The sequence below is a fragment of the Novosphingobium terrae genome, assembly GCF_017163935.1.
GTDB lineage: Bacteria > Pseudomonadota > Alphaproteobacteria > Sphingomonadales > Sphingomonadaceae > Novosphingobium > Novosphingobium terrae.
The window spans coordinates 115,343-173,013 of sequence record NZ_JABVZR010000002.1; the positions used below are offsets into that span (position 1 = coordinate 115,343).

The 57,671-nt window shown below is 64.8% G+C and carries 49 protein-coding genes (2 of these 49 running past the window's edge); 29 read left to right on the forward strand and 20 right to left on the reverse strand.

Annotated elements, in window-relative coordinates:
- From tssC to HGK27_RS19155, 4 genes are all read right to left on the reverse strand, one after another.
- Positions 1-1,131, reverse strand: partial view of a type VI secretion system contractile sheath large subunit gene (gene tssC, locus HGK27_RS19140; RefSeq protein WP_206244449.1) — the 5' portion only. It extends 360 nt beyond the left edge of the window; the window shows 1,131 of its 1,491 coding nt (coding positions 1-1,131); the start codon lies at positions 1,129-1,131; its stop codon lies beyond the left edge, outside the window.
- Between the two features lie 18 nt (positions 1,132-1,149).
- Positions 1,150-1,674 (reverse strand): type VI secretion system contractile sheath small subunit, encoded by a 525-nt coding sequence (gene tssB, locus HGK27_RS19145; protein ID WP_206244450.1) that lies wholly within the window; start codon positions 1,672-1,674, stop codon positions 1,150-1,152.
- Between the two features lie 76 nt (positions 1,675-1,750).
- A complete protein-coding gene (locus HGK27_RS19150) occupies positions 1,751-2,722 on the reverse strand; it encodes a type VI secretion system protein TssA (RefSeq protein ID WP_206245425.1) in 972 nt (323 codons plus the stop codon).
- 60 nt (positions 2,723-2,782) lie between these two features.
- Complete coding sequence (locus HGK27_RS19155) at positions 2,783-3,190, reverse strand: OmpA family protein (RefSeq protein ID WP_206244451.1); 408 nt, start codon at positions 3,188-3,190, stop codon at positions 2,783-2,785.
- Between the two features lie 505 nt (positions 3,191-3,695).
- On the opposite strand from HGK27_RS19155, the gene HGK27_RS19160 reads away from it, so the two are divergent.
- Genes HGK27_RS19160 through tagH form a run of 3 tightly spaced genes read left to right on the forward strand, consistent with a single transcriptional unit; the run spans position 3,696 to position 7,968 of the window.
- Positions 3,696-5,645, forward strand: a complete 1,950-nt coding sequence (locus tag HGK27_RS19160; RefSeq protein WP_206244452.1) for a type VI secretion system Vgr family protein — start codon at positions 3,696-3,698, stop codon at positions 5,643-5,645.
- A 20-nt stretch (positions 5,646-5,665) separates the two neighbouring features.
- The gene (locus HGK27_RS19165; protein ID WP_206244453.1) at positions 5,666-6,241 is read left to right on the forward strand and encodes a DUF6931 family protein; all 576 of its coding nucleotides are present in this window, start codon (positions 5,666-5,668) and stop codon (positions 6,239-6,241) included.
- Entirely contained in the window at positions 6,238-7,968 is a 1,731-nt protein-coding gene (gene tagH, locus HGK27_RS19170) for a type VI secretion system-associated FHA domain protein TagH (protein WP_206244454.1), read from the forward strand. Before HGK27_RS19165 ends, tagH begins: the two co-directional genes overlap by 4 nt.
- A 6-nt stretch (positions 7,969-7,974) precedes the next feature.
- Here tagH and HGK27_RS19175 read toward each other — a convergent pair whose 3' ends face one another.
- From HGK27_RS19175 to tssK, 6 genes are read right to left on the reverse strand one after another with little or no spacing between them, the layout of a single operon-like run.
- Positions 7,975-9,846 carry a serine/threonine protein kinase gene (locus HGK27_RS19175; protein ID WP_206244455.1) on the reverse strand — a complete coding sequence of 624 codons (1,872 nt, stop codon included), beginning with the start codon at positions 9,844-9,846 and terminating at the stop codon, positions 7,975-7,977.
- Entirely contained in the window at positions 9,843-10,610 is a 768-nt protein-coding gene (locus HGK27_RS19180; RefSeq protein WP_206244456.1) for a PP2C family protein-serine/threonine phosphatase, read from the reverse strand. The genes HGK27_RS19175 and HGK27_RS19180 overlap by 4 nt, the downstream gene beginning before the upstream one ends.
- Positions 10,607-11,137, reverse strand: a complete 531-nt coding sequence (gene tagF, locus HGK27_RS19185) for a type VI secretion system-associated protein TagF (protein WP_206244457.1) — start codon at positions 11,135-11,137, stop codon at positions 10,607-10,609. Before tagF ends, HGK27_RS19180 begins: the two co-directional genes overlap by 4 nt.
- Entirely contained in the window at positions 11,137-14,598 is a 3,462-nt protein-coding gene (tssM, locus tag HGK27_RS19190; protein WP_206244458.1) for a type VI secretion system membrane subunit TssM, read from the reverse strand. The genes tagF and tssM overlap by 1 nt, the downstream gene beginning before the upstream one ends.
- A gap of 17 nt (positions 14,599-14,615) precedes the next feature.
- Entirely contained in the window at positions 14,616-16,046 is a 1,431-nt protein-coding gene (gene icmH / locus HGK27_RS19195) for a type IVB secretion system protein IcmH/DotU (RefSeq protein ID WP_206244459.1), read from the reverse strand.
- Positions 16,043-17,347, reverse strand: coding sequence for a type VI secretion system baseplate subunit TssK (gene tssK, locus HGK27_RS19200; RefSeq protein ID WP_241127630.1), 1,305 nt, complete (start codon positions 17,345-17,347; stop codon positions 16,043-16,045). Before tssK ends, icmH begins: the two co-directional genes overlap by 4 nt.
- Before the next feature lie 322 nt (positions 17,348-17,669).
- On the opposite strand from tssK, the gene HGK27_RS19205 reads away from it, so the two are divergent.
- A complete protein-coding gene (locus HGK27_RS19205; RefSeq protein ID WP_206244461.1) occupies positions 17,670-18,866 on the forward strand; it encodes a M23 family metallopeptidase in 1,197 nt (398 codons plus the stop codon).
- A 1-nt stretch (position 18,867) separates the two neighbouring features.
- On the opposite strand, the gene HGK27_RS19210 is transcribed toward HGK27_RS19205, so the two are convergent.
- Entirely contained in the window at positions 18,868-19,725 is an 858-nt protein-coding gene (locus tag HGK27_RS19210) for a CPBP family intramembrane glutamic endopeptidase (RefSeq protein ID WP_206244462.1), read from the reverse strand.
- A gap of 213 nt (positions 19,726-19,938) precedes the next feature.
- Here HGK27_RS19210 and HGK27_RS19215 point away from each other — a divergent pair, with 213 nt between their 5' ends.
- The 11 genes from HGK27_RS19215 to HGK27_RS19265 all read left to right on the forward strand — a co-directional run bounded on the left by HGK27_RS19215 (position 19,939) and on the right by HGK27_RS19265 (position 34,446).
- A complete protein-coding gene (locus tag HGK27_RS19215; protein ID WP_206244463.1) occupies positions 19,939-22,245 on the forward strand; it encodes a TonB-dependent receptor in 2,307 nt (768 codons plus the stop codon).
- Positions 22,246-22,259: 14 nt separating this feature from the next.
- A complete protein-coding gene (locus tag HGK27_RS19220; RefSeq protein ID WP_206244464.1) occupies positions 22,260-22,952 on the forward strand; it encodes an ABC transporter ATP-binding protein in 693 nt (230 codons plus the stop codon).
- Positions 22,949-24,292 carry a DUF3526 domain-containing protein gene (locus HGK27_RS19225; protein ID WP_206244465.1) on the forward strand — a complete coding sequence of 448 codons (1,344 nt, stop codon included), beginning with the start codon at positions 22,949-22,951 and terminating at the stop codon, positions 24,290-24,292. The genes HGK27_RS19220 and HGK27_RS19225 overlap by 4 nt, the downstream gene beginning before the upstream one ends.
- Complete coding sequence (locus tag HGK27_RS19230; protein ID WP_206244466.1) at positions 24,289-25,719, forward strand: ABC transporter permease subunit; 1,431 nt, start codon at positions 24,289-24,291, stop codon at positions 25,717-25,719. Before HGK27_RS19225 ends, HGK27_RS19230 begins: the two co-directional genes overlap by 4 nt.
- A 296-nt stretch (positions 25,720-26,015) precedes the next feature.
- Positions 26,016-26,105, forward strand: a complete 90-nt coding sequence (locus HGK27_RS19235; RefSeq protein ID WP_068079691.1) for a potassium-transporting ATPase subunit F — start codon at positions 26,016-26,018, stop codon at positions 26,103-26,105.
- Positions 26,106-26,117: 12 nt separating this feature from the next.
- Positions 26,118-27,821 (forward strand): potassium-transporting ATPase subunit KdpA, encoded by a 1,704-nt coding sequence (gene kdpA / locus HGK27_RS19240; RefSeq protein WP_206244467.1) that lies wholly within the window; start codon positions 26,118-26,120, stop codon positions 27,819-27,821.
- A gap of 12 nt (positions 27,822-27,833) precedes the next feature.
- Positions 27,834-29,864 (forward strand): potassium-transporting ATPase subunit KdpB, encoded by a 2,031-nt coding sequence (gene kdpB / locus HGK27_RS19245; protein WP_206244468.1) that lies wholly within the window; start codon positions 27,834-27,836, stop codon positions 29,862-29,864.
- Between the two features lie 13 nt (positions 29,865-29,877).
- Complete coding sequence (gene kdpC / locus HGK27_RS19250; RefSeq protein WP_206244469.1) at positions 29,878-30,462, forward strand: potassium-transporting ATPase subunit KdpC; 585 nt, start codon at positions 29,878-29,880, stop codon at positions 30,460-30,462.
- A gap of 3 nt (positions 30,463-30,465) precedes the next feature.
- The gene (locus HGK27_RS19255; protein ID WP_407674681.1) at positions 30,466-33,135 is read left to right on the forward strand and encodes a DUF4118 domain-containing protein; all 2,670 of its coding nucleotides are present in this window, start codon (positions 30,466-30,468) and stop codon (positions 33,133-33,135) included.
- A complete protein-coding gene (locus tag HGK27_RS19260) occupies positions 33,132-33,848 on the forward strand; it encodes a response regulator (RefSeq protein WP_206244470.1) in 717 nt (238 codons plus the stop codon). The genes HGK27_RS19255 and HGK27_RS19260 overlap by 4 nt, the downstream gene beginning before the upstream one ends.
- A 340-nt stretch (positions 33,849-34,188) precedes the next feature.
- Positions 34,189-34,446 carry a hypothetical protein gene (locus HGK27_RS19265; RefSeq protein ID WP_206244471.1) on the forward strand — a complete coding sequence of 86 codons (258 nt, stop codon included), beginning with the start codon at positions 34,189-34,191 and terminating at the stop codon, positions 34,444-34,446.
- Between the two features lie 5 nt (positions 34,447-34,451).
- Here HGK27_RS19265 and HGK27_RS19270 read toward each other — a convergent pair whose 3' ends face one another.
- Positions 34,452-34,712, reverse strand: coding sequence for a hypothetical protein (locus HGK27_RS19270; RefSeq protein WP_206244472.1), 261 nt, complete (start codon positions 34,710-34,712; stop codon positions 34,452-34,454).
- 181 nt (positions 34,713-34,893) lie between these two features.
- Between HGK27_RS19270 and HGK27_RS19275 the strand changes: the two genes are divergently transcribed.
- Complete coding sequence (locus tag HGK27_RS19275) at positions 34,894-35,343, forward strand: RidA family protein (RefSeq protein WP_241127632.1); 450 nt, start codon at positions 34,894-34,896, stop codon at positions 35,341-35,343.
- A gap of 13 nt (positions 35,344-35,356) precedes the next feature.
- Here HGK27_RS19275 and HGK27_RS19280 read toward each other — a convergent pair whose 3' ends face one another.
- From HGK27_RS19280 to HGK27_RS19290, 3 genes are read right to left on the reverse strand one after another with little or no spacing between them, the layout of a single operon-like run.
- The gene (locus tag HGK27_RS19280; RefSeq protein ID WP_206244473.1) at positions 35,357-36,925 is read right to left on the reverse strand and encodes a DHA2 family efflux MFS transporter permease subunit; all 1,569 of its coding nucleotides are present in this window, start codon (positions 36,923-36,925) and stop codon (positions 35,357-35,359) included.
- Positions 36,922-38,025, reverse strand: a complete 1,104-nt coding sequence (locus HGK27_RS19285) for an HlyD family secretion protein (protein WP_206244474.1) — start codon at positions 38,023-38,025, stop codon at positions 36,922-36,924. The genes HGK27_RS19280 and HGK27_RS19285 overlap by 4 nt, the downstream gene beginning before the upstream one ends.
- A gap of 8 nt (positions 38,026-38,033) precedes the next feature.
- Positions 38,034-39,512: an efflux transporter outer membrane subunit gene (locus tag HGK27_RS19290; protein WP_206244475.1), complete on the reverse strand. Its 1,479-nt coding sequence runs from the start codon at positions 39,510-39,512 to the stop codon at positions 38,034-38,036.
- 86 nt (positions 39,513-39,598) lie between these two features.
- Here HGK27_RS19290 and HGK27_RS19295 point away from each other — a divergent pair, with 86 nt between their 5' ends.
- Positions 39,599-40,378: an AraC family transcriptional regulator gene (locus tag HGK27_RS19295; RefSeq protein WP_206244476.1), complete on the forward strand. Its 780-nt coding sequence runs from the start codon at positions 39,599-39,601 to the stop codon at positions 40,376-40,378.
- A 61-nt stretch (positions 40,379-40,439) separates the two neighbouring features.
- Positions 40,440-41,300, forward strand: a complete 861-nt coding sequence (gene folD / locus HGK27_RS19300; protein WP_206244477.1) for a bifunctional methylenetetrahydrofolate dehydrogenase/methenyltetrahydrofolate cyclohydrolase FolD — start codon at positions 40,440-40,442, stop codon at positions 41,298-41,300.
- A gap of 80 nt (positions 41,301-41,380) precedes the next feature.
- Here the strand turns inward: folD and HGK27_RS19305 are convergent, their stop codons facing one another.
- Complete coding sequence (locus HGK27_RS19305; protein ID WP_206244478.1) at positions 41,381-41,587, reverse strand: hypothetical protein; 207 nt, start codon at positions 41,585-41,587, stop codon at positions 41,381-41,383.
- A 285-nt stretch (positions 41,588-41,872) separates the two neighbouring features.
- Between HGK27_RS19305 and HGK27_RS19310 the strand changes: the two genes are divergently transcribed.
- The 3 genes from HGK27_RS19310 to HGK27_RS19320 all read left to right on the forward strand — a co-directional run bounded on the left by HGK27_RS19310 (position 41,873) and on the right by HGK27_RS19320 (position 46,629).
- Entirely contained in the window at positions 41,873-43,021 is a 1,149-nt protein-coding gene (locus tag HGK27_RS19310) for an ROK family transcriptional regulator (RefSeq protein ID WP_206244479.1), read from the forward strand.
- Between the two features lie 105 nt (positions 43,022-43,126).
- Positions 43,127-45,628, forward strand: a complete 2,502-nt coding sequence (locus HGK27_RS19315) for a TonB-dependent receptor (protein ID WP_206244480.1) — start codon at positions 43,127-43,129, stop codon at positions 45,626-45,628.
- Positions 45,629-45,690: 62 nt separating this feature from the next.
- Complete coding sequence (locus HGK27_RS19320) at positions 45,691-46,629, forward strand: glycerophosphodiester phosphodiesterase family protein (protein WP_206244481.1); 939 nt, start codon at positions 45,691-45,693, stop codon at positions 46,627-46,629.
- 45 nt (positions 46,630-46,674) lie between these two features.
- Here HGK27_RS19320 and HGK27_RS19325 read toward each other — a convergent pair whose 3' ends face one another.
- Positions 46,675-47,469: a class I SAM-dependent methyltransferase gene (locus HGK27_RS19325; protein WP_206244482.1), complete on the reverse strand. Its 795-nt coding sequence runs from the start codon at positions 47,467-47,469 to the stop codon at positions 46,675-46,677.
- Positions 47,470-47,751: 282 nt separating this feature from the next.
- Here HGK27_RS19325 and alkB point away from each other — a divergent pair, with 282 nt between their 5' ends.
- Positions 47,752-48,390 carry a DNA oxidative demethylase AlkB gene (gene alkB, locus HGK27_RS19330; RefSeq protein ID WP_206244483.1) on the forward strand — a complete coding sequence of 213 codons (639 nt, stop codon included), beginning with the start codon at positions 47,752-47,754 and terminating at the stop codon, positions 48,388-48,390.
- 6 nt (positions 48,391-48,396) lie between these two features.
- Here the strand turns inward: alkB and HGK27_RS19335 are convergent, their stop codons facing one another.
- Genes HGK27_RS19335 through HGK27_RS19345 form a run of 3 tightly spaced genes read right to left on the reverse strand, consistent with a single transcriptional unit; the run spans position 48,397 to position 50,944 of the window.
- On the reverse strand, positions 48,397-48,954 hold the full coding sequence (locus HGK27_RS19335; protein WP_206244484.1) for a methylated-DNA--[protein]-cysteine S-methyltransferase: 558 nt from the start codon (positions 48,952-48,954) through the stop codon (positions 48,397-48,399).
- A 50-nt stretch (positions 48,955-49,004) separates the two neighbouring features.
- The gene (locus HGK27_RS19340) at positions 49,005-49,619 is read right to left on the reverse strand and encodes a response regulator (protein WP_241127634.1); all 615 of its coding nucleotides are present in this window, start codon (positions 49,617-49,619) and stop codon (positions 49,005-49,007) included.
- The gene (locus HGK27_RS19345) at positions 49,616-50,944 is read right to left on the reverse strand and encodes a sensor histidine kinase (protein ID WP_206244485.1); all 1,329 of its coding nucleotides are present in this window, start codon (positions 50,942-50,944) and stop codon (positions 49,616-49,618) included. The genes HGK27_RS19340 and HGK27_RS19345 overlap by 4 nt, the downstream gene beginning before the upstream one ends.
- 159 nt (positions 50,945-51,103) lie before the next feature.
- On the opposite strand from HGK27_RS19345, the gene HGK27_RS19350 reads away from it, so the two are divergent.
- The 7 genes from HGK27_RS19350 to HGK27_RS19380 form a co-directional block, all read left to right on the forward strand.
- Positions 51,104-53,293 (forward strand): TonB-dependent receptor, encoded by a 2,190-nt coding sequence (locus tag HGK27_RS19350; RefSeq protein WP_206244486.1) that lies wholly within the window; start codon positions 51,104-51,106, stop codon positions 53,291-53,293.
- Between the two features lie 130 nt (positions 53,294-53,423).
- The gene (locus tag HGK27_RS19355) at positions 53,424-54,659 is read left to right on the forward strand and encodes a GTP-binding protein (RefSeq protein ID WP_206244487.1); all 1,236 of its coding nucleotides are present in this window, start codon (positions 53,424-53,426) and stop codon (positions 54,657-54,659) included.
- On the forward strand, positions 54,656-55,249 hold the full coding sequence (locus HGK27_RS19360) for a DUF1826 domain-containing protein (protein WP_206244488.1): 594 nt from the start codon (positions 54,656-54,658) through the stop codon (positions 55,247-55,249). The genes HGK27_RS19355 and HGK27_RS19360 overlap by 4 nt, the downstream gene beginning before the upstream one ends.
- Before the next feature lie 33 nt (positions 55,250-55,282).
- Positions 55,283-55,687 carry a Fur family transcriptional regulator gene (locus HGK27_RS19365; RefSeq protein ID WP_206244489.1) on the forward strand — a complete coding sequence of 135 codons (405 nt, stop codon included), beginning with the start codon at positions 55,283-55,285 and terminating at the stop codon, positions 55,685-55,687.
- 73 nt (positions 55,688-55,760) lie between these two features.
- Positions 55,761-56,507: an MgtC/SapB family protein gene (locus tag HGK27_RS19370; protein WP_206244490.1), complete on the forward strand. Its 747-nt coding sequence runs from the start codon at positions 55,761-55,763 to the stop codon at positions 56,505-56,507.
- Between the two features lie 18 nt (positions 56,508-56,525).
- On the forward strand, positions 56,526-57,200 hold the full coding sequence (locus tag HGK27_RS19375; RefSeq protein WP_206244491.1) for a response regulator transcription factor: 675 nt from the start codon (positions 56,526-56,528) through the stop codon (positions 57,198-57,200).
- On the forward strand, positions 57,197-57,671 hold the 5' portion of the coding sequence (locus tag HGK27_RS19380) for a sensor histidine kinase (protein WP_206244492.1). Its footprint extends 881 nt past the window's final position; 475 of the gene's 1,356 nt are visible here — the first part of the coding sequence; the start codon lies at positions 57,197-57,199; the stop codon falls past the right edge of the window. Before HGK27_RS19375 ends, HGK27_RS19380 begins: the two co-directional genes overlap by 4 nt.

Genomic DNA, 57,671 nt, shown 5'->3' on the forward strand with positions numbered 1-57,671 from the left:
CTCGTAATTCTTCGCGCGATGCAGTGTCTGGGCACCAATAAAGGTGGCCTGATCGCTGTTCTTGCGATGGATCAGCGCAATCATGCCTGCTGCCGAAAGCTCCGCCTCGCGACGATCGGAAATGGCGATTTCGGTGGGGCACTTGTAGTCCACACCGCCATCGTCGGTCGGGAAGGTCGCGGTGGGCAGACCTTCAACCGTGCCGCCCGATTCCACACCGCGAATGCGGGTGCACCAGCCATAGGTGTTGAACGCCTCGGTGATACGCGTGCCCATGGCGTAAGAAGCGTTCAGCCAGAGGTGATGATCGTGCTCACCACCAGTTTCCTCCTCGAAATCAAACTCATCGACCGGCTCGGTCTTGGCGCCGTAAACCGGACGCCCCAGGAAGCGCGGCATGGTCAGAGAGAGATAGCGGCTGTCCTCGGAGGCGCGGAAGCTGCGCCAGGCGGAATATTCCTGCGCATCGAACAGCTTGCCCAGATCACGCGGATTGGACAGTTCGGTCCAGCTCTCCATGCCGAACAGCGGCGGCGCGGCAGCGGCGATAAAGGGCGCATGCGCGGCCGCACCAATCTTGGCGAGCCCCTTCATCACCTCAAGATTCGGCGCGGTGTGATCGAAATAATAATCACAGACAAAGGCGCCATAAGGCTGGCCACCCAGCTGGCCGAATTCGGACTCATAGACCTTCTTGAAGAGCGGGCTCTGATCCCATGCCGCGTCGCGATACTGGCGGAACATCTTGCGACACTCCTCCTTCGACATGTTCATGACACGGATTTTCATATCCTTGCCGGTCGAGGTGTTCATCACCATATAGTGAAGACCGCGCCATGCGCTTTCCAGCGCCTGAAACTCTTCATTGTGGATGATCTGATTGACCTGCTCGGTCAGCTTGCGATCCAGCTCGGCGCGCAAGGCGTCGACCGTCGCATAAACATCATCACCGATGATCGAGGCATTCTCCAGCGCCTGATGCGCCAGAGTCTTGACCGACTCCTCGATGCGGTTCTTGCGGATATCGTCGGCAGGCTTGAACTCCTTCTGGAGCAGCGCCGTGAAATCATCCAGTTGCGCGCTCTCGGCCTGGAGCGACGCGGTGCCGCCCTGAACTGCTTCCTGTGCCATGTGTCTTGATCCCTGGTCTCAGGCCTGTTCGGCCGAATTGGCTTCACTTTTCGCGGCATCAGCGGAGGAGAGCGCCGACAGCAACGCCGGATCTTTCAGCACCTTTTCAAGCAATTGCTGTGCACCTTCCTTGCCGTCCATATAGACCAGCAGATCCTGCAACTTCTGGCGGGCCTCAAGCAGTTGCGCCAGAGCAGGCACATTCTTGACCACCTCGCCTGGCAGGAAATCATTGATCGACTTGAAGGTAAGATCGACAGCCAGCTTGCCGTCACCCGTCAGCGTGTTGTCCACCGCAAAGGCTGCACGCGGCGCGATCGCTTCCAGACGCTCATCGAAATTGTCCATATCGAACTCGACGAAATCGCGCTTGGCGACATCCTTCTTGTCGACAAGGCTCTTGCCCGAGAGGTCGGACAGCACGCCCATCACAAAGGGCAGTTCGATCTTCTGGCGCGAACCATAGGTCTCAACCTCATATTCAATGTGAACACGAGGCGCCCGATTCTCCTTGATGAAGCGCTGGCCGCTCTTTGCAATCATTGGTTTTCCCACCTTTTGATTGGCCAGTCATGGCCGTTAATTTGTATATTTCCGACAAATTATGCCGAAATCATCGTCAATATCGCGAACTATCGTCATTTGACCGGGTTAACAACACAGAACCTGCCTCGGAGACACTGTTGGGAGCAATGTCTTCGAGCAGCGCCATGAAATCCATGCTGATCCATCCTCTGACCCGACGTAGGGCAACGAGTATTGGGCTAGTTGGTTCCCGGCGCGCATAATAATCTGAAATTGCGTCGAGCGCGCGGGCCACATCGTCCCGCGATTCAAGTCGCCCGACCACGCCACGCGGGCCCGAATGCACGGCCTCGCCCGCCTCATCGGGCGCCTTTTCCTCCACCGCATCCTTGGCCCCGGCATAGGGCGCCAACAGACGGCGCATGGCATCAATGACCTGATAGGTCGGCTTGAAATCGGTGCCGGTTTCATCGCCCGCATGAGCCATCAGCGCGGCGTCCACCCGCTCGATGGATGCACGGATCTGCATCAGCACCTCGATCTTTTCCGCGAAGGCTTCGGGCGGAGTTTCCTCCACCGCATGGCGGAACATGCCGAAACCCTCAGCGCTATCGCCCTCGGCGTCGAAACGCTCCATATCCTCGGCGGAATAGGAGCCCAGACGCGGATGCTCCACCAGCGTGATACGCTTCAAAGGCCCCAGAAATGTGCCGATCCGGGCCAGCGATTCACAGGCACCGCGGCGCCCGATAAAGCCGTAATCCTCAAGCGAGGGATGCAGCACATCCCAATAGCGCTCCATAAGTCCGGCCAGCATCTCGCAGCCGATGGCAACGGTCTCGATGCGCCCCATGCGCGCGCCGGCACGGGCGAGATAAATCGCCAGCCAGATATCCTTGCTCAAACGGCTTTGCTGCTCGATCAGCGCGATCGTGCCGCGCCAATCAACAGATTCGGCACCTTCTTCAAAGGCTTGCTCGATCTCCTGACGGTCAGGATGGTCGAACAGATCCTCGCCGCCCGGCTTCTCATCCGAGACAGGCACCAGCAATTCATCGAGAGTCATCACAGGCTGATCGCTCCGCAAAGCCCAAAGTCCCCACCGCCCCACAGGGCCAGCAAAGGATCAGGAGGCGAGCCGTGCTTCCACGCGGCGGTTACGGGTGTCGGCAGCGACATGCCCCGGCAGCGGCTGGCTGGACCCGAAGCCCTTCACATCGATGCGCGAGGCTTCCACCCCCTGTTGCGAGAGGAAATCCGCCACCGCCTGAGCCCTGCGGCGCGACAGATCCATATTCGTATTGAGGTTGCCGCGCGAATCGGTATGCCCCTCGATCAGGAAGCGTTTTCCTGAAAGCTCAGGCATTTGCATCGCCTGCGCAAAGACCCGCGCCTTAGCCATGCCATCCGGCGTGATCTGTGCGGAGTTCAGCTTGAAACCGATCATCAGATCGGCATGCCCCGCCCCCGCGACAGGTTGTGTATTTGCTGCGACCAGCGCAGGCCTTGCAGCCCCCACATGGCTCGCCCTCACGCCGCCATGGCCCGATTTCGCGACAAATCCCTGAGAAGACACAGCTGCAGGCGTGGGCGAAATACCCCCCGGCGCCTTCTGCCCGCCAGCATTCGGACGGGCGATACGGAAGCCTTCCGTTACCCCCGAATCGCCAGCTGCAGGCTGAACGGATGCATCAGACGAAGCCCCATCGCACTTGCCTGCGAAGACGCAAAGATAGCCTTGTACCGAAGGCTCGGGAGCCTTTGCAGGGCCGGCAAACGCGGGCGCGGCGAGCATCGCCGTCAGGCCCGCAAGAGCCGCTGGAATTCCAATTCGCATCAAGCCCTCTTTGCCTAATGAGTCAGTCCCGCCCCAAGCAACTTATCCTAGTTCCGTGTTTTCGTCAGGACAAGAGCCAATGCCATGAAAACGTCAACAAGCAGCTTTATAGGCTTGCATAACTCGCACAGGATAAGCCAGACACGCCGCTGCTGATTCATGTCGGAGGCCGATTTTGGCTGCTACGTCGAGACTATCGGAAATGTCCGTCGACCTTGGCGATGAGCAGGTCGAACTTGAACGCATCGATTGCATGGAGGGTCTTAACGCACCCTTTACCATAACAGTCGATCTGTTCGCGCCGCTGGAAATCGATCTTCAGCCGCATCTGGGCAAGCCTTGCGCGCTCAAAGTGCGCGAGGATGAGGTGCTGCAGCGCTACTTCCACGGCCTGGTCATTTCTGGCGAACATATCGACGAGACCCCCACCGGCCACCGCTATCGCTTGGCCCTGCGCCCCTGGAGCTATTTCCTCGCGCAGAACCGCGCCATGGCGATCTTTCAGGATCTCAACGCGCAAGACATCATCAGCCAGATTTTCCAGAAGGCGGGTATTGCCGATTTCGAGTTCAAGCTTTCGGGCACACCGCGCCCGCGCGACTATTGCGTGCAGTATCAGGAAAGCGATTTCGCCTTCACCTCACGGTTAATGGAAGAGGAAGGTTTCTACTTCTTCTTCCGGCACGAGGCTGATCGTCATGTGATGGTCATCTGCGACGGCCCTGCCTCGCATGTCGCGGGAACGCCCGCCACGCTGGTCTATGCGCCCAATTCGATCTCGGTCTTTACGGCGGATTCGGTGGAACGCTCCAGCGGCGGGCGGCACCATCTGCAAAGCTGGCGCGAAAAGGTCAGCACACAGGCCGGATCGCATGTCACCCTGCGCGACTGGGATTTTCGCGCGCCCAACCGCTTTGTCGAAGCCAAGGCACAGGCCGAAGCGCAGCACCCGCGCGACACGCAGGAAACCTATGTCTATCCGGGCCGCTTCTTCCACGAATCCATCGGCGTGAGTGAGGTGGAAACCCATGGCGGCGAGCGCAGCGACACGCTGATCAGCGCCATGCGTGCCCAGCGCCGGGTCTTCACCGGATCATCGCAAGCGGCAGGCCTGTCCTGCGGCTTCAAGGTGACCGTGGCGGACCATCACATCGGGCGGATGAACGCCGATTATCTGATCATGTCGGCCTATCACAGCATCACCGCCGAAACCTATCGCAGCGGCTCGCATGCGCATGAGGCCTCCTTCAACACCCGCTTTGAGGCCATTCCCGCCGACACCACCTTCCACCCCCCGCTCTCCACCCCGCGCCCGATGGTGCAGGGTCTGGAAACCGCCGTGGTCTCCGGCCCCGAGGGCGAGGAAATCTTCACCGACGACTATGGCCGCGTGAAAGTCCGCTTCCACTGGGACCGCGGCACCACCCCCGGCGAGGCGGCCACCTGCTGGATCCGTGTCTCGCAGACCGGTGGCCTCGGCAATCTCATCCTGCCGCGCGTGGGGCATGAGGTGCTGGTCGATTTCCTCGGCGGCGATCCCGATCGCCCGGTGGTGGTGGGCCGCGTCTTCAACGCCAACCATATGCCGATCTACCCCCTGCCCGCCAACAAGACGCGCGCCCTGTGGCGCACCAAGCGCTATGGCCAGACCGGCGACTACACCAACGCGCAACCGCTCGACAGCGGCGCACCCGGCGCCAATGAAATCCGCTTCGAGGACAAGGGCGGCGCCGAGGAAGTCTATGTCCATGCCGAGCGCCTGATGAACACCCGCATCCGGCTGGACGAAACACATGATGTAGGCCGCAACCAATCGGTCAACATCGGTTTCGACCACGAGGAGAGCGTCTTCCGCGACGAAACGTTGAAGGTCGGGCGTAATCAGGATGTCCAGATTGTCGAGCAGCGCAAGACCAAGGTGGGCAAGGACGATATTCTCGATGTCGTGCAATCCTTCAAGGTAACCGCCAACACCAGCATCGAACTCAAAGTCGGCCAGTCGAGCATCGTGATCAAGCCGACCTCGATCGCGATCAGCGCGCCCAACATCACTGTCAGCGGGCAGGCTTCCGTGGCAATCGATGCACCGGAAACCTCCGCGGATGGCAAGGGCACGCTGACGCTGACAGGCGGACTCGTCAAAATCAATTGAAGGCGTTAGCATCCAGCACCATGAGCGAGTGGCGCAGCATCCATCTGACCCAGGCCCGCCAGGTAGCGGCGCTGATGGGGGTGACCAAAGACCTTCCTGCGCCGGAGGTGTCCGTGCGCGCCCGCTATGAGGCGCTGAAGGCCGAAGATCCCGCTCAAGCGCTGACCTTTCTGGCCCATGCCCTGCCTCGCTTCGAGGCGATCCTCTGGGCGGCAGGCATGCTGGCGCAGGCCCATGGCCCTGCCCCATCGCGCAAGCAGCAGACAGTCCGCGCCGCGATCCGCCATTGGGTGGATCGGCAGGACGATGCCGCCCGCCGTGCCGTTTATGACAGCGCCCAGCCTCTGGCCCGCGATCTGCCGGAACGCAGCCTTGCCGGCGCAATCTTCTACAGCGGTGGCTCGATTGCGCCGCTGGATACGCCGCCGGTGCTGCCCGTGCCCGGTCTGGCCAATCGGTTGGCCGCCCTCGCGGTGATCGAGGCGGCCTATCTCAGCGGTGACGCGACCGGCTTTATCGAGGATGCGCTTGAGCAAGCCGAAGCCGTTGCCCAACATGGTGCGACTGCGCAAACCATGGGGCGCAACGCCGCATGACGCTCCGCCTCAGCATCGTCAATGCGAGCCGCTCGACGCTCGACAATGGCGCGCCCACAGAGTTCAGCCTTGATCAGCGCGGTGCGCTGATCGGCCGCTCGCCCGGCGCTGACTGGAGCCTGCCGGACCCGCGCAACCATATCTCATCGCGCCATTGCGAAATCCGTTTCGAGCATGGCCACTATGTGCTGCATGACACCAGCACCAACGGCACATTCCTAAACGACCGCACTGACCGGCTGACCCAACAGCATATGCTGCAGGACGGCGATGTGCTGAACATCGGCCATTACCGCATCCGGGTGACAATTGCGCAAGGCGCCCGCCCTTTCGGCAGCGGCCCGGCGACCACATCACATCACCAAAGCCCCCCACCAGCAGCGAGCGGATGGGACAGCTGGGGAACGCCGCAGCCTGCTTCCCCCTCGCCGCCCTTTCCGGCAGCGGACAGCGGATGGGGAGCCCCTGCCGCCAGCAAGGATGCTGGCTGGAACCCATTACCCCCGGCATCGGAAGGCTGGGGCGCCCCGCCGCCTGCCGCACCGGTATCATCAGACTGGGGCACGCCGACACCACCTGCTTCTCAGGGGTGGGGACCACCGCCCTCTTCAGCCGATGGCTGGGGGCAGGCACCGCAGAGCGCTTCGGACGGTTGGGGCAGCGTGCCTGTGCCGCCCCCGGTATCGAGCAATGACAGTTGGGCTCCGGCCAGCGGCGCGGCATCGCCCTCCATGCCGGAGGTCTCCTCGCCATGGGCCAGCGCCACGCCTGCGCCTCCGCAGGCCTCGGGCTGGTCCAGCGCCGCGCCTGATCGCCCTCCTGCTCCCGCGCCGGACGATATCTGGGGCCGTCTGGCCGAGGGCAATGTGGTGGACTGGGCGCGCGGCGGCTTTGGCCAGCCCATCGACAGCAATCCCGATCCGCTCGGCCTGAACCCGCAAGGGAAGGACGTGCTGGGCGTCGCGCCCGCCAATCCTTTCGACCGTAGCTCGCCCTGGTCGAACACCCCGCCTGCACCAACGGGCGCTCCGGTGGCGGATATGCATTTCGCCATGCCGCCGGTACAAGACGATCCGTTGCCGGTGGCTGTCCCGCAGGCACCGACTCCGGTCACGCCCGCACCGCCCCCCGCTCCAGCCCCGGATGTGCTGATCGAAGCCTTCCTGCGCGCCGCCGGGGTCGAACATCTGGTGACGCAGCGCAACCCCGCCCTGCTGGAGCGCGCCGGAAAGCTGTTTCATCGTCTGGTCGCGGGCCTTGTGGTGATGGTTGAAGCGCGCGCGCGGGCGAAATCGCAAATGGGCGCTCAGGCCACGGCCTTTGAGGTGGATGGCAACAACCCCATCAAATTCTCGCGCCATCCCGAGGATGCGATCACCGCACTGCTCAATGCCCCGGCGCGCGGCTTTCTGGATGCCGGCCCGGCCATTGAGGAGGCGTTTTTCGACCTCCAGTCGCACCAGCTGGCCACCCTGCGCGCCATGCAAGGCGCCCTGCGCACCACGCTGGACCGCTTCTCCCCCAGTGCCATCCGCAAGCGCGCCGAACATCGCGGCTTGCTCGCCCGCATCCTGCCGTCCGCGCGCGACGCCGCCTTGTGGCAGGCCTATGAGAAGGAATTCGGCGGGGTGGCGCAGGGGTCGGATGAGGCCTTTATGGATATGTTCGCCAAGGAATTCCGCCGCGCCTATGAGGAACAGGTGCGCGAACGCCAGTCACAACGCTAAACTTGCTTACTGGCTGCCTTCCTCCACGGTCTTGAACCAGACCATCTGCGCCTGCCAGCCCCGCGCCGCCGCTTCGGAAACGAAATGCGTCGTCCAGTCCGGGCCGCGCTGGCCGATGGGCGGGGCGATCACATCCTTCTCGAACGGCCCCTTGCCCGTCAGCAGCAGCACACCCGACCAACCGGTATGGTTCACATCCAGCTGCATCTGATAATGATCGTTGCCGCGATCGGTCACAATATGGGTTTCGGTGGCTAGCTTTTTCAAAGCATCACGCCCCAGAACACCCGTTCCCGGACCAGAGAATTCAGGTGAAATCAAGCCGGAAGGCTCAAGGCCGATCAGCGCGAAATCCGCCTTGGGATCGTCGATGGCCAGTTGCAGCACGATGTTGGCGGCTTTCTCACCCGGGTAACCGGTCTGGCTCGGATCGTTGGGCTGCATCCGCATCGCGAATTTGCGCTGAGGCACCGTCAACTGATGCGAATCCGGCGCGCGCACCTGCCGATAGGTGTCCAGCGCCGAACAGCCCGACTGGGTGATCTGGGCCACATCGCCGAAATCGATGCTGGCTTCCTGAATATGGTGCTGGGCCAGCGCCTGCGAAATCTCATTCTGCGCCGCCGCCGGATTGCCCGCAACCCCCGCCAGCTTGACATTCGGCCCGCGTGGCCCGGGCGTGATATCGGTGATCTGCAACCATGTGCAGCCCACCGAAGGCAGCACGGAATCGATGGTGGAGCGCGCCAGATCGGCCGGGCTGCCCGTTCCCGAAACCACCGGCACCCCGGAATGCCCCGCCGGGCGCATCAGCCAAAAGCCAGCCCCGGCGACCAGCACCAAGGCCAACCCCGCCGCGCCCCATTTCATCCCCGCAGGCAATCCAGACGCGCCAGTTTGCGGCGCCACCACAGCAGTGGGGCGCAACTTCACCTCAATCGCCTCGACCTGCGCCAGCACCGCATCCATCGAGCGCAGGCGCTTGGCGGGATCGGGCTGCAGCATGCCGGTCAGCAGCAGGCGCAAGGGCTCCGGCACGCTGGCCAGATCAGGCACGGCGCGGCGTTTGTTCACCGCATCCACCAGCGATCCGCCCATCGACACATCGCGCCCCTGCGCAATGGCCAGCACCACCAGACCAAGGCTGTAAATATCGGTCCATGGCCCGATATCCCGGCCATAATCCCCCAATTGCTCGGGCGCGACATAGTTCAATTTGCCCGCAAAACCATCGCCGACAATGGTCGCGCTGCCGGGGCTGATATCCTTGGCGATGCCGAAATCGATGATCTTCGCCTGAGACAGCCGCCCACCCTCCAGCAACACATTGTCCGGCGAGATATCGCGATGGATCGCCCCCAACCGATGCGCCGCCTGCAACCCCTGAGCCAGCCGCCGCAGCAGAGCCAGCAGATCATTCGCCCCCGCCTCGATCCGTCCCAATTCGTGCGAGAGGTTCAGCCCGTCGATATACTCCGTGACGATATAGAGCACGCCCAGCTGCGGCTCCTGCGCCAGCACGCGATATTGCACCAGCGCGTCATGGCGCAGTCCAGTCAGCGTGCGCGCCTCCTTGCGGAACATGCCCGTCACATCGGGATCGGCGGCCAGAGCGGGCAGGATCACCTTGATCGCCACCCGCTCATCGCTGGTGACATTCACGCCCTCGAAAACCTCGCCCATGCCGCCGCGCGCGATAAAGCGCCGCACCTCGAAGATATGGTTGAGCACATCGCCCACCTGAATGGTGACTTGCGGGGCACGCGGCGCAAATTGCGTGGGCGGCGCGTTGGTGCCCCCTCTGGGCAAACCTGTCGTCCCATCCGAAATCGGCATAAACACGGTTTTTTGAGGATCGTCCTCCGGGGTTCCGCTCATGGCTGCGCGCCTCCCAAGGTTGGTAGCGGAACCAGCCTTGTCGCCTCACTCGCGCCGACGATCACGGCGGTGACATTGTCGGGCGCATTGCGCTCCAGCGTCAGGGCGATCAGGCGGTCCAGCGCGGAGCGGTGGCCTTCAGCGGCAAGAATGGTGGCGATCTCCTCATCGGGAATGCGGTTGGTGAGGCCATCGCTGCAAAGCAGGAACACATCCCCCGGCTCGGCCTCATCGGTGATGACATCGACCTCAAGCCCCGCCTGAGCCCCCACCGCGCGGGCCAGCACATGGGCCATGGGGTGGCTGGCGGCATCCTCGGGCGCGATCAGCCCGCGATCCACCATCGCCTGCACCTGACTGTGATCGCTGGTCAGGCGATGCAGCGTGCCGCCGCGCAGCAGATAGGCCCGGCTGTCGCCCACCCAGAACAGCGCGAAATGCGCGCCGCTGAGATACAGCGCAACCACGGTCGAGCCCATCTGCACGCCCTGCTTCTGCCCCGCCTGAAAAATCGTGGCATTGGCACCATGGATCGCATCGGCCAGAGCGTTGCAATCGGCGTTGAAATCGCCGGAGGGCACGATCTGGCTGATGGCCTTGGTCACCTCGCAGGCGGCCCATTCGCCCTTCTCATGGCCGCCCATACCATCGGCAACAACCCAGATGTTGCGCTCGGGCGAGACCCAATAGCTGTCCTCATTGTTGGTCCGCACGCAGCCCACATGGGTGGCGCCGAAACTTTCGAGGCGAAGCTGCGACGTCATGCGTCCTCCTGCGGTTGCAGCATCATGGATAACAGGCGCGGGGGGCGCAAACCCTCCACCACGCCGGGCGCGAAGCCCTCCCCCCCATCGGACCACCAGCGCGCGCCCGTCCAGCCTGCGGTGAGGCTGCCCCCGGCAAAACGCGCGGTTTCCTCGACCAGTCGGTCGGCATGCCAGCTTTCGACAAAGGCGTGATGCAGCATATCCTCGCACCAATGCGCCGCCGCGACCAGAGCCTCGGCGGCCACCCCCGCCAGCGCGAGATAGAGCGGAAAGCGCCGACCTGCCAGATCAATCGAAGGTGCCAGAACGCCTGCCGCGCCAACTGGCCCTTCGGCCCGTGCAAAGCGCCAGGGCGGGGCGCGGTCATAGAGATCATCGAAAGCGGCGGCGAACATGCGCCGCGCCGCATCCACCTCCCCCGAAAGCCAGCCATCCAGCGCGGCGCGCTCCGCAGCAGGCAGCCCGCGCGCGACAAAATCGCCATGGCTGGGCAGCTTGCCAAACAACAGAGCAACCACAGCCATCACAGCTTGACCGGGCAACGGAAGGACCACAGATCGCCCCGGCTGAAAGGATTGTGCCGCGAGGGCAGTTCGATGGTCAGCGTGGCGCTGTCATTGCCCGCGCCAAAGCGCGCGCGGATCGTCTGGGCGCCCGCGTTTTCCTTGGCCGCATTGCCCATCAGACGGAACAGCGCCCAGGGGCCATCGGCATCGAAACGCCGCGCTTCCTTGCCATCGGCGCCATAGAGCACCACCTCGGCATGCGGCACCCCGCCCGAGAGCGACCAGAGCAGCGGGCGCGGCTGGTTCTGCGCGGCGTCAAAGCGATAGCTTGCCCCGCCATTGGCCACCTGCACCGCACTGACGCCGCTGCCCAGCGAGGCCATGGAGACGCGGATCGTCAGCCCGCCGGCCAGCATATCACGGATCTGCGCGGCCTTGGCGAATTGCTCCGGGCTGGCCGGATCGAGCGTGCGGGCCAGCGGATCGCTCTCCCGCCAGCGCCAGACCGGGCCACTGGTGTCGATCATCGGCATCAGGCGTTGCTGGACGAACTGGTCAAGCGCGCCGCCCATGCCGAAGACCCGCAACACGTTCGCTGCCGAGGCATCCTGCCCGGCGGTCCCGAAAAAAGGGAAGTGCTCCTTGGCAGCCTCCTGACAGGCTGGCAGCACGCCCTGCATATAGGCATCGGCCACGGCGCCCTTGGCGGCGCTGACCTGAGCGGCCGCCCCGCCCCCGGCAGCGGATTTCACAAAGCCCTGCAGCTGGGGCGGAGCGCCGGCAGCGGCAGCCTGAACCGAGGCCATGGCGGCGGCCATCTGCGCCTGCGTGGCATCGGCCCCGCCGCCTCCGCCCACCGAGCGGGCGGCCATCACCGCCTGCCCCGCTTGCTTCAACGCAGCGACAAATTCATCGACCGGCGCGGGGTTCTTGCCATCGCCGACATAATCCTGAAGCGGACGGAAATAGTTGGTGATCTCTGCCCCGGCATCCAGACCCGTCGCCTGACCGGCGCCAGCTTCAGCGGCATAGCGCCCGATGCGTGAGCGGTTGATCCGTTCTTCCACCAGACGCTTGCCCAGGCCCGAGGCGCCGCCCTCGAAACTGGTGTTCTTGCGCAGTTCGAGCAGCACACGCTTCACCGGCGAGGGGCTCTTGGTCATGGCGCCGAAAGCGGCGGGGTCGCGGAAGTAATCGCCCGGCTGCATCGCCGCGATCACCGCCTCCCAGGCCGCGATATAGTCCTTGGCGTAAAGGCCCGCGATGCCGGGGCGGATGTTGCTCATTTCCTCGCGCACACCGCCGGTCTGAGCGTCACCGCCCAGCACCCAGAGATCGCGTTGCATATCCTGCTGCACCGTGGCGAGGCCCAGCATATAGCTCTTTTCAAAGCCGTCGCGGGTGAAGAAATAGGGCACGCGGGTGCCAAGGATCTGGTCATGATTGGCAAAGGCCGAGGCATCGCCCTGCGACAGCACCCCAGAGACCTGCCAGTCCGGCCCCTCGCCCGCCGCCTTCTGCTTCATCACCGCATAGGCGCGATCCGCCAGCGAGAGCGTGCCGATGGCGCTGCGCGCGCTGGCCACCAGCTCACCATTGAGCGGCGGCTTGCGGTCGGCCCAGACGCTGGCCAGATCCTTGTCTTCCAGCAGGGCATCGAGATGTTTGGCCAGCTGATCGCGTTCCGAGGCGCTGTCCGGTCCGGCGAAGACTTTCGTCGCCCAGTCATTGGTCACCCAGCGATGGACCGCCTTGGCATCCATCGGCCCCTGCTGACCCAGCATCAGATAGACCTTGAGCGGCTCATACAGCGCCATGGCATCGCCGTGGCTCTCGGTCATCGCTTGTTCGAGGCGCAACATCAGGCGTGGCAGCATCACGCGGCGCAGCGCCTCGCGATAGCTTTCCTCGGCCTGCTGACTGAGGCTATCCTGATAGAGGCCAAAGGTCATCAGCAGCGGCGGCCCGCCTTCCTGACGGTCACGATAGCCACGCGCCAGATTGCGCAAGCTGTTCAAAGCGGGCAGCGCGGCGCGCAGATCGCCATCGCCTTCACGCACCTGTTTAAGGTCGATCCCGGCATCGTGAAGTTGGGCGCTCGCCTTGCCGGTCTGCTCCAGAAGGTCAGCTTGCAGCATGCGGTTGCGCGCAAAGCTGACGCCCCAGAGCGCCAGCACCACCAACACCGCCGCGCCAATCGCCGAAAGGCCGCCGATCAGCCGCGCCCGCTGGCGCAGCAGCGCGGCAGGATCATGCGAGACCAGCCCGGCCTCGGGAAAGACCACCTCGCCCAGCAAGCGGTTGAGAAAATAGGCCCGACCAGAACCCCCACCCTGGGCAGGCTGGGCCGGGCGGTCATAGATATCCGCCATGCCCGAGAGGATGCGGTCCAAAGGCGCGCCCTGCTGGATGCCGCTGGTGAAATAAAATCCACGCAGCCGCGCCGTGGGCGCATCGCCACTGGCGAAGGCGCCTTCAAGGAAGCGCGACACCCGTGAGCGCAGCGACTGGAACTGCGCCGGAAAGCCCAGCAGCAGCGCGCGGCGCAGCGGATCGACCTCCTCGAACAGGCGCTTGGCCTGCCGGTCGGCCACGGCCTGCGCCACGCCGTCGAAGGCCCTAACCTGCATCTCGGCGGTGGGCGGGCCATCCTGATAGGCAAAGCTGTGGCCCAGCACCGCGCGGCGGCCTTCCACATCCAGATCGTCGAAATATTCGGTGAAACCGGCGATCAGATCGGCTTTGGTCAGCAGGATGTAGACCGGGGCGGAGACCTCCAAAGTCTGGCGCAACTCGATCAGGCGACGGCGCACCGCTGCGGCATGATTGTCGATCCCCGCGCAGTCGGCCGCCAGCAGTTCGTCCACACCAATGGCCACGATGATGCCGTTGATCGGTTGACGCGGGCGGTGCTTGCGCAACAGCGAGAGGATCGAACTCCAGCCGCGCCGGTCGACCTGATAGTCGGAATCCTGCGTGGTGTAGCGCCCCGCAGTATCAACCATCACCGCTTCATCGGCGAACCAGAAATCGAGGTTGCGCGTGCCGCCAACGCCTTTCACCGCGCTGTCGTTAAAGGGAAAACGCAGGCCGGAATTGAGCAGCGCCGTGGTCTTGCCCGCGCCCGGCGGGCCGATGATAACATACCAAGGGCGCGTATAGAGATAATCCCGCCGCTGCCCCGAAGCGCCCTTCATCTGCGCCAGAGCATCACGCATGCGCTGGCCAAGCGCGCGATCTTCCTCATCCTCGGCAGAGGGGGCCAGTTCCTCGCCCAGCGCCTTGGCGGCCTGCCGGGCCTTGCGGCGGCGCAGGAAGGCCAACACGCCCCACACCCCGCCCACAACGGCCACACACAACAGCCGCACCCACCACGGGCGCAGAAAACCGACAAACAACGGCAGTCCCGCCGCCAGCAGCAGCGCCATCAGCAGCGCGCAGGCAATGGTGACGAACCACCAGTTCTTCAGCAGACGCATCGGAAGCTCTCTCCGGCTCAATATCGGCGGGGCACGATGATTTCGACGCGCCTGTTGCGGGATTTGCCTTCCGGCGTATCGTTGGAGGCGATCGGCACCGTCTCCCCCATGCCCTTGGCCGCGACGCGCAAGGGATCGGTCAGACCGCCACGGATGATCGCCGCCACCGTCTGCGCCCGGGCCTGAGACAGCGCCATATTGTCCGGGAAGCTGAGGTTGGCGACGCGGTCGCTATCAGCATGGCCCTCGATCAGCACCTGGCCCTTTTCTTTCTCGATGGCGGCGGCGATGCGCTTGAACAAAGCCTCACGCCCGGGCTCCAGCTGGTCCGAGCCCGAGCGGAACAGCTGGCCCACGCTGGTGCGCACGCGCACGGTCTGGGCGTCTTCCTCCACCGTCACCAACCCCTCGCGGATTTCCGGTTCGAGGAAGCGGCGCAGTTCCGAAGCCTGAGCGCTGCTGCTGGCCGGCAGGCTGGCGGCGGGGCGCGAGAGCGTCAGCCGGTCGCCCGGCACCAGCCCGAGCAGCGCGTTGGACGGCGCCTCCCCGCCCGACATCAGGATCAGCCGCAAGCCGATGTAGATCAGCAGCAGCAGCCCCGCCGCAGCGGCTCCGGCCAGCGCCAGCAGATTCCATGGCGCGATCCGGCGCAAGGGCGCATTCTCGCCGCGCCATTGCGGCGACATTTCGCTCATCGAGAGCGAGCGGACATGCTGCAGACTGCCATGCAGCTTCGCCATGATCTCATGCAGGCGGCGCTTGCCGTCGGGCATCACGCGGAAGCGGCCCTCGAACCCGGCTGCCAGGCAGGCGTGATAGAGTTCGATGATGTCCAGATTGTCGGCGGGCGCGCGCAGCATATCGTCGGTCAGCTGCCAGAAGCGGTCGCCGCCGATGTTCTCCTGAAAGAACTGCACCACCATTGAGCGGCGTGCCCATTCCGCGCCATCGGTGCCGATGTTGGGCAGGTTCTGGGCAATATCGTCCACCGTGGCGCAAACGGCATATTTGGCGCGCTGGCGCACCTCCTCGCGGTAATGCGGGGCGATGGCGCGGTCGAAAGCGGAGATGATCTGCGTCGCCTCGCGGTGGAACTGCGGCAGCGGCGCGCGCACGCGCCCGGCGCGCATGCCCGCCGCCAGAGCCAGCACCGGCGCGGCCTCGATCAGCATCAGATTGCGGATGCTGCGCGGCGTGGCGGGGCCGGGCACATCATCCTCGGCCAGACGCGACGGCGCAAGGCCAGCGCCCGGTGGCGGCATGCCCGCACGCGACAAAGGCGGCGGCGCGTCATAGCCCTGTGTTGGCGGCGGAGGCGGCGGGGCTGCCCAATCGCGCATCGCATCGGAAGGCGCGGCAGGTTGCCCCTGCCCGCCCCTCAGCCCCTGAAGCGGCGAGGGGCGAAAGACCGTGCGGTTGCCGCTCCTGTCGTTCGGATCGTTGCTCATCGTCCGCTTTTCTTGACGCACCAGAGTTCGAGATTGAGCTGCGGCCAATCCCCCGCGACATGCAGGCCCAAAGCGGGCGAGGTCAGCAGGTCACGCCAATCCGCCGCGCCGCGATCCAGCTCGAAATAGACGAAGCCGGGCAGCACGCGGATCTGCGGCGGCGGGGTCGGCGTATGGCGCAGTGGCACGCCGGGCAGCGCGCTGTCCACGATCTGGCGCATCTTCTGCACCGCGCCGAATTTGGCGACCGAGGGAAACAGCCCACGAATTTCCTCAAGGGGCGAGGCCGCCGCCACGGCGAGATAGAAATAACCGTGCTGATAGAGCCCATGATCGGTGATTTTCGAAACGTAAGCCCCCGGCCCGGCGTTCTCCAGCGGCAGTTGCACCGCCGAACGGTCGAACACAGCGGCCAGCATCGATTGCAGCAGATCTATCACCGGGTCGAAGCAGGTCTGCGGATTTTCGTGATCGTAGCGCGGCAGCGGCGGCGGCTTGCGCTCGGGCCGGATCATGGTGGCGATCTCACCCGCCATGGCGATCAGCGTTTCATAGAGCCGCTCAGGGTGAAGCATCGGCAGGCGCTCGGCATGCTGAAGCACCGGCAGCCAGCGGTTGAGCGCCTGAAGCAGCAGGAAGCTGGCGAAGGTTTCCGCGCCGCCATCGGTGGCTTCCACCGCGCGCAGGGCCAGTTCCTCGGCGCGCTGTTCGACGCGGCCAAGGATATCGGTGACCGCACCGCGCAGGCGCAGCGAGGCATCCTTGTCCAGCGTGGGCGGGATAAAGCGGTCATCGAACATCAGGCGGCGGTTGTGGACTTCGCGTACCCGCGCGATGCCCAAGGTCACCCGGCCATAGATCTGATCCCGCGTGACGCCGAAGCGCAGATTGGGGCGACCGAAGTCGATCGGTTCGGTGGTGCGATCATCGGAAAAGCTGTCCGCCGTTTCGCGCTCATCGACAAGGAAACGGGCATCCAGCGATGGATTTTCCGCATCGCGAAATTCCGTTGCGCCGCCCTGCTGAGCGGGCAGCGTGAGATAAATCACCGCATCGCGCACCTCGGCAGGAACATCCAGAGGCTCGGGCGGCGGCATATCCTCCGGGATGGCGAAGGGCGTGCCGTCGGGCAGAATGCCCGAGGCGCGGATCACGCCGAATTTGCCCAGCGAGGCCAGATCCTCATCCACCACGATCTCGGTAAAGCCCCAGGGCCAGGGCTGCACGCTGCTGACGCGGGCGCGGATCAGGCCGTCGATGAAGCGATCCTGGGCCTGGAAATGCTGGGGGCGCAGAAACATGCCTTCCCGCCAGGCAACCCGGTTATTTCCACCCATTTCGCTTCAGGCCTCTTCTGTGACGTGTCCGTGACGTAGCTGTGCCATGGGACGTTTCGAACATGGCTTCCAGTCCGTATAAGGCGGTGTTATTGCAGCATGAAAGCTTTTCCAACGATTATCTTCCCAAGGCGGCCCGCTCGTGAACGAACATGACAGCACTTCGTTCGATCCGAGAACTTGGGTTAACCAAAGCTCGTCGGCGCTAGATACGCCCGGAACCACGGTACGTTCCCGGCCGGCACGCCCTCAACTTCACGCGCATCTCCTTCCTCTGGGGAGTGCTGTGCTGTTAGCCTTGGCCGGAGCAGGCATTGCGGCGTTAAATCGACCTGCCGTGCCGCATTCCGGACCAATCGTTGCCACGCCGCCATCTGCCCAGCGCTTTACCAGCCGACGCACGCTCAATCTGGCCGATGTGGGGGATATCGGCTCTCAACTCGAACCCTCCGGACTGTCGCAAAGCGAAGCGCGGGAGATCAGCCGGGAGGTCGTGAACGCGCTGGGCTCTGCGCCGGGCGAAATTCGCCTGATCCTCGATCTGGAACGCAGCGGAGAGACCTCAACGTTAATCACGCTGGAGGCCACGCGCACCGATGGCACCGGTCTGATGCTACACCGGCAGGCCAATGGCGCGCTGGAGGCCAAACCCCTCTCCGGCGACCTGACCAGACGACTCACCGTGGTGCGCGGCGAGATCGACAGCAACAGCTTCTATTCCTCGGCGGTGACGGCGGGGGTGACGGACAGCCTGATCGGCGAAGTCGCCAATGCCTTCAGCTATGATTTCGACATGCAACGCGAAGTCGCGCCCGGCGATGTCTTCGAAGTGGCCTTCGAACAGGCCTATAATCGCGCGAATGAGGCGGTGGGCGTGCCGCGCCTTGCCTATGTCTCGCTGCGCACCGCGACATTGTCCCGCACGCTCTATCGCTTCACCCCGCCCGGTGAGCGCGAGCCCGGCTGGTTCGACGGCAATGGCGCCAGCACGGTGCGCGCGCTGATGCGGACGCCGGTCGATTCCGCACGCATCACCTCGCAATTCGGCATGCGCATGCATCCCATTCTGGGTTTCGAGAAGATGCATCGCGGCACCGATTTCGCCGCGCCCACCGGCACACCGGTCTTCGCATCGGGCAACGCCACGGTGGAGTTTGCCGGGCCGAAGGGGCCCAACGGCAACTTTATCCGCCTGCATCACGACAATGGCTGGGAAACGCTGTACCTGCATCTCAACCGCATCCTGCCGGGCGTGACGCAAGGCGCGCGGGTGGCGCAAGGCCAGCAGATCGGCGAGATCGGCACGACGGGGCGCTCGACAGGACCGCATCTCCATTATGAGGTGCATATCGACGGGCAGCCGGTGGACCCGCTCAAGATCGATGTCGGCACGGGGCAGACGCTGACAGGGGCGGCTCTCATCGCCTTCCACAAGCAGCGCGATGCCATCGATACGCAACGCGCCGGAGCCAGGCAGCCCTGATCTATGCCAAGGCTGGGCTGCGCTGCCCCTTGCGCCATGTGATCAGCAAGGGCGCAACAAAAACAATCAGCGCCATCATCATGGCGAAGCTGGCATTCAGCCCCTCCGACGATCCGCCCCATAGGGCCGATCCCACCAGATCGAGATCGATCACCGCCCCAAACCCGCCCACACCGGGATTGGGATCGAGGCCCAGCAGCAATTGCTCGGCAGCATTCCATGCGACATGCGCGCCGACCGCGCTCGCCATACCGCCCCCGCGCAAGGCGAGCAGGCCAAACCAGATCCCGCCGATCAGCAGATTGGCCAGCGTGACCGCAGACCGCGCCTCTCCCAGACAATGGACCAAAGCGAAGATGGCGGCCGTGATCATCACCGCCAGCGGCCCTCCCCACGCTTGTGCCAGCACGAGCTGAATCCAGCCCCGGAAGTAATACTCCTCGGCGGCGACCTGAAGCAGCACCACGCCCAGCCCGGCCAACAGCAGTTTGGGATCTGGATGCGCGCTGCCAGGGACCACGGCTCCGGCCAGCCAGGCGTAGGCCACCGCCAGCAGCAGGCCGCCCAGACCAAGGCTCAGCCCAAAGACGAAGCCTCGCAATGGCCGAGGGCCCAGCACCGATCCTGCTCGGCTGAGCCATGCCCCCACCACGGCAACGGCCAACATCGCGCCGGAGACGATGATGGTGAACAACGCCTCAAGCGCCGCATCGGACGGGGTGCCCGAAAGCAGTGCCTCCGTCACTTTCCCGGCCAGCGCAGGGCCGAAGCGCAGAATCCCCGCCATCAACAGCGTGCCGACCACCAGCACAACCCCGGCGCGGAGGTGATGTTTGCCCGACCGGGATGATGTCAGCATGGCGCAAGATCCATCGGCCCGATCTTACGGCGGGAGGGAAGGACAGGCATCTGATCTCCTGACTTTATCGAATGCTGGCCTCTGTTTAGCGACAGATCGCACGACCTGCAATTTCAGCAAGCCGGCCAATCCCCCTCACATCTCCTCGCACAAACGCCCCTTGACAAGAGATGTTATAACATCAATCAGGCGCGCAACTTAGAGGGGGCTCGCATGATCTTTGCTTTTCCGTCGCGCCCGGCACGCCGCCGGGCCCGTTTCAACCATGCCTCACGTCTGGCGCTGCTGGCGGGGCTCACGCTGGGCACCATCTCGCCCGCGCTGGCCGAGGAAGCGCCCGGCGATGAGACGCGCGCCGACATCCGGGTCGATGGCCGCCGCGAACAGAAGCTGGATCGCCCCGCCGAAGCCATCGGCGCCACCATCGATGCGGGCATACTGGCCCGCGCCAACACCATCACGGCGGAAGATGCGCTGCGCTATCTGCCCAACATCCAGCTGCGCCAGCGCTACATCGGCGACACCGGCAGCGCGGTGGCGGTGCGCGGCACCAGCGGCTTCCAGACGGCGCGCGTGCTGGTCACGCTCGACGGCATTCCGATCAGCAATTTTCTGGGCAACACCTATGTCTATGCCCCGCTGTGGGGCATGGTCGCGCCCGACGAAATCGAGAGCGTGGATGCCTCCTACGGCCCCTTCTCGGCACGCTATGGCGGCGGCACGATGGGTGCGGGGATCTTTATTCAGACCCATATGCCGCAGAAGCTGGAGGCGGGTGTCGACCTCACTTACGGCAATCAGGATTTCAACGCTCAGAAGAGCAGCGACAGCCTGAACACATGGCGCATCCAGTCGCATATCGGCAACCGCCACGGCAATGTGTCATGGATGCTCTATCAGGACCATCTGAGCAGTCAGGGCCAGCCACTCTATTTCGCGGTGACGCCCGTTTCGGCAGGCACCACGGCTGCGGGCACACCGGTGACAGGCGCGCTGCGTGACCGCGATGCCACCAACACCGACCGCTATCTGGTCGGCTCCTCGGGCGTGACGGATACGCGCAGCGATCTGGTCAAGGGCAAGCTGGCATGGGATGCGGCGCCCTCCACGCGGGTGATGCTGACCACCGCCTATCGCGATCTGCGCTATGACAGCCTCGCGCCGGAAACCTATCTGCGAGACGCCGCGGGCAATGGCGTGATCAGCGGCTCGGCGCAGATCGACGGCCGCAGCTATGCGCTCTCCAGCCTGCTGGGGCTGCGCAAGCAGGATGTGCAATTGCGCGATCTGCTCAGCGGGATCAGCGTGACCTCGCAGCTCACCCATCGCCTGCATGCGGAACTCAGCGCCTCAACCTACAATGTGCTGGGCGGCGAGACGCGGCAGGCCTATCCGGCAGGCAATGGCGCTCAGGTGATCGCTACGGATGCGCAGGGCTGGGCCAATGCGGCGGCGCGCTTTGCGTGGGATATGGCCAAGGGCAACCAGATCGGCTTCGGCGGCGATTACGCCCAATACTGGACCCAGACCAGCACCTGGAACTCCACCGACTGGCTGAACGGCGCCCGCTCCAGCTTTGCCGAACGCTCGGGCGGCAAGACCGAGATCTTCGGCCTCTATGGCGAGGACCGCTGGGCCCTGACCCCCACGCTGACCCTCACCGCAGGCCTGCGCTATGACCATTGGCGCGCCTTCGACGGCCAGCGCACCACCAGCGCCAGCGCTTTAACCTATCCGTCGCGTGCCAAGGATGGCTGGTCGCCCAAGGGCGTGCTGCGCTGGACCCCGGCCAAGGGCTGGGCGGTGCAGTTGCGCGCGGCGCAGGCCTGGCGCTTCCCCACCGTCACCGAGCTGTTCCAGTCGGCCAGCAGCGGCGGCGTGCTGGTGCAGAGCGACCCCAACCTCAAGCCTGAACACTCCACCACCTTCGATCTGGGCACCACCCGTGACATGGCACTGGCCGGAGGCACACTCAGCCTTGGCGCCACGCTGTTCCATGAGCGGGTAAGCAACACGCTCTACAACCAGCAGAACGCTTTCACCGGCGCGACCTATTACCAAAACATCGGCCTTGTGCGCACGCGCGGCGTGGAGCTGTCGGCCACCGGGCGGCATCTGTTTGACGGACTGCTGGATCTGGACGGCGCCTTTGCGTGGCAGGGCGGCAAGATCCTCCAGAACGCCAATCTGCCGGTCAGCGTGGGCAAGGAAATGCCCCGCGTGCCGCGCATTCGCTGGAACCTGCTGGCCACGCTGCATCCGGTCGAGAAGGTCGATGCCACCGTGGGCGTGCGGCATGAGGGCGCGCAGTTCAGCGATCTGCTCAACAGCGACGGGCGGCGCGGCGGCTTCGGCTATGCCGATGCCTACACCTTCGTTGAAGCGCGGCTGGGCGTGCACATCACCCGCCAGCTTCAGGCCAGCGTGGGCGTGGACAACCTCTTCAACCAGATCCGCTACATCTACCATCCCTATCCGCGCCGCACGGTGTTCCTCGCTCTGAAGTGGCGCGCACAGTGACGGATTGGGTGAGCATGGCGGCGCCCTTAACGCTGACGCAGGTCTGCAAGAGCTTCAACGGGCGCCGCGTGCTCGATGGGCTGGACCTTCAGGTCGAGCCCGGCGAGGTGGTGGCATTGCTGGGCCGCAATGGCGCGGGCAAGACCACCACGCTCAACCTCGTGCTGGGCTTCGAACAGGCCGACAGCGGCACGGTGGCGATCTGCGGCGAGCCGCCTGCACAGGCCCGCGCCCATCTGGCCTATCTGCCCGAACAGGTGGCGCTGTATCCCCATCTCTCGGGGTTGGAGAACCTGCGTTATTTCACGGCACTGGCAGGGCTAAAACTGTCCAGACCTGAAGCCGCCGCCCTGCTGGCCGAGGCAGGCCTGCCACCCGAGGCCTGTCTGCGCCGCGCCAGCGCCTATTCCAAGGGCATGCGTCAGAAGGTGGGGATCGCCATCGCTCTGGCGCGGCGCTGCCCGCTGCTGCTTCTCGACGAACCCGGCTCGGGCCTCGATCCGCTGGCCATGGAGGAGCTGGGCGCGCTGGTCCGACGCGTGGCGGCGCGTGGCACCGGGGTTCTGGTGGTCTCGCATGATCTCTTCGGCCTCAAACCCATGGCCGACCGCGCCGTGGTGCTGGAAGGCGGCAGGATCGGCCACAACTTCGATCCGCGCCATGCCGATGCCGCCGCGCTGCTATCCTTCTACGGTGCAGCATCATGAATCCCGCCCTGCTACGCGCCGAGGCGCTGCTGATGCTGCGCAACCGGGCGCTATGCCTGATGCTGGCGGTGCTGGCCGCGCTGCTGCTCGGCACCGGCCTGACCACCCTGCGCGATCATGCCGCCACCGCGCGCACCTTCGCCCAAACCGAGCAGGCCGAACGCGACCGCTGGCTGAGCCAAAGCGCCAAGAACCCCCATCGTGCCGCGCATTTCGGCCTCTGGGTGTTTCGCGCGCCTGCGCCGCTGTCGGCCATCGATCCGGGCACCGATCCCTTTGTGGGGCGCATGCTGCGGGTCGAAGCGCATCATCCCAATGATCCGCTGTTTCTTTCCTCACTGGATGAAGGCCCGTTCCATCGCGCCGGGGTTTCCACCATGGCCGATATGATCGCCCTGTTCGTGCCTTTGGCCGCGCTGTTGCTGGGCTTTGCCAGCTTTGCAGCGGATCGCGAAAGCGGGCGGCTGCGCATGGTGATCGGCGCGGGCGGGCAAGTGCTGCAGATCGCAAGCAGGCGCCTTGCGATAAGGCTGGCCGCGCTGGCGATGGCGACGGGCCTGCCCATGCTGGCCATCGGACTGATGGCCGGGGGAGAGATCGCCCTGCTGATCGCCATGCTGCTGGTGGCGTTGGCCTATGGCGCCGTCTTTCTAGCCATCGGCATGGCGGTCTCGCTGCGCGCGCCCAGCAGCCGAGCGGCGCTGGCCTTGCTGCTGGCCCTGTGGGTGACGCTCTGCGTGCTGGTGCCGCGTCTGGCCACCGCCGCTGTCGAAAGTGCTTTGCCCACGCCCTCGCATACGGCGCTGCTCGATGAGGCCGCCGCGATCAACCGCGCCTATAACACGCCCGAAGCCGCCGCAGCCCGCAAGCAGCAGCTTATGACGCAGAGCGCGCATATGGATGTTGGCGGAGCGATGCTCTACAACCGCGACCACCACGACAACGCCACCTATGATGCCAGCCTTGGCCGCATGACAGCCCGCTTGCAAAGACAGGACGGCTGGCTGACCGTGGCAGGCCTCACCTCCCCCCTGCTGCCGTTCCAGCTGGCCAACGATACGCTGGCCCGCAGCGGCGCAAACGACCATGCCGCCTTCCTGCAGGCCGCCGAGGCCTATCGTCGTCGCATGTCGGATCTGATGAACCTTGATCTGCGCGCCCATCCCGTTGCCGCCGGGCAAACTTATCGTGCCGGGCGTTCGCTTTTTGCCGCCCTGCCGCCTTTTGTGGTGCCTCAGGCCGGCATGATGAGCCTGCTCTGGCCGCTTGCCTTGCTGGCATTATGGCTGATCGGCAGCCTGTCGTTTCTTCGCGCCACCATCCGGAGGCTTCGCCCATGATCGCTCTGATCCAACTCGAAATCCGGATGCTGGTCACAAGACGCCTGAACCGGGCGATCGGCGCCCTGTTGCTGCTCGCCATGCTGATCGCGACGGCCAGCGGCCTCCAGCAAGCCCGAAGCCGCCAGCGCGAGATCGCCCATGCCCAGGCCGAAACCGCTCAGGCCAAGGCGCAGGCCCGCGCCATCGCGGCCCAGACCAACCGCCCGCCCGAACAATATCGCGATCCATCCGATCCCTATGGCTATCTCTTCTATTTCGCCAGGCTGCACGCCATCCGCGCCCTGCCCCCGCTCGCTCTGATCGCCACCGGTGACAGCGATCTGCTCCCCACGGCGATGAGCATCGCCCCCGGCCATGCCGATGCACGGGGCGTCGCGACTGTGGCCAATCCACGCCTCGCACGGATCGGGCGTTTCGATCTGGCGTTCGTGCTGGCTTATCTGCTGCCATTGGCCCTGATCGCGATGGCAGGCACAGTGATCTCCGCAGAGCGCGAAGGCGGCCAATTGCCCCTGCTGCGCGCGCAACCGGCCGGGCTGGGGCGCATTGCTCTGGCACGTTTTTCAGCGCTGGCTGTGGTGACCATACCCGCAGTGCTCGCCATGCTCTGGCTGACACTGGCGCTGGCCGGGGCGGTCACCGGGGCCTCATCGGGCATGCTGGCGATGCTCAGCCTTGATCTGGCAGGGTTTATGCTGTTCTGGCTGGCGCTGGCAGGCTGCGCATCAGGTTTGCGGATCACCGGCAGCGCCAGCGTCATTGGACTGTTGCTGATCTGGGCGGTGATGGGCTTTGTGGTGCCCCTGGCCTGCGGCTGGTGGGCAGGGCTTGCGGCCCCCTCGCGCATTCAGCCTGTCCAGACCTCGCGAGATATGGCCGCGCGCTTCGATGCCGATCCGGCAGGGCAGACAAGCCTCTGGCTGAAGCGCCACGCCCCCGGCCTGACGCCCGAGGCCAGCCAGCGCGCCGATCTGCAACGTCTGGCGCTGGATGGGCAGACTGCGGAGGCACTGGCCGCCTATCGTCTCGCCGCGCAGGATTATGACCGCGATGCCGCCCTCTGGCAGGAGCGACTGGCCCCTGCCTCGCCCATGCTGCTGCTGGAACAAGCTCTGCTGACCGCAGCCGGACAGGATCGGCGCGATGGCCTGCGCTTCACCGAACAGGCCGACCAGCATGCGCTCGATCTGGAGGCGCGCTTCACGCCCGCGATCCTCGCCTCGGCGCAAGCAAAGGAAGCCAAAGCCGATGGCGGTCAGGCGGAACAGCGCTATGAGGCATGGAGCAGCGATCCGGTGACGCATGCTGCCCTTCGCATCGCGCCCGGCTGGAGCCTGCTGCTTTGGGCTTTGGCTGCTGTTCTGGCAGCATGGGCGCTGTGGCAAAACCCCGGTCGGATTGCGGATCAGGGAACACGCGTCTAGGCTCCCGCGACGCGATCACGATCCGGCAGACCATCCGGGCCGGTTTCCCTATCCGGCTATGTCTCCGCCAATCATATGCGGATTCAATGTGAACGGCCCTCCACTCGTCTCGCATTTCAACGCCGCTTCGTCCTAATGGGGCGACTGCATCGGACTCGCCCGCGCCTTTTGCCCGGGTGATCCAAGCAGGAGCACACCCATGCAGGACATCCTCTGGATCGGCCTCTTCCTCGCCCTTTTGGCGGCCAGCCTTGGCTACACCGCCCTGTGCAACCGGGCTTGAGGGAGACCCACCTATGACACTCGACCTCTGGCTGGCGGGTTTCACCGCCATCGGCCTTCTCGTTTACCTCGTTGCCGTACTCGCGCGGCCCGAGCGGTTCTAGGGAGGCGCCGTCATGACTTTCCAGGGATGGCTGCTGATCGCAGTCTTTATCGGTGTGCTGCTGGCGCTGACCAAGCCGATCGGGCTCTGGCTTTTCGCGCTGTATGAGGGGCGCCGCACGCCGCTTCACAGCCTTCTGGGCCCGGTCGAGCGCGGCTTCTACCGCCTCTCCGGCATCGACCCGCAGGAGGATCAGAGCTGGCGCCGTTACGCGGTGCATATGCTGATCTTCAACGCCGCACTGGGCCTGCTGACCTATGTGCTGCTGCGCGCTCAGGCGCTGTTGCCACTCAACCCGCTGGGCTATGCGGGGTTGAACGAGAACCTCTCCTTCAACACGGCGGTCAGCTTCACCACCAACACCAACTGGCAGAGCTATGCGGGCGAGTCGACCATGTCGAACCTTTCCCAGATGCTGGCGCTGACCATTCACAACTTCCTCTCGGCAGCCACCGGCATCGCGCTGGCCTTCGCGCTGTTTCGCGGCTTTGCGCGGCGTGAGGCCAAGGGCATCGGCAATTTCTGGGCCGATATGACGCGGGTGACGCTGTACCTGCTGCTGCCTTTGTGCGTGGCGCTGACGGTCTTCTACATCGCCAGCGGCGTGCCCCAGACGCTGGCCGGTTCCGTCGATGTCCATACGCTGGAAGGCGTGAAGCAGACGCTGGCGCTGGGCCCGGTGGCATCGCAGGAAGCGATCAAGATGCTGGGCACCAATGGCGGCGGTTTCTTCAACGCCAACAGCGCCCATCCTTTCGAGAACCCCAATGCGCTGACCAATCTGGTGCAGATGTTCTCGATCTTCGCGATCGGCATGGGGCTGACCTACACCTTCGGCAAGGCGGTGGGCAACACGCGCCAGGGCTGGGCCATTCTGGCCGCGATGATGGCGATCTTTCTGGTCGGCACCACCGTCACCTATTGGCAGGAAGCCAATGGCACGCCGATGCTCCACGCGCTGGGCGCCGCTGGCGGCAATATGGAGGGCAAGGAGGTGCGCTTTGGCATCGCCGCATCCTCGCTCTTCGCCGTGGTGACGACGGCGGCCAGCTGCGGCGCAGTCAATGCCATGCATGACAGCCTGACGGCTCTGGGCGGGCTGGTCCCGCTGTTCAACATGCAGCTTGGCGAGGTTGTCGTGGGCGGTGTTGGCGCGGGCATCTATGGCTTCCTGCTCTTCGCCATTCTGGCGGTGTTTGTGGCCGGTCTGATGGTGGGTCGCACACCCGAATATGTCGGCAAGAAGATCGAGAGCCGCGAGGTCAAACTCTCCGTGCTGGCGATTGCCGTGCTGCCGCTGGTGATTTTGGGCATGACGGCGATTGCCTCGGTGCTGCCCGCAGGGCTAGCCGGGCCGCTCAACAAGGGCCCGCATGGCTTTTCCGAGATCCTCTATGCCTTCACCAGCGCGGTGGCCAACAATGGCTCGGCCTTTGGCGGGCTGACGGCGAACACGCCTTTCTACAACGGCATGCTGGGCGTGGCGATGTGGATCGGGCGGTTCTTCATCATCATCCCGATGCTGGCCGTGGCGGGCAGTCTGGCTGCCAAGAAGCACACGCCTGAAAGTGCCGGCAGCTTCCCCACCACCGGGCTGCTGTGGACGGGTCTGCTGGTCGGCATCATCGTGATCGTCGGCGGGCTGACCTTCCTGCCCGGCCTCGCGCTTGGTCCCATCGCCGATCATCTCGCGATGATCCGTGGCCAAACCTTCTAAGGAGTGCGGCAGATGGCCCGTTCCGAAAGCAAATCGCTGTTTACCGCTGACCTGATCGTTCCGGCGATTGGCGATGCCTTCCGCAAACTCAATCCCAAGGAGCTGATCCGCAACCCGGTGATGTTCACCACCGCTGTCGTGGCGCTGTTGCTCACCGTCCTGCTGGTGGTGGGGCATGATGGGCTGACCATCGGCTTCAAGCTGCAACTGGTGATCTGGCTCTGGCTGACGGTGCTGTTCGGCACCTTTGCCGAGGCGCTGGCCGAAGGGCGCGGCAAGGCGCAGGCCGCGAGCCTGCGCGCCACCAAGGCGGAGCTGACCGCCAAGCGCATCAAGGGCAATGGCGTGGAAAATGTCCCCGCCAGCGCCCTGCGCAAGGGCGATGTGGTGCTGGTGCAGACCGGCGACCTCATCCCCTCGGACGGCGAGGTTGTCGCCGGTGTGGCCTCGGTGAACGAGGCCGCCATCACCGGCGAATCCGCCCCCGTGATCCGCGAGGCGGGCGGCGACCGCTCTGCCGTCACGGCAGGCACGCGGGTGATCTCGGACGAGATCCGCGTGCAGGTCACGGTGAACCCCGGTCAGGGTTTCCTCGACCGCATGATCGCTTTGGTCGAGGGCGCAGAACGCCAGAAGACCCCCAATGAAATCGCCCTGACCCTGCTGCTGGTCGGCCTGACGATCATCTTCCTGATCGCCGTGGGCACCATTCCGGGCTTTGCCTCCTATGCGGGCGGCAGCGTGCCGGTGGCCATTCTGGCGGCTCTGCTGATCACGCTGATCCCCACGACCATTGCCGCGCTGCTCTCGGCTATTGGCATTGCGGGGATGGACCGTCTGGTGCGCTTCAATGTGCTGGCCAAATCGGGCCGCGCGGTGGAAGCGGCGGGCGACATCGACGTGCTGCTGCTTGACAAGACCGGCACCATCACCGTGGGCGACCGCCAGGCCACCGAATTCCGCGCCGTGGGCGGTGTGGATGAGGCGCGCCTTGCCGAAGCCGCTCTGCTCGCCAGCCTTGCCGATGAGACGCCCGAGGGCCGCTCGATCGTGGTGCTGGCACGCGAAAAGTTCGGGATGAACAATGTCACCCTGCCTCAGGATGCACAGATCATCCCCTTCACCGCGCAGACCCGCATTTCGGGCGTCGATACCGGCGGGCGCGTGATCCAGAAAGGCGCCGTGCAGGCGATCCTGAAGGCCAACCCCGGCGCGGGCAATACCGCCGCCGCCACTGAATTGCGCCGCATCACCGATGAGATCGCGCGGATGGGCGGCACACCGCTAGCCGTGGCGGTGGATGGCAAGCTGCTGGGCGCGATCTTCCTCAAGGACATCGTGAAAGCCGGCATCCGCGAGCGTTTCGGGGAACTGCGCGCCATGGGCATCCGCACGGTGATGATCACCGGCGACAACCCCCTGACCGCCGCCTCCATCGCCGCTGAATCCGGCGTGGATGACTTCCTTGCCGAAGCCACGCCCGAGGACAAGCTGGCCCTGATCCGCAAGGAGCAGCAGGGGGGCCGTCTGGTCGCCATGTGCGGCGATGGCACCAATGACGCGCCTGCCTTGGCGCAAGCCGATGTGGGCGTGGCCATGAACACCGGCACGCAGGCCGCGCGCGAGGCGGGCAATATGGTCGATCTCGACAGCGATCCGACCAAGCTGATCGAGGTTGTTGGCCTCGGCAAGCAGTTGCTGATGACGCGCGGGGCGCTCACCACCTTCAGCGTGGCGAATGACGTGGCCAAGTATTTCGCCATCATTCCCGCGATGTTCGTGGCGCTTTATCCGGGGCTGGGCGTGCTCAATGTGATGGGGCTGGCCACGCCGCAGAGCGCCATCCTTTCGGCCATCATCTTCAATGCCATCATCATCCCCATGCTGGTGCCCCTCGCGCTGAAGGGCGTGAAATACACCCCGATGGGCGCCGGGCCGCTGCTGGCGCGCAATCTGGCCATCTATGGGCTGGGCGGGCTGATCGCGCCTTTCGTGGGCATCAAACTGATCGATCTGGCCGTTGGCGGCCTGGGTCTGGCCTGAGGAGGCCGCTGCTATGAACAAGGATATCACAAGCTCGCTGCGTCCCGCTGTGGTGATGACGCTGCTGTTCGCCCTGCTGCTGGGCATCGCCTATCCGCTGGCCATGACCGGCATCGGCCAGTTGCTGTTCCCCCGGCAAGCCAATGGCAGTCTGGTGGAGCAGGACGGCAAGGTGGTGGGCTCGACCGTGATCGGTCAGGCCTTCACATCCGATCGCTATTTCCAGACCCGCCCCTCGGCGGCGGGCAAGGGGTATGACGGAATGAACTCCTCGGGATCGAACTATGGCCCGACCTCGCAGGCGCTGCATGATCGCATCAAGCAGCAGGTCGATACCATGCGCAAAGCCGAACCCGGCAAGGCGATCCCCGGCGATCTGGTGACGGCTTCGGGTTCGGGCCTCGATCCCGATCTCTCGCCTGAAGCTGCCTTCTATCAGGTGGACCGGATCGCCGCCCTGCGCCATCTCGCCCCTGCCACGCTGCATGGTCTGGTGGAGCAGAGCATCGACCACCCGCTGCTGGGTTTTCTGGGCGAGGATCATGTGAATGTGTTTGAACTCAATCGACGGCTCGATGCACTTCAGGCTAAACGTTAAATCGTGACCGACGACAGACCCTCTCCCGAAGCTCTCCTGCGCCAGGCCGCGCGGGAGAGCCGTGGCCGCCTCAAGATTTTCCTTGGGGCGGCGCCGGGCGTTGGCAAGACCTGGGAAATGCTCAACCAGGGCGCGCGGCGGCGTGAGAATGGCGTGGATGTGGTGGTGGGCGTGGTGGAAACCCATGGCCGCCGCGACACCGAAGCCATGGTCCATGGCGCCGAGGTGATCACCCGCCGCACCATCGATCATATGGGCCACAACCTCGGCGAGATGGACATCGACGCCATTCTGGAGCGCCATCCCGCGCTGGTGCTGGTGGATGAGCTGGCTCACACCAATGCGCCGGGTTCGCGCCATCCCAAGCGCTATCAGGATGTGGAGGAACTGCTCGATGCCGGGATCGATGTCTATTCCACGCTGAACATCCAGCATGTGGAGAGCCTCAACGATGTGGTGGCGTCGTTTACCCGTGTGCGGGTGCGCGAGACGGTGCCCGATTCCATCCTCGAACAGGCCGAGATCGAGGTGGTGGACATCCCGCCCGACGAACTGATCGAGCGCCTGCGCGACGGCAAGGTCTATATCCCTCAGGAAGCGACCCGCGCGCTCAGCCATTTCTTTTCCAAATCGAATTTGACGGCGCTGCGCGAAATGGCGCTGCGCCGCGCCGCGCAAGCCGTGGATGCCCAGATGCTGGAGCATCTGCGCGCCAATGCTCTGGCCGGCAGTTTCGCCGCCGGGGAACGCATTCTGGTCGCCATCAGCGAGCATCCCCATGCCGCTGGCCTTGTCCGCGCGGGCAAGCGCATGGCCGATGCCCTGCGCGCGCCATGGACCGTGGTGCATATCGAAACCCAGCGCGACCAATATTTTACCGAGGGCAGCCGCAGCCAGCTGGCCGAAACTCTGGCGCTGGCCTCACGCCTTGGTGCCTCCACCGCCAGCATTCCGGCGGTCAATGTGGTGGAAGGCTTGCACAGCTTCGTCCGCGATGCGCGTGCCACCCAGATCATCATTGGCAAATCGCCGCGCAGCTGGTGGTTCGAGATGCGCCACGGATCGGTGGTGGACCGGCTGGTGCGGGTGATCGGCGATGTGGCGGTGCATGTGCTGCCCTCGGGCGAGGCCATCAACACCGCCACCACGCGCCCACGGCAGAACCGCCGCAGCCTCTGGGGCCGCCCGGTGGATTATCTCTGGTCATTGGGGGCGGTGGCGCTGATCACGGCGCTGTGCCTGATGCTGTCCCAAGCCATCACTTTGGGCAACATCGCGCTGCTCTATCTGGTGCCGGTGATGTTTGCCGCCGCCACCTTCGGGCTGAGAGCCGGGCTTTTCGCCGGTTTCACCTCCAGCCTTGCCTACAACTTCTTCTTCCTGCCTCCGACGGGCACGCTGACGGTCAGCAATCCGGAGAATGTCGTCTCAATCTTTGTGCTGCTGGGGGTGGCCATCGTCACCAGCCAGTTTGCCGCGCGGGTGCGGGTGCAGGCCGATCTGGCGGCTTCCAGCGCCCGGCAGAACGCAGCGCTGGCTTCCTTCTCGCGCCAACTCACCGCTTCGGCCACCAAGGAAGAGCTGATGCAGGCGATCTGCGCCGACATCGCCCGCCTGCTGGAGGTGCGCACCGCACTGCTGTTGCCCGGCGCCAGCGGCCCCGATCTGCGCGCCGCTTTTCCCCCGGAGGATCGCCTCGGCCAGATCGAACTGGCCGCCGCGCAATGGGCGGTGGACAATGATCAGCCCGCCGGGCGCGGTTCCTCCACATTGACGGCCTCGGACTGGCTGTTCCATCCCTTGCGCACCAGTCGCGGCGTGCTGGGCGTGCTGGGTCTGGCCCGCGAGGATGCCGGGGAGCCGGTACGCTCCGACCAACTCCCCCTGCTGATGAGCCTGCTCGATCAGGCCGCCATCGCCTTCGACCGCATGACGCTGGAAGAGGACAATATGAAGGCGCAGGCCGTGGGCGAGCGTGACCGGCTGCGCAGCGCCCTGCTCTCCTCGGTCAGCCATGATCTGCGCACGCCGCTCACCACCATCGTAACGGCAGCGCAGGAGATGAAACACGCCCCCAGCGCCGAACTGGCCGAAACCATTGAGACCGAGGCGCAGCGTTTGAACCGCTTTGTGGCCAACCTGCTCGATATGGCCCGCGTGGAGGCTGGCGCCCTGCCCCTCAAGATGGAGGCCACCGACCTGTTCGATGCCGTCGCCTCGGCGGTGCATGATACGCGTACGGCCTTGCAGGGCCACGCTGTCGAGGTGGACATCGTCCCCGATATTCCGCTGGTGCGGCTCGATCCGGTGCTGCTGCATCATTGCCTGATCAATCTGCTCGACAATGCCGGGCGCTATGGCGATCCCGGCACGCCGATCATCATCCGCTGCCAAAGGCGCCATGATGCGCTGCTGCTCTCCATCGTGGATCAGGGGCCGGGCATCGCGCCGGGTCAGGAAAAGCGCGTTTTCGAGACCTTCACGCGGCTGGAAGGCTCCGACCGGGTGCGGCATGGCACCGGGCTGGGTCTGGCCATCGTCAAGGGCTTTGCGGAGGCCATGGGGCTGACCGTGGAAGCCAGCAACAACGATGAGCCTCACGGAGCCTGCTTCACCATCCGCATTCCCGAGGCGCGGATCATCGCGCCGCTTTCGCCCAAGGATTTGGCATGAAGAACCGTCACAAGGTGCTGATCATCGATGATGAGCCCCATATCCGCCGCCTGATCCTGGCCGCCCTGACCCGCGCCGATTATGCCACCGTGGAAGCCGGCAACGCCCGCGAGGCCATGGACCGCCTGCGCGTGGAACGTCCCGATCTGGTGCTGCTCGACCTTGGCCTGCCCGACCGCGATGGGCTGGAGCTGGTGCCGCTGATCAAGCAGCAGGCCGAAACCGTGCTGATCGTGGTCTCCGCACGCGATGCGACCGATGAGAAGGTCGCCGCTCTCGATCTCGGCGCGGATGACTATCTCACCAAGCCCTTTGATACCGACGAATTGCTGGCCCGTCTGCGCGTGGCACTGCGCAACCGCATGACGCGCGCAGGCGGTGCCCCGACGCTGGTGCTGGGCGATGTCACCATCGACCTGATGGCGCGGGTGGTCACAAAGGCGGGCGAAGAGGTGCATCTGGCGCCCAAGGAATATGCCGTGCTGGCGCAATTGGCGGCGGCGCCCGGGCGGGTGATCACGCATCAGCAGATCATGACCCATGTCTGGGCCTATGAGAATGAGCGCCATGTCGAATATCTGCGCGTGCTGGTCCGCACCCTGCGCCAGAAGCTGGAGGCCGATCCGCAGCGCCCGCAGATCATCACCAACGAACTGGGCATCGGCTATCGCCTGCGCGTGCCGGGGGATCATCATGCCGTATCGGAAGGTTGAGTGAAGCGTTTTTCAACGCAAATTCAACGGTAATCCTTATTCTGTCATCTCGAAATCCCATGATCGGGCGGCTAGATGCGGGCTGGTCCCGAAGGGAAGGCAGGAGCGGTCAGGCAGAGATCCCCCTTGCTCGACCGCTCCTGATTTCCCCGTGGCATCACATCTGTTCCTCCTGCGAACACCAACTTTACAGGCCGGGGCCCCAGCGCTCCGGCCTTTTTCCATGCGCGGTTCAAACAGCGCGAGACCTTACGAAGATTCAACGCAAACGCTCCTTCCCTTCTCTCGATATCCAATGCGCCACAGGGGTAAGCCGCAAGCCTGTCGCAGGAGAGAAGTTATGGCACACACACTCCGAACCCGATTGCGCGAAGGTCGCGCAACGCCAGGCGACCAGTTGTTGCTGCGCGGCACCGGGCTTCTGGCCTATGGCGCCTTTGCGGCTTTCCTCTGGACCTTGTGCTGGCTGCAGCAGGACCGCCCCCGCATCGCGGCCCATCCGGCAATGTTCGCAGCCTGCTTTGTGGCAGTGGTGGTTTTCCATATCGGCTCGGCCCTCACCTGGGGCGGGCCCGAATTGTTCCGGGGCGAGCGATAGGCTGATTACTCAGCGGGTTTCTGCCCCGGCAACACATTCTCGCGAAAGGCGGGTGACAGGCGCCGCTCCAGCAGGCGGCAGGCGTCGGCATGGATGATCAGCGCGCGCGAGATCGCCTGCAACTGACCGATCTGCAAGGGCTGCCGCCCCAGACACAGATCGCCGATCTCGCGCTCGCTGAGGCCCAGCACCCGCGCCGCCGCCTGCTGACCGCCCAGCAGCTCGACCGCCAGCGCAAATCTCTCGATCTGTTCGACCGGAAGCATCGGACCACCCTTGAAACCTTGCCAACCCCATGCCCGCATCCCCCCGGCCTGTCATCAGCAATCAATCAGCCGGGTATTCGCCCCCGGTATTCGACATAGCCCGCGCGCATGGACATTCCCGGCAAAAACCGCTTGCATGGTGGCCCGCCGCCCGGCCGATCGACCCATGGAGACACAAGAGATGATGCCATCCGCCCTGATCCGCACCAGCCTGCTGCTGGCCTGCCTTGGCCTTCCCTTCGCGGCTCAGGCCGAGCCGCAGTTTTTCAGCGATCCGCAGTCCAGGGCGCCCTTCTCTCCGGCGGTGCGGGTGGGCGATATCATCTTTCTCTCGGGCCAGACCGGGCATGACGCGCAGGGCCATCTGCCCGAGGGCATGGAGGCTCAGGCGCGCAACGCCATGGACAATGTCGCCGCCACCGCCCGCCGTGCCGGGGTGACGAATGACGATATCGCCAAATGCACCGTGATGCTGAGCGATATGAGCCAGTTTGCCGCCTTCAACGCCATCTATGTCCGCAGCTTCAAGCCTGGCCACCTTCCGGCGCGCTCGGCCTTTGGCGCCAACGGTCTGGCCAATGGCGCGCTGGTCGAGGTGGAGTGCATCGCCGCCGCGCCGGATCGTCGCTGAGGCGGGGCGGCGGTCACGGTTTTCTGCGGCCCAACAGCATGCTGCCGCCCGCGCAGAGCAGCATGCACAGGCCCGCGACCAGAAAGGCATCGCTGTAAGCCAGCAGCAGCGCCTCGCGGTGGAGGTTCTGGTTGATCAAGGCGAAGATCTGTTGGCGCAAGCTTTCCGCAGCTTTGCCATAAAGGGCGGCATGGCGTGCCACCGGACGGCCCGCCAGCACGCCTGCCGCCTCCACCATGCGGTCATGCAGGGCCTGCGAGAAAGGCGTCACTGCCTCGCCGATGCGGGCGGCATGCAGCTTCTCCCGCTCGACGACGAACTGGCTGGCCAGAGCGATGCCGATCGCCCCGCCCACATTGCGCACCGTGGAGAACAGGCCGGAGGCCGAGCCCATCTCGGCTTTCGCCATGCCCTGCATCGCCATCACGCCCAGCGCCACCACGATAAAGCTCTGCCCCACGCCCCGCACCACCAGCGAGGGGACGATCACATTGGCCGCCGCATCGCCGTCGAGATGGATGTTCATCAGACAGCCCGCCGCCATGATGACGAAGCCCGCGATGATGATGGTGCGCACGCTGGTCCAGCGCATCAGCTTTGGCGTGGCGAAAGACATCACGAACTGGATCAGCCCGTAGGGGATCATCGTCATGCCGATCTGCTGGGCGTTATAGCCCTGCGTCTCCGCGAAATAATTGGGCACCAGAAAGACCACGCCAAAAACGATGGCGCCAAAGACAAATTGCATCAGGCTGGCGAGGCCGAAATTGGCCTGCCCCAGCAGGCGCAGATTGATCAGCGGCTTTTCGCGGCGCAGCTCGATCACCACAAAGGCGATCAGCGACACCATCGCCACCAGACCGGCCTCCACGATAAAGCTGGAGGAAAACCAGTCCTTTCGTTCACCCTCTTCCAGCATGATCTGAAGGGCTGAAAGACCCAGGGCCATAGTGGCGATCCCGGCCCAGTCGCCTTCGCGCAGGCGGTCGATCCGGGCCTCGCCACGCGGCATGGCCCAACCGATGGCGGCCAGCAGCAGCAGTCCGGGCGGCACCTGAAGATAGAAGATCCAGCGCCAGCTGTAGGCCTGTGTCAGCCAGCCCCCCAGCGATGGCCCCGCCGCCTGCGCCACATTGTTCGAGACGGCAAACAGCGCCATGCCGAAAGGATGCTTCGCCACCGGCAATTCCGTCACGATGATCTGCAGCGACAGCGGGATCAGCACCCCGCCAAAGGCCCCCTGAAGCGCCCGCGCCGCGATCATCGTGTTGATATCGGGCGCGGTGGAACACAGGATCGAGAAACCCACAAAGCCCCCCGTCCCCACCATCAGCACCCGCCGCATGGAAAACACGCTGACCAGCCAGCCCGTCATGGGGATCACGATGATCTCGGCCACCAGATAGGCGGTGGTGATCCATGAGCCCTCCTCGAAGGACGCTCCCAGAGATCCACGCACATCGGGCAGCGAGGCATTGGTGACATGCACATTCATGCCGGCCATAAAGCAGCCCACCACGCCCCCCAGCACCGCCACCCAGCCGCGCAGGGAAACATGATCGGCGGATTGCGCGCCACTCATGGCCGTGTGTCCACGGAGGTTTCCACCGACATGCCGGGGCGCAGATCGCTCAGCCGGGCCTGTCCCGCCTCGAAGCGGATGCGCAACGGAATACGCTGGACGATCTTGGTGAAATTGCCCGTGGCATTGTCCGGCGGCAGCAAAGCGAATTGCGCGCCCGAGGCCGGAGCAAAACTGTCCACCCATCCCTTCAGCACCGCCCCGCCCAGAGCATCCACCGACACCTCGACCTTCTGACCGGGCCGGATACGATCGGTCTGGGTTTCCTTGTAATTGGCCACCACATAGGCCGCCATCGGCACCACCGCCATCAGGGGCGTGCCGACATCGGCGTAATGCCCCACCCGCAAGGCCCTCTGCCCGACCGTGCCGTCCACCGGCGCACGGATCACCGTGCGCTCCAGATCGAGCCTCGCCGCAGCCAGCGCCGCCCGCGCCTGCTGCACATTCCCGCGCGCCTTGGCCAGATCGGCGATGGCGGCATCATGCTCCGTGGCCAGCACCCGCACCTGCGCGCGGGACGCCGCCAGGGTCGCGCGGGCCTGAGTCACCCCGGCAGCGCTCTTGCTACGATCGGCCTGAGCGCTTTGCAGCAACTGGTCGCTGGTGACATGCTGGCGCGCCAGAACATCCTGACGCTGCGCCTGAAGATCGGCCAGATGCGCCTCGGCCTCCCGCGCCGTGGCAGCGGCGGCATCCTGAGCGATCACGCTGTGCTGCTGGGCAGAACGCGCCTCCAGATTGGCGATCCGCGCTTCTCCCGCCGCAACGCCCGCTTCGGCCATCGCCAGAGCGCCCTCGGCCTGATCGACCTTCATCCGGTAATCGCGATCATCGATCCGGGCCAGCACATCTCCGGCGTGGACCCGCTGATTGTCCGCCACGGCGACCGCAACGATATTGCCTCCCACACGCGGGGCGATGGTCACCACATCGGCGCGGACATAGGCATTGTCGGTCTCGATCATAAAGCGGCCAAAGCTCCACCAATGCACGCCCAAGGCAAGGGCTCCCACCGCCACCGCGCCGCTGGCGGACAGCACAAGCAGGCGCCGCTTGCCGGAAGAGGATGTGCAGATGGTTTCGACAGTGTCAGACATGATGGAGGTCACTTCGCTGCTGCGGTGGAGATGGTTCGGGACAGATCGGGCTGGCTGACCGGCAGAGCCTGCTCCCACCCGCCCCCCAGAGCCTTGAACAGCCGCACCTGCGCCGCCGCCACATCCAGATCGGCGGCAGCCAGAGCGGCAGAGGCCTCGCTGTGGGCGCGCAGGGCGGACAGGGCTTCAAGCGCCGTCGCCCCGCCCGCCGCGCGTTGGCGGCGCATCAGATCATCGGCCAGAGCGCTGCGCTCCGCCGCACGGGCAAGCGCCGCCTGCCGCTCCAGCACAGCGCCATAATCCCGGGCCGCCTGATTGACCTCCTTGAAGGCGTTCAGGATCGCACCATCATAGGAGGCCAGCGCCGCCGCCTCCCCGGCCCGTGCCTGCCGGACCCGCGCCCGCGCCACGCCGATGTTGGGAAAGCTCCAATCGAGCAGCGGCCCGATCCGCCAGACCATATTGCTGCGCGTGCCCAGACCGCCCAGCGTGGGCGAGGACACCGCCTGCTGGGCGCTAAGCGCAATATGCGGATAGAGGTCCCCCACCGCCACGCCGATCCGCGCGGTGCTGGCCGCCAGCCTGCTTTCGGCAGCGCGCACATCGGGGCGACGGCGCAGCAGCGCATAGCCATCCCCGATCGGCGGGGATGCGGCCAGCACCGGCACCTGCTCACAAGCCTCAGCCGCTGGCGGTATATCGCCAGGCACATGGCCCGACAGCACCGCCAGTTCGACCAGAGCGTCGTGCCGCGCCGCCTCAAGCCCCGGAATGGTCGCCTCGATGGTGTCGGCACTGGCCTCGGCGCGCATCACATCGGCGAGCACGCCTGCGCCTGCCGCTCGCAGGCTGTCGGCCAGATCACGGCCTCGCCTTGCCTGTGCCAGAAGATCGCGCGCCACCGCTGCCTGATGCGCCGAACCGCAGGCCCGCAGCCATGCCCCGGTCACATCGGCGGCCACGGCAATCCGCACGCCATCCAGCAGCGCCGCGGAGACCTGAGCATCGGCCCTTGCAGCGCGCACCTGCGCCTTCAGGCGCCCGAACAGATCCAGCTCCCATGAGACATCGCCGCCCAGATCATAGCGCGGCCCGGTGCGGATCGAATTGCCGCCCAGCCATGCCGTGGTGATCTGGTCCTGAAGCGTGCTGCCATCGCCCACACCTGCCGACAGACTGGTGCCGGGCCCTTGCTCGGCCCGCGCCTTGCCGAGCAGCGCGCGCGCCTCCTGCCAATGGGCCGATGCCGCGCGCAGATCGCGGTTGTTGGCCAGAGCCTCCTCCACCAACGCGTCCAGCTCCCGATCGCGATAGAGCCGCCACCAGGCCGCAACAGGCTGATCGTTCTGGCTTGAAGGCTGGTCGGTCAGCCGATCCGGCACGGGAATGGTCGATGCGGGTGGCGCCTTGGGTGCGGGGACGCATCCGGCCAGCAGGCTTGTCGAAAGGGCGGCGCAGATCAGTCTGCGGAAGGAAGGGTTGGGCACGGCATTCCACTCGATGGCTGGAAGCCCTTCTCGTAACCCCAAGGCCCTTGCCCTTCTCACGCGAGAATGACATTCATCATCGCAATATGGACAATCCGCGCACCCATGACGATTGCGATGCCGCGCCCAGACCCATCACCGCGCTGGCCAGCGAGCATCCCCATGGCGAGCATATCGCCGCCCATCGCCACGCCCGCGCCCAGCTGATCCATACGCTCAGCGGCGTCATGACCGTCAGCGGCGGAGAGGGACGCTGGGTCGTGCCCCCGGGCCGCGCAGTGTGGATGCCCGCCGGGCAGGATCATGCCATCCGCATCGCGGGTGATGTCTCGATGCGCACCGTCTTCGTGCGCGAGGATGCGCGGGTGGACCTGCCCAAAAGCTGCGAGGTGATCGCTGTCTCCCCCTTTCTGCGCGAGGCCATTGTGGCAGCCACGCGCATCCCGCTCGATTACACCTCAGGCGGGCGGGACGAGCGGGTGATGCAGCTGATCCTCGATGAGATCGAGGCCGCCCCGCGTCTCGATCTGCATATCCACCTGCCGCGCGATCCCAGGCTGATGCGCGTCTGCGAGAGGATCATCACCGATCCCGCCGCCCCTGCCTCGCTGGAGTGTCTGGCCGACACCATCCATGTCAGCGCCCGCACCTTGGCCCGCATGTTCCACCGCGAACTGGGCACCAGCTTTGGCGACTGGCTGCGCCGCACGCGCCTGCTGCTCAGCCTGCCGCGTCTGGCGGCGGGTGCGTCGGTGCTGGAGGTCGCGCTGGAGCATGGCTATGACAGCCCCAGCGCCTTTGCCGCCATGTTCCGCCGCACTCTGGGCGTTTCACCCACCGCCTATCTGCAAAAAGGCGAGGTTTGAAGATTCGCGTCATCACGCGTCGCATGCTAGCGGACCCCGTCGCTCACAGGATCGGAACCCCATGACCCATATCATCGACGGCAAGGCCATCGCCAAGGCGCTGCGTGAAGAGATCGCCAAAGAGACCGCTCAGCTGGTCGCCAAGGGCGTGACTCCGGGTCTGGCCGTGGTGATCGTGGGCGATGATCCGGCGAGCCATGTCTATGTCAAATCCAAGGCGACGCAGACGGTGGAAGTCGGCATGGCCTCCTTCAAGCATGTTCTGGATGAGGCCACCACTCAGGCCGATCTGCTGGCCCTGATCGCCCGGCTGAACGAGGACCCGGCAGTGGACGGCATTCTGGTGCAACTGCCCCTGCCCAGTCAGATCGATGCCGAGACGGTGCTGCATGCGATCCTGCCGGCCAAGGATGTCGATGGTTTTCACCCCGTCAATGTCGGGCAGGTGGCCACGGGCAGCGGCGGCATCGCGCCCTGCACGCCTTTTGGCGCGATGAAGCTGATCAAGAGCTTCCGCGATGATCTCTCCGGCCTGCACGCCGTGGTGGTGGGCCGCTCGAACATCGTGGGCAAGCCGATGGTGCAGCTGCTGCTGGAAGAGCATTGCACGGTGACGGTGGTCCATTCGCGCACGCAGGATGTGGCGGCGCTGGTCCGCGCCGCCGACATCGTGATCGCCGCCGTGGGCCGCCCCGAAATGATCAAGGGCGACTGGATCAAGCCCGGCGCCATCGTGATTGACGTGGGCATCAACCGCATCACCACTCCGGAGGGCAAATCGCGTCTGGTGGGCGATGTCGCCTATGAGGAAGCCGCAAGACATGCCGCAGCCATCACCCCCGTGCCCGGCGGCGTGGGGCCGATGACCATCGCCAGCCTGCTGGCCAACACGCTGCAGGCGGCCAAGGCTCGGCTGGGCTGACAGCGTCCCATCACCTGTCACACGGATCGGCCGGGAACAGAAGCGCCCGGCCTCGATCAACACCCCACCCCCGGGCCGTCTCAGAACTTGATCGAGCCTTTGAGCATCACCCGATTGCTCACCGCGCCATTTTGCGTGGCGCCGGGCTCCATCGCGACGCCAAGGCTCTTGCCGCCGCCCAGATCCACCTGAGCCTTGGGCAGGCCCACCCGCATCGTGTAATCGCCCGAGAGCGGACGCATGCGATGCCTGTCCTGATTGGGGGCACAGACAATGATTTCGCCCATCTCGCCCCTCGCGCATCGTTTCTGGGGGAGCTGAAGGTCCACTTTGTCATCGGATGATGACAAGCGCCTCAGGTCAAATGTCTCGGCGCTGATGGGCGGTGGAGGCGGTTGGTCTGCCGGCATACATCATCCGCTGATCCTGTGGATTTTGACAGAACTACAATGGCTAACGGGTTCATGCGAATGAAATTTCCACGGTCTGTCCGTTAGAGCCCTACCCCCGCGCTGGCCGTGGCATCCCCGCTTTCATTTTTTTGACATGATGAAATTATATCGGCGGCTTTCATGAAGACCGGCACCCGCACCGCCCTGCGCCCCGAACTGCTGCTGAGCGAGCCGCAGAAACGCATCCTCTGGCATTTGCGCGCCGCCGGGCCGACGCCCCGCGTGCATTTGGCCGAAGCCATGGGCATGAACGGCGCCACCATGACCCGTGTGACCCAGCAGCTCTCCGCGCTCGGGCTGGTCGAGGAGCGCGACAGCGATGCCGCCACAGGTCGCGGCCGACCGATGATCCCGCTCGCTATCTGCGGGCGCGGGGGTTGGTCGGCAGGCGCAACGCTGCATCCCGGCTGGCTGGAGATCACGGTGGTCGATTTCGCCGGGACACCGCTGCTGCGCGATTCCATCCCTTTCACCGATCCCGATCCGCGCATGTTTGCCCGCGCGCTGGATACGCAGCTGCGGGCGCTGGTGGCGCAGCATGGCTTTATGCGCGGCAAGTTTCTGGGGCTGGGCGTGGCCGTGCCCGGCTATGCGCTGCAGGGCGACCGCAACCGCCGCAAGATGGTTGACTGGATGGCGCCATGGAACGATGCGCCGCTCGACGAGATCCTCGGCGATGTGCTGGGCGTGCCGGTGTGGATCGAGAATGACGGCACCGCCGCTGCGCTGGCCGAATATTACCGGCCGCAGATCGTGGGGGCCTATCGCTCGGTGCTGGTGTTTTTCCTCGGCCATGGCGTGGGCGCCGGGCTGATCGCCGAGCGCGACCTCTTTCCCGGCGAGCATCGCAATGCCGGCGAGGTCGGGCGGCTGTTTCCCGGCCATGGTCCACGCCCCTCCGGCATCGATCTGATGCGGGAGCTGAAGGAAGCAGGGGCCGCCATCACCTCTCTTTCGGAAATCGCCGGTCTGTTGGAAAGCCATGCCGCGGTGATCGAGGCCTGGGCCGACCGCGTCGCCGCGCAGCTGGAGCAGGCCGTGCTGAGCGGGATCGTCTGGCTCGATCCGGGAGCGGTGGTGATCTCGGGTGCGCTGCCACAGAGCGTGCTGGATGGACTGGCCACCCGGCTGGATGCCATCAACACCGCGCGCGACCGGGGCTATCTGGCCGCCACGCCGCAGATCCACGCCTCCACGCTGGGCAGCGCCGCCGTGGTCATCGGCGCGGCGCTGGCACCCATCCATGCCATCACCGCGATCCGCATGTGACGCCATGTGCCGTCGATTGCAAAAAGCCGATTTAATTTCATGTAAGAAATTAAAACTGTCACGCAGGCCCAGCATAGGCCCCTCATCCAACGACAGGGGGTTTCCATGAGCTTTGTTTCACGCCTGCTGACCGGAGCGGCGGCGCTTGCCTTGAGCGCCACCGCCACCCAGGCCTTTGCCGAAGACGCCAGGCCCGCCGACGCGCAGGCCGATGCGGGGGCCAATCAGCCCAGCGATATCGTCGTCACCGGATCGGCGCGCGCGCAGCGACGCTTTGGCGTGTCCTATGCGGTGAATTCCATGTCGCATGAGCAGATCGCCAAGCTGGCCCCGCGCAGCATGGCCGAGCTGATCGGCGCCCTGCCCGGCATTCAGGTGGAAGCCACTGGCGGCGAAGTGCAGAACATCACCCGCATCCGCGGCATCCCCACCGACCGCGGCTATCTCTACTTCCAGCAGGACGGGTTGCCGCTGTTCCACGAACTCGACGGCTATTTCTTCAACGCGGGCGACGGCATGAACCGCCTCGACCTGATGACCGACCGCGTGGAGACCGTGCGCGGCGGCCCCGCGCCAATCTATGCCAGCACGGCGGCGGGCATCGCCAATGTCATCACCCGCACCGGCACGGATCATACGCAGGGCGAGGCGCAGCTGACCTTGGGCACCAGCGGCCTCTACCGGCTGGACGCCTATCAGTCGGGCCCGCTGGGCCATGACACCTATTATGCCGTGGGCGGCTTTCTGCGGCTAAACGAAGGCTATCGCGATGCCGGCTATCCTTCGGACAAGGGCGGGCAGATCCGCGCCAACATCCTGCATAAATTCAGCAATGGCTCGCTCAAGCTTTCGGGCGAATATGTTAATGACCGCAATGCTTTCTACCTGTCGATCCCGACCGCCGATCCGCGCAACACCAGCGTCAGCCTGAACCCTTACATCAACTATTTCACGGGCACGCTGAACTCGTCATCGCTGGAATCGGTCAACATCCGTTACCGCGACGGTTCGGGCAACATCCAGACCCAGCATGGCGACCTGTCCAACGGACGCCACATCATGTTCGGCAATGTCGCGCTGGATTATGAGGGCGATTTCGGGCCTTGGCATGTATCGGCCAAAGGCGGCTACACCAAGGGCAAGAACCATTTCGACGCGCTCTATTCCACCTCCAACCCGGTGGATGCCGGCACATTCGCCGCCGGCTATCTGAGCGCGGCGCGCACCGCATTTGGCAGCAATGTCTCATACCTTGGCTATGCCTTCGCGGGCACCAATGGGCAGGGTGTCTACAACCCAGCGGCCTCCTCGGGTCTGGTGCTGTCGGCGCAATATCGCTCGGTGGAGGCGGATTTCTACTCCGGTCAGGGCGATCTCAGCGTCACCCGCAAATTCGATACGCCCATCGGCAAGCATGATATCCGCGTCGGGCTTTACGGCTCGCGCTATGGCAGCACGGCCTTCTCGATCTATCAGAACTATCTGATGCCGGTGCAGTCCAACCCGCAGATGCTCGATCTGGTGGCCTATTCCTCCAGCGGATCGGTGCTGGGTTATGTCACCGACAATGGCGCGATCAACGATGCCGTCTCGATGACGGGCGGGGCCTACAATGGCCGCGTCTTCGCAGCCTATGGCACCGACACATGGGACATCACCGACCATCTGCGCGTGGACCTTGGCCTGCGCCGCGAATGGTATGAGTATGATGGCTGGTATCGCGTGACCACCTCGGCCAATCTGGGCAATGCCGCAACGCTGGCCGACGATGCCACCCGCGCCTTCACCGGTCAAATCGTCAACCAGAAGCTCAAGCCCAATGCCACCAACTGGACGGTGGGCGCCAATTATGACCTCAATGGCCATCTGGGCGCCTATGCGCGCATGTCGCAATTGCAGGTGCCGCCGGGCGCCTCGGTGACGATCAGCAGCCCCATCGTCACCACCACGACCTCGGCCAAGCTCTATGAGGTGGGGCTGAAGGCCTCCTTTGGCCGATCCTATCTCTATCTGACGGGCTTCTACACCAAGTTCGATCCGCTCAGCGCCGCCTTCACCGCCTTCAACCCCACAACCGGGCGCAGCGACCAGACCATCAACTTCGTGGGCAAGGCGCGCGACATCGGCGTGGAGGCCGATGGCCAGTTGCATATCGCCGGGCCGCTCTCCATCGCCGGGTCGCTGACGGTGCAGGACCCGAAATATCTCAACTTCACCAGTTCGGTGGGTGCCGACGCCAGCGGCGGCAATGGCAAGCAGATGGTCCGCCAGCCCAAGATCTATGGCAACATCCGGCCCACGGTGGATTTCATGGCAGGGGGCAACAAGATCAGCCTCTATGGTCGCTATGACTATGTCAGCCGCCGCTATGTCGACTATTCGAACACCACGGCGCTGCCCGCCTATGGCTATTTCGGCGTGGGCGCCCTGTTCGAGCGTGACCGCTGGTCCTTCCAGGTGGTGGGCGACAACATCACCAACGCCCATGGCCTGACCGAAGGCAACACCGCCGGCGACGTGCTGACCGGGCAAGGCTCTTCCACGGCGATCTTCGGGCGGCCGCTGTTCGGGCGTTCTTTCCGCTTCGTGCTCTCGCGCAAGTGGTGATCTGATCGGCGGGAGTCTTTGCCCGGCCCCCGCCCCCCTTCCTTTGACGAAAGCTGATCCTCATGACCAAGGCGATGTTCGCCATGGCCGCGCTTGCCTGCGCGGCAGCCACTCCGGCACATGCCACCGATACTCAGGACACCATGCGCCGCATCCGCGATCCGCAAGGAGGACTGATCGTGATTGCCCATCGCGGTTGCCACGAACCGGCCCCCTGGCATGGCTGGGGCAGCGCACCGGAGAATTCGGCACTGGCGCTGCAGCGCTGCGCGCAGATGGGCGTCGATGTGATGGAAACCGATGTCCACAAGACGCGCGACGGCTATCTGGTGATCATGCATGACGACAGTGTCGACCGCATGACCGATGGCAAGGGCGCCATCGAGAAGCTGACACTGGCCCAGATCAAGGCGCTGCATCTGCGCGAGAATGAAGGGGGCGCCGATGCGCCTCTCACCGATCAGACCATGCTGACGCTCGATGAGATGCTGGCCATGGCCAAGGGGCGGATCGTGCTCAACCTCGACGTCAAGGCGATGATCTATGCCGAGGTGGTCGATGCGGTGATGCGCGCCGGGGCGCAGGACCGGGTGATCGTGAAGACGTTTGGCGGGCTGGGCAGCGCCCCGCTGGCTTCGATCGCGCCCTTCGACAAGGTGCCTTTCGCGGTGATCCCGATGAGCGCCGATGAGCGCGGGATCGATATCCCGGAGGTGATGCGCCGCCAGATGGCGGGCGCTCACAAGCCCATCGCCTTTGAGTTACCACTGCTGCAGCTTTCCGCCCTGCCCGCGATTGGCGAGCAGTCGCAAAAGCTGAAAGTGCGGCTTTGGGTCAACACGCTGTTCAACGGCTTTGTCATCGGCGGGGGCAATGATGTCGATGCACTGCGCAGGCCGGATGCCGTCTGGGGCGACCTCTATCGCCGGGGCGTCACCATGATCCAGACCGACGATCCCGAAGCCATGCTGCGCTTCCGCGATGCGGAGCTGAAGCACTGATCGTCAGAAATGGGCCGATCCCCGATCAGGATCGGCCCATGGCCCTTACGGTTTCCGCGCCAGAGTTGCGATAAATGTCGGGAGATAGCGGTCGATCAGGAAGCGCGGTGTCGGAGCATGGTCCTCCTGAAAGCCCGCGATCTGGAAGCCTGCCTCGATCTGACCCGCGATCAGGTCCGTCAGGCTATGGCCAAAGACCAGCGCCTCGCCGCTGGAGAGCTTGGCCTCCAGTGCTTCGGGCGGCAGATCGCGCATGTCGGCATAGGGCATGGCATAGGCGGGGCGGATCAGCCCTTGCTGTGCCAGAGCAGCATCGCGGTCACCCACAAAGATCACCGGATTGTAGAAGCTGGCCAACAGTCGCCCGCCGGGACGCAGAACACGGAAAGCCTCCCGCCACACCGGCCTGACATCCGGCACATAATGGTTCGAAATCGGGTGGAAGATGATATCGAACCGGCCATCGTCAAAGGTGGAGAGGTCGCGCATATCGCCCTGCACCGTGGTCAGGGTCAGCCCATCGCGCTGCGCCACAAGGCGGTCCTGCTCCAGCTGGCCCTGCGAGGCATCGAAGACCGTCACCTGCGCGCCCGCTGCAGCAAGGACCGGCCCCTGCTGCCCTCCGGCTGAGGCAAGACACAGGATACGCTGCCCGCGGACATCGCCGAGCCAGTCGGCGGGCAGCACTCCGGGCGTCAGTTGCACAGACCATCGCCCGGCCCGCGCCGCTACGATGGTTTCAGAGGATACAGGGCGCGACCATTCACAGTCGCTGGCGGCCTGATGGTCCCAGGCAGCCTGATTATGCCTGAGGATATCGAGAGATGTGGTGTGTGGCATGGTGATCTCGGATCATGAGCCCGGCAGCAAGGCACAGCGCCGCCCCTGGTGGGCAGAGACCCTGTTTGCCGGACTGGATAGATTGAGCCTATACGACAGAGGCATAGGCCGGGCACGCGCTGCAACTGCCGAAGGGCAGTTTCTCTTCGCGCGGATGCTCTTTACTGCAGGATCACGACACCGGACTCCCAAAACCGGGGCGAGCCTATCAGCGGATCTTCACCCGGGCAACAATGGAAAGCGCCTTTGCGGCGAGCCCGGCGGCCTTTATGGCGCTGCAGCATGCTCGATCTTTTTCCTGATGACCGCAAGGCCCTGCCCCTCGATCCCGGCGCCTGTCTGCTGGGCGGTCTGGCATTGCCCTTTGCACCGGCGTTGCTGGAGGACATCCGGCAGATCGCCGCGCAGGCTCCTTTCCGGCATCTGGAAACGCCCGGCGGCAAGCGCATGTCCGTTGCCATGACCAATGCCGGGGGGCTGGGCTGGGTTTCCGATCGGTTCGGCTATCGCTATGAGCCGCGCGATCCGCTCAGCGGTCAGGCCTGGCCCGCCATGCCGCCGCTGTTTGCGCAGCTTGCGCGGGAGGCGGCGGAGCAGGCCGGATTTGCCGGATTTGCTCCCGAGGCCTGCCTGATCAACCGCTACACCCCCGGCAGCAGGCTGACGCTGCATCAGGATCGCGACGAACGGCATCTCGATCAGCCGATTGTCTCGGTGTCGCTGGGGGTGGATGCCACATTCCTGTGGGGCGGGCAGGCGCGTGGCGGCCGGGTGAAGCGGATCGCCTTGCATCATGGCGATGTGGTGGTCTGGGGCGGCCCGGCGCGGCTGACCTATCACGGCATCGATGTGCTTCCAGAAGGCCTGCATCCGCTGACGGGCGATCTGCGTTACAATCTCACCTTCCGCCAAGCCGGATAAGCCGGTTCAGAAGGTAAAGCCCATCTGGGCCTGAGCGGGCGGCTCCGGCAAGGCGCCTTCCAGCTTGAGCATATGCGCCTTGGAATCCGATCCGCCCGGCGCTGAAAAGCCGCCAATTTTGCCGCCTGCCGCCAACACGCGATGACAGGGAATGATCAGCGGCACGGGATTGCGCGCCATGGCCTCGCCCACCAGACGGGCGGCCTGCGGTTCTTCACCCAGATCGCGGGCGACCGCGCCATAGGTGGTGGTCTGGCCCCAGCCCAGCTTGCGCACCAGATCGTAGATGCGCAGGAACAGCGGCTCCTGCTCGCCCAGATCGACGGGGACTTGCGAGAAATCCTGCACTTCTCCCGCGAAATAGCGCTGCGCCGCTGCGATTACAGCGCCGACCTTTTCGGGCGGCTGAGTGGCGGTGGAGGTTGGATGCCGTTTGAACAGGGCACGCTCGGCAGACTCGTGGCTGGATGCGGGCAGGCGAAAGGCCACCACGCCTGTGTTGGTCCAGCCAATCGCCGCGAAGCCGTAATCGGTGGCGAAGATGTGATGGCGGATCGCTTGCATGGGGGCCTTTATGGATGCTTCCTCAGCCTCCATATCAGCCGCTACGGCGCTTATTTCAACCCCGCCTCCAGCGCCAGACGCAGCAGGTCAGCGGTGCGGGCGACGCCCAGCTTGGTCTTGATCAGGCTGCAATTGTTGGCGATGGTTTTATAACCCAGCCCCAGCAGATCGGCGATTTCGCTCAGACTCTTGCCCGCCGCCAACTGGCGCAGAATTTCCAGATCGCGCGGGGCCAGCTGCGCCAGCGAACTGGCGGGGGTGGCGGTCTGCAACGCCAGCGCCTGCGCCAGTTCATGCTCGATATAGCGCCCGCCCGCGCCCACCTTGCGGATGGCCGTCAGCATCTCGTCGGGCGAGGCGTTCTTGCTGACATAGCCCTGCGCCCCGGCATTGAGCGCGCGGGTGACGTACAAAGGCTCGGCATGCATGCTCAGCACCAGAATGGGCGTGACGCTGATCTGGCGCAGCCGGGCGACCAGCTCCACCCCGCCCAGTTGCGGCAGGTTGAGATCGACGATGATCAGATCGAGGTTTTGCGCCCGGGCGATGGCGAGGCCTTCACGCCCGGTCTCCGCCTCGAAGATTTCGTCCTGAGAGATGATCGCCAGCATGCGCCGCAAGCCGGCGCGCACCACGGCATGATCGTCCACCAGCAGAATTCTCATGATTGTCCTTCCTTATGCGGCCATGCCAGCCGGGCCTGCACGCTCCACCCCTGTCCTGCCGCGCCCGGGCCATAGGTCAGGCTGCCACCCCCGGCCTCTACCCTTTCGCGCATGCCGATCAGGCCCAGACCGCTGCCGCTGGCCGCGCTTTGGCTGGAGCCATCATCCTCCACCGTCACCAGCAATTCGCCGTTTTCCCGCCCCAGAGCGATGCGGATCAGGTCAGGCTTGCCATGGCGCACGGCATTGTTCACGCCCTCCTGCACGATGCGATAGGCCACTTCGGCGGTGGGGCCGGAAATGGCTTCATCAGGCAGGGCGAGGTCGAACAGCAGATCGGGCTGGCGGGTGGCCCAGAAGCGCACCAGATCCTCGATGGCGGCATTCAGGCCGAATTCCGTCACCTGCGTGGGGCGCAATCGCACCAGCAGATCGCGCACCTGCTTCTGCATATAGCGTACCGCGCTCTGGATTTCCTGCACCCGCTCGGGGATCGCCTCGTGACGCCCGGAGGCCGCGAATTGCGCGATCACCTCGGCATCGAGGCTGACCGCGAAGAGATGCGGGCCAATCTCGTCATGCAGATCGCGGGCGATATCGGCGCGCTCTTCCTCCTGCAGGTTGGCCAGCTGTTCGGCCAGTTGACGGTTGCGGGCGCTGGTGGCTTCCAGCTCGCCCGCCATACGGTTGAAGCCGCGTTGCAGATGGCGGACCTCTGGCGCGCCGGTTTCCGCCACGCGACCGGCATAGTCCCCGCCGCCCAGTTCGCGAAAGCGCTGCGCCAGCACCGTCAGCGGGCGGAAGGCCGCGGTGATCACCATATAGACCATCAGCAGCCCGGCCATCGCCGTCACCACCAGCACGCCCATCAGCGCAAGGAACTCATTCCATGTCGCGCTGACATCGAGATCGGGCGTGGGTGTCAGCACCAGTTGCCCCGCGCCGAAACGGGTGCGCGGCAGAGGCAGCGCCATGCCCGAGGGTGTAATCTTGAGCAAAGCACGGAACCAGCCGGGCGGCGGCGTGTCACTCTGCTGCGTATGGGAAACGGCGGCGACTTTGCCATCAGCCCCCAGAAGCGTGGCGCGAATATGGCGATTGCCATCGAAGGTCTCGACCAGCTCGTGCAGGTCGCGCGCGGGGTGGTCCGATTGGGGCAAATCCTCGAAGGTGTCGGCCACGGTCTGATGGGCGCCGCTCATCCCGGCGGAGAGTTCGGCGGAAAGGGCGCGACGCACCTCATAGCCCGCCACCAGCGTGCCCAGAGTCATGGCCAGCAGCAGGACCAGCCCGATAACCAGAATGATGCGTACCCTTAGCGGCATGGCCCAAGGCCTAACACAGGCCGGGCGCTGACGGGACGCTTTTCCTGAACGCTTATGCAGATCGGGAATTCTTCCCGGGAAGATCGGGAAGGCTTGGCATCGCTTGGCTTTTGCGCGCGCGATATTCGGCAGGACATAGCTTTAGACAGGGTTCCCCTCATGCCGCTTCATGCTTCCTTGCGTTCGATCCTTGCCCTCTCCGTCAGCGGCGCCGCGCTGCTGGCCGCCCCTCAGGCCTTTGCCGACAGCAATGGCGCGCCCGCCGATATCGTGGTGACGGCCAAGCGGCTCGACGATGCGCGCGAGAGCATCAAGCCCAGCCTTGGCGCCTCGACCTACACGCTGGATTCGCAGGCCATTGCCAATCTGCCGGGCGGCGACAATCTGGGCATGCAGGACATCATCCTGCAGATGCCCGGCGTCAGTCAGGACCAGTTCGGCCAGTTCCATGTGCGCGATGAGCACAATGGCGTGCAATATCGCCTCAACGGCATCATCCTGCCTGAAAGCATCGCGGTCTTCGGCCAGATGCTCTCGCCGCGCATGGTGGACAAGGTCAGCCTCGTCACCGGCACGCTGCCCGCGCAATATGGGCTGCGCACGGCGGGCATCATCGACATCACCACCAAGTCCGGTCAGGCCAACAGCGCCACCTTCAGCCTCTATGGCGGCAGCCATGAGACCATCGAACCCAGCGTCTCGGTCAGCGGCAGCAAGGGGGCGACCAGCTGGTTCTTCTCGGGCGATTACAAGCACAGCGATCTGGGCATCGAGAACGTCAACGGCAATTACAGCGCCATTCATGACCGCACCAACCAGTTCAACGGCTTTGGCTATGTCGATCATATCCTTGGCGAAAATGACCGTATCGCGCTGACCGGCGGCTACACCAGCCAGCATTACCAGATCCCCAACCCCACCGGCCTTGTGGGCGGCCAGACCGACGTCAACGGCAATCCCGTCGCGGTCAATGGCGTGACCAGCTACAACAGCGAGAACCTCAACGAGCAGCAGCTGCAGACCTTCGGCTTCGGGGCGCTGAGCTGGCTGCACACCAATGGCAACTTCTCTTCGCAGCTTTCCGCCTTCGGGCGCGTCGCCAATCTGGACTATCGCCCCGATTACACCGGCGAGATGCTGTTCAACGCCACCGCGCAATATGCCAGCAAGCGCGACATCACCGTGGGCCTGCAATGGGACAGCGCCTATAAGATCAACGAACATCACACGCTGCGCGGCGGGTTGCTGTTCGAGAATGACAATTCGCACAGCTGGACCAACACCGGCACCTTCCCCACCGATGGCGATGTTTACGATCCCACCCAGCCGCTCAATGGTTACAGCGCGGGGAACATCATCGGGCCGGATCAGCTGAACGCCTCGGTCACCAACATCACCCAGCGCACCTACAGCGCCTATCTGCAGGACGAATGGCATCTGACGCATCGCTTCGTGCTGAACTTCGGCGCGCGCTTCGATGAAAACGATGGCGTGCGCGATGAGCGCCAGCTCAGCCCCCGCGTCAATATGGTGTGGACGCCCACCAACGGCACTACGGTGCATGCCGGCTATGCCCGCTATTTCGCCCCCGCGCCCTTCGAGCTGATCGCCAACAGCAATCTGGCGCAGGTGTTCAACACCACCGCCACGCCCAATGTGCGCACCAACAACGCCACCTATGCCCAGCGCGAGAACTATTGGGACGCCGGCATCCAGCAGAAGATCGGCGGCCTGACCTTGGGGCTGGACGGCTATTTCCGCCGCTCGACCCATCTGGTGGATGAAGGCCAGTTCGGCGCACCGATCATCCTGACGCCCTTCAACTATGCCAAGGGCCGCATCTTCGGCACCGAATTCACCGCCAATTACACCCATGGCGGCTTCAGCGCCTATGGCAACATCGCCTATGAGAAAGCGCAGGGCACACAGATCGTCTCCAACGAGTATAATTTCGCCGCCGCCGATCTGGCCTATATCGCCAATCACTACATCTATCTCGACCATGACCAGACCTGGAGCGGCTCGGCAGGCGCCTCCTATCGCTGGTCGAGCGGGGTGCTGAAGAACTCGCGGATTTCGGCGGATATGATCTTCGGTTCCGGCCTGCGCAGCGATCTGACGCTGGCCGATGGCAGCAGCATCCCCAATGGTGCGGCCTTGCCCGATTACGCCACCTTCAACCTCTCGGTCGGGCATAAGTTCGTGCGCAGCGGGGTCGATGTGCGGCTCGATGTGCAGAACCTGTTCGACAAGATCTATGAGGTGCGTGACGGCACCGGCGTCGGCGTGGGTGCCCCCTCCTTCGGCGCGCGGCGCGGGGTGTTCCTGGGCATTTCCAAGACCATCTGATGCTGCGGGCGAGGCGTGCCCGGCGTGCGCCTCGCTGCCCTCCTGTTTCACGCGGAGATGCGTTTTCGGGATTGCGGCCATGCTCGTTGCGATATAGGTTATGATACAACATACCATATAAGGATTGCCTATGTCCGCCACCCCCGCGCCTCTGGCCCAGCTGCCCGTTACCGTCCTGTCCGGCTTCCTCGGCGCGGGCAAGACCACCCTGCTCAACGCCCTGCTCGCCAACCGGCAGGGGCTGCGCATCGCGGTGATCGTCAACGACATGTCCGAGGTCAACATCGACGCCGATCTGGTGCGCGGCGGCGATGCCTCTCTGGCCCGCAGTGAGGAAACCTTGGTCGAAATGACCAATGGCTGCATCTGCTGCACCCTGCGCGACGATCTGCTGATCGAGGTGCGCAAGCTGGCCGAAGCAGGCCGTTTCGATTACCTCGTGATCGAAAGCACGGGCATTTCCGAGCCGCTGCCCGTGGCCGCCACCTTTTCCTTCCGCGATGAGGAAGGCATGTCGCTGGGCGATGTGGCGCGGCTCGACACGATGGTGACGGTGGTCGATGCCATCAACCTGCTGAAGGATTATTCCAGTCAGGATTTCCTGGCCGATCGCGGGGAGTCTTTGGGCGAGGACGACACGCGCAGCCTTGTCGGCCTGCTGGTGGAGCAGATCGAATTCGCCGATGTGGTGGTGGTCAACAAGGCCTCTTCGGTCAGCGCCGAACATCTGGCGGTGGTGAAAAAGCTGGTCGCCAGCCTCAATGCCGATGCGCGGATCATCGCCGCCGATCATGGTCAGGTGGATCTGCAGACCATCCTCGGCACCGGGCTTTTCGATGAGGAAAAGGCATCGCAGCACCCGCTCTGGGCCAAGGAGCTTTACGGCTATGCCCAGCATCAGCCCGAAACCGAGGAATACGGCATCGAAAGCTTTGTCTATCGCGCCCGCCGTCCCTTCGATCCGGCGTTCCTGCACACCTTCCTCACCAGCGACGCTCTGGACCGTGTGGTGCGCGCCAAGGGCCATTTCTGGCTGGCCACCCGCCCCGATCTGGTGGGCGAACTGGCGCTGGCGGGCGCGCAGACCACCACCTCGCGCATGGGCCGCTGGTGGGGCAGCATTCCCAAGAACCAGTGGCCCGACGATGGCCGCTTCGAAAGCTTCGTCGCCCGCCACTGGGACGAGATCTGGGGCGACCGGCGGCAGGAACTGGTCTTCATCGGCATCGATATGGATGAGGGCGCGATCCGGCGCGCCCTCGATGCCTGCCTGCTGCCCGTGGACAGCTTCACCCCCGATGTCTGGACACGGCTGAACGATCCCTTCCCCTCATGGGACATGCCCGTGCCCGAGGCCGCCGAATGACCCTCGCGCGGACGAAAATCCCCACCGCGTGTGTGTCCGTCTCCGCGCGGATCGAGGTGCTGGAGGACATCCTCGGCCAAGGCGTGGAACTGGCGATCTGGCAGCGCGAAAGGCCTGCCGATCTGGCATGGCTGGATCACCATGATTGGGACCAGATCGATGATATCGACGCTATTGTCCTGCTGGACGATCTGCATGGCGAGGTGATCGATCTGATGCGGGAGAGCTTCTATCCCACGGGGGAACAAGGCTCGGCTCTGGCCAGCGAGATCATCAGCCTCGCCGCCTATTTCGCCGATCTGATGGGAAGCACATCCTTGCGCCTGCGGCTGGAGGTGGTGGAAACCGACGCCTGCCGCAAGTTCCACACCGATCATGTTGCCGCCCGCCTGCTCAGCACCTTTTCCGGGCAGGGCACGCAATGGATCTACGCCTCTGCGCAGGCCGATATCCAGCAGATGGCGCCGGGCGATGTCGGCATCTTCAAGGGGCGGCTGTGGGAGGAAAACCCCACAGTCCTCCACCGCTCGCCACCGATTGCGGCAGCGGGCGAGACGCGCCTGCTGCTGGCGCTCGATCCGGCGCCCTGATCGCTCCATGCGCCGCACCGGGGGAGAACCATCATGGGCGCTGTAAAGCCAAGGATAAGGCGCAGCCCCCAGCAGAATGAGGCGCTGATCATGCAGGCGCTGATGCAGGCCAATGGCCCGCTCAGCGCCTATGATATCGCCCGTGTGGCCAGCCATGAAAGCGGCGTGATCGTCCCCGGGCAGGTCTATCGCACGCTGGAACGGCTGATCCAGCAGCGCCGCGTGCTGCGGATCGAGATGCTCAATGCCTATCTGCCGCGCCCGCAGAGCGGACATCTCTGCCTGATCTGCACCATCTGCCACGATGTCAGCTTTATCGAGGCGCCTCAGCTGCAAGCCTGCGTCACGCAGGTCAGCGCGGCCTATCGCTTCACCCCCTCAAGCGGGATGATCGAAACGCTCTGCCACTGCCGCGCCTGCGGGGAGCCGACACCGTAAATCCCGTTTGCTCTTGGCCCATCGCCTGATACAGGAGCGCCCGTCTCCACCGCTGGCGAAAGACTGTCCCGCGATGCCGCATATCACCACCGGCGCTCAGGCTCTGGCCGAACTCTTCGATGTCGATGTCCTTTCGCTGCTGGCCAGCGGGATCTGCTTGCTCACAGCCTTCGCGCTGGGCACGCTGATCGGGCTGGAACGGCAATGGCGCCAGCGCACGGCGGGGCTGCGCACCAATGTGCTGGTGGCCGTGGGTGCGGCGGCCTTTGTCGATCTGGGGCTGCGCACGGCGGGCGCCGATGGCGGGGTCCGGGTGATTTCCTATGTCGTGTCGGGCATCGGCTTTCTGGGCGCGGGCGTCATCATGAAAGAGGGCACGCATGTGCGCGGGCTCAACACGGCGGCCACGCTCTGGGCCTCGGCGGCGGTCGGCAGTTTCGCGGGCGCGCGCAAGCCTGCCGAGGCCGTGCTGGTGACCATCTTCGTGCTGGCGGGCAACACGCTGCTGCGCCCGCTGGTCGATTTCGTGAACCGCCGCCCGATCACCGCTGAGGACACCGAAGCGCTCTACCGCATCCATGTGGTCTGCGAGGACGATCGCGTCACCGATGCCCGCGACCTGCTGTTCGAGGAGCTGGAAATCCACCACTATCCGATCCGCGAGATCGAAACGCTGACCGATGGCGAGGCGCAGGTGGAACTGGCCGCAATCCTGCTGCCCACCAGCGCCGATCCCGCCGAACTGGACGCCATCACCAGCCATATCGCCCGGCATGAGAAGATCATCAGCGCCACATGGACCGTCAGCACCACCACCTAACCGGGAAAGCCTGCCTTCATGCGTATCCTGCTGGTTGAGGACGATGCCGCTCTGGCCGCCGCGCTGACCGGCGTGTTCGACAAGGCCGGTTTTGCCGTGGACCATGCGGGCGGGCAGGAGGATGCCGCGCTGATGCTGCGCGCGGGCCACTATGCCGCGCTGATCCTTGACCGGGGCCTGCCCGATGGCGACGGGCTGGAGCTGCTGCAAGACCTGCGCGCCAGGGGCAGCACCATGCCGGTGATCGTGCTGACGGCGCGCGGCACGCTGGACGCGCGGATCAGCGGGCTGGACAAAGGGGCGGACGATTACCTCGCCAAGCCCTTCTCGCCCGATGAACTTATGGCCCGGCTGCGCGCGGTGCTGCGCCGCAACGGCAGCTTTCAGGGGCGCGAGGTGAGTTGCGCCAACCTCAGCTTCGATATCGACAATCAGGTGCTGAAAATCGACGGCGAAAGCGTGGCTCTCTCGCAGCGCGAAGGCGCGCTGCTGGCTCTGCTGATGCGCCGTGCGGGGCTGGTGGTCACCAAACGTCTGGCCGAGGATCAGCTGTTCGGCGCGGGCGACACGTTGGGCTCCAACGCCATCGAGGTCTATGTGCATCGCCTGCGCCAGAAGCTGGATCAGGCAGGCAGTCAGGCCGAGATCGTCACCGTGCGCGGCGTGGGTTATCTGATGCGGGCACGCCAGTGATCGCCCGACTGCGCCATCTCTCCAGCGCTCTGCTCACGCGCATCCTGCTGGTGGAGGCGGTGACCATCGTGGTCGCCTGCGTGCTGCTGCCTTTGCTGGCGCGTTCGGTGCTTCACAATTCGGTGGCGACGATCGAGAAGGACATGCTGCGCCAGCAGGCCTATGCCATCGCTGCCTCGCTGCAGCCCACGCCCGATGGGGGCCTGCGCGTGGCCCTGCCTGCCGCGCATCAGCCGATCTATGCCTCGGGCTATGACGGGCGCGCCTATGCGGTGCTAGGCGATCATGGGCAGGTGCTGGATGCCAGCCGCCTTGCCCTGCCCTCGCTCTGGCCCGCCGATCTGCGCGGCAACTCCATCCATCGCTTCGAGGGCGGGCCGCTGGTGGGGCTGAGCCTGCCCTTGCGCGATGGCCCTCGCCGCATCTGGGTGGTGGTCACGCAGGACCAGAGCCGCCCCGGCGCCGTGGTCG

Excerpts from the sequence above, each read along its gene's own strand:
- tssB (WP_206244450.1), bottom strand. The coding sequence starts at position 1,674 with ATGATTGCAAAGAGCGGCCAGCGCTTCATCAAGGAGAATCGGGCGCCT.
- HGK27_RS19150 (WP_206245425.1), bottom strand. The coding sequence starts at position 2,722 with ATGACTCTCGATGAATTGCTGGTGCCTGTCTCGGATGAGAAGCCGGGC.
- HGK27_RS19160 (WP_206244452.1), top strand. The coding sequence starts at position 3,696 with ATGTCCGTCGACCTTGGCGATGAGCAGGTCGAACTTGAACGCATCGAT.
- HGK27_RS19165 (WP_206244453.1), top strand. The coding sequence starts at position 5,666 with ATGAGCGAGTGGCGCAGCATCCATCTGACCCAGGCCCGCCAGGTAGCG.
- tagH (WP_206244454.1), top strand. The coding sequence starts at position 6,238 with ATGACGCTCCGCCTCAGCATCGTCAATGCGAGCCGCTCGACGCTCGAC.
- HGK27_RS19175 (WP_206244455.1), bottom strand. The coding sequence starts at position 9,846 with ATGAGCGGAACCCCGGAGGACGATCCTCAAAAAACCGTGTTTATGCCG.
- HGK27_RS19180 (WP_206244456.1), bottom strand. The coding sequence starts at position 10,610 with ATGACGTCGCAGCTTCGCCTCGAAAGTTTCGGCGCCACCCATGTGGGC.
- tagF (WP_206244457.1), bottom strand. The coding sequence starts at position 11,137 with ATGGCTGTGGTTGCTCTGTTGTTTGGCAAGCTGCCCAGCCATGGCGAT.
- tssM (WP_206244458.1), bottom strand. The coding sequence starts at position 14,598 with ATGCGTCTGCTGAAGAACTGGTGGTTCGTCACCATTGCCTGCGCGCTG.
- icmH (WP_206244459.1), bottom strand. The coding sequence starts at position 16,046 with ATGAGCAACGATCCGAACGACAGGAGCGGCAACCGCACGGTCTTTCGC.
- tssK (WP_241127630.1), bottom strand. The coding sequence starts at position 17,347 with ATGTTTCTGCGCCCCCAGCATTTCCAGGCCCAGGATCGCTTCATCGAC.
- HGK27_RS19210 (WP_206244462.1), bottom strand. The coding sequence starts at position 19,725 with ATGCTGACATCATCCCGGTCGGGCAAACATCACCTCCGCGCCGGGGTT.
- HGK27_RS19215 (WP_206244463.1), top strand. The coding sequence starts at position 19,939 with ATGATCTTTGCTTTTCCGTCGCGCCCGGCACGCCGCCGGGCCCGTTTC.
- HGK27_RS19220 (WP_206244464.1), top strand. The coding sequence starts at position 22,260 with ATGGCGGCGCCCTTAACGCTGACGCAGGTCTGCAAGAGCTTCAACGGG.
- HGK27_RS19225 (WP_206244465.1), top strand. The coding sequence starts at position 22,949 with ATGAATCCCGCCCTGCTACGCGCCGAGGCGCTGCTGATGCTGCGCAAC.
- HGK27_RS19230 (WP_206244466.1), top strand. The coding sequence starts at position 24,289 with ATGATCGCTCTGATCCAACTCGAAATCCGGATGCTGGTCACAAGACGC.
- HGK27_RS19235 (WP_068079691.1), top strand. The coding sequence starts at position 26,016 with ATGACACTCGACCTCTGGCTGGCGGGTTTCACCGCCATCGGCCTTCTC.
- kdpA (WP_206244467.1), top strand. The coding sequence starts at position 26,118 with ATGACTTTCCAGGGATGGCTGCTGATCGCAGTCTTTATCGGTGTGCTG.
- kdpB (WP_206244468.1), top strand. The coding sequence starts at position 27,834 with ATGGCCCGTTCCGAAAGCAAATCGCTGTTTACCGCTGACCTGATCGTT.
- kdpC (WP_206244469.1), top strand. The coding sequence starts at position 29,878 with ATGAACAAGGATATCACAAGCTCGCTGCGTCCCGCTGTGGTGATGACG.
- HGK27_RS19260 (WP_206244470.1), top strand. The coding sequence starts at position 33,132 with ATGAAGAACCGTCACAAGGTGCTGATCATCGATGATGAGCCCCATATC.
- HGK27_RS19265 (WP_206244471.1), top strand. The coding sequence starts at position 34,189 with ATGGCACACACACTCCGAACCCGATTGCGCGAAGGTCGCGCAACGCCA.
- HGK27_RS19270 (WP_206244472.1), bottom strand. The coding sequence starts at position 34,712 with ATGCTTCCGGTCGAACAGATCGAGAGATTTGCGCTGGCGGTCGAGCTG.
- HGK27_RS19275 (WP_241127632.1), top strand. The coding sequence starts at position 34,894 with ATGATGCCATCCGCCCTGATCCGCACCAGCCTGCTGCTGGCCTGCCTT.
- HGK27_RS19280 (WP_206244473.1), bottom strand. The coding sequence starts at position 36,925 with ATGAGTGGCGCGCAATCCGCCGATCATGTTTCCCTGCGCGGCTGGGTG.
- HGK27_RS19285 (WP_206244474.1), bottom strand. The coding sequence starts at position 38,025 with ATGTCTGACACTGTCGAAACCATCTGCACATCCTCTTCCGGCAAGCGG.
- HGK27_RS19295 (WP_206244476.1), top strand. The coding sequence starts at position 39,599 with ATGGACAATCCGCGCACCCATGACGATTGCGATGCCGCGCCCAGACCC.
- folD (WP_206244477.1), top strand. The coding sequence starts at position 40,440 with ATGACCCATATCATCGACGGCAAGGCCATCGCCAAGGCGCTGCGTGAA.
- HGK27_RS19305 (WP_206244478.1), bottom strand. The coding sequence starts at position 41,587 with ATGGGCGAAATCATTGTCTGTGCCCCCAATCAGGACAGGCATCGCATG.
- HGK27_RS19310 (WP_206244479.1), top strand. The coding sequence starts at position 41,873 with ATGAAGACCGGCACCCGCACCGCCCTGCGCCCCGAACTGCTGCTGAGC.
- HGK27_RS19315 (WP_206244480.1), top strand. The coding sequence starts at position 43,127 with ATGAGCTTTGTTTCACGCCTGCTGACCGGAGCGGCGGCGCTTGCCTTG.
- HGK27_RS19320 (WP_206244481.1), top strand. The coding sequence starts at position 45,691 with ATGACCAAGGCGATGTTCGCCATGGCCGCGCTTGCCTGCGCGGCAGCC.
- HGK27_RS19325 (WP_206244482.1), bottom strand. The coding sequence starts at position 47,469 with ATGCCACACACCACATCTCTCGATATCCTCAGGCATAATCAGGCTGCC.
- alkB (WP_206244483.1), top strand. The coding sequence starts at position 47,752 with ATGCTCGATCTTTTTCCTGATGACCGCAAGGCCCTGCCCCTCGATCCC.
- HGK27_RS19335 (WP_206244484.1), bottom strand. The coding sequence starts at position 48,954 with ATGCAAGCGATCCGCCATCACATCTTCGCCACCGATTACGGCTTCGCG.
- HGK27_RS19340 (WP_241127634.1), bottom strand. The coding sequence starts at position 49,619 with ATGAGAATTCTGCTGGTGGACGATCATGCCGTGGTGCGCGCCGGCTTG.
- HGK27_RS19345 (WP_206244485.1), bottom strand. The coding sequence starts at position 50,944 with ATGCCGCTAAGGGTACGCATCATTCTGGTTATCGGGCTGGTCCTGCTG.
- HGK27_RS19350 (WP_206244486.1), top strand. The coding sequence starts at position 51,104 with ATGCCGCTTCATGCTTCCTTGCGTTCGATCCTTGCCCTCTCCGTCAGC.
- HGK27_RS19355 (WP_206244487.1), top strand. The coding sequence starts at position 53,424 with ATGTCCGCCACCCCCGCGCCTCTGGCCCAGCTGCCCGTTACCGTCCTG.
- HGK27_RS19360 (WP_206244488.1), top strand. The coding sequence starts at position 54,656 with ATGACCCTCGCGCGGACGAAAATCCCCACCGCGTGTGTGTCCGTCTCC.
- HGK27_RS19365 (WP_206244489.1), top strand. The coding sequence starts at position 55,283 with ATGGGCGCTGTAAAGCCAAGGATAAGGCGCAGCCCCCAGCAGAATGAG.
- HGK27_RS19370 (WP_206244490.1), top strand. The coding sequence starts at position 55,761 with ATGCCGCATATCACCACCGGCGCTCAGGCTCTGGCCGAACTCTTCGAT.
- HGK27_RS19375 (WP_206244491.1), top strand. The coding sequence starts at position 56,526 with ATGCGTATCCTGCTGGTTGAGGACGATGCCGCTCTGGCCGCCGCGCTG.